Origin of the sequence: Reyranella soli, assembly GCF_007992495.1 — a bacterium.
Lineage (GTDB): Bacteria > Pseudomonadota > Alphaproteobacteria > Reyranellales > Reyranellaceae > Reyranella > Reyranella soli.
Genome location: NZ_BKAJ01000111.1, coordinates 1 through 48,421, shown reverse-complemented (window position 1 = coordinate 48,421; position 48,421 = coordinate 1). Strand labels below are relative to the sequence as shown.

Annotated in this window: 46 protein-coding genes; 27 read left to right on the top strand and 19 right to left on the bottom strand. The window is 67.1% G+C overall.

All coding sequences use genetic code 11. The features are described from left to right. Positions 1-11: 11 nt before the first annotated feature. From RSO01_RS29910 to RSO01_RS29900, 3 genes are read right to left on the bottom strand one after another with little or no spacing between them, the layout of a single operon-like run. Positions 12-1,304: an extracellular solute-binding protein gene (locus RSO01_RS29910; protein WP_147154225.1), complete on the bottom strand. Its 1,293-nt coding sequence runs from the start codon at positions 1,302-1,304 to the stop codon at positions 12-14. A 35-nt stretch (positions 1,305-1,339) separates the two neighbouring features. Further along, the gene (locus RSO01_RS29905) at positions 1,340-2,176 is read right to left on the bottom strand and encodes a carbohydrate ABC transporter permease (protein ID WP_147154224.1); all 837 of its coding nucleotides are present in this window, start codon (positions 2,174-2,176) and stop codon (positions 1,340-1,342) included. A 4-nt stretch (positions 2,177-2,180) separates the two neighbouring features. Continuing rightward, positions 2,181-3,029 (bottom strand): carbohydrate ABC transporter permease, encoded by an 849-nt coding sequence (locus tag RSO01_RS29900; protein ID WP_246158921.1) that lies wholly within the window; start codon positions 3,027-3,029, stop codon positions 2,181-2,183. Positions 3,030-3,157: 128 nt separating this feature from the next. Between RSO01_RS29900 and RSO01_RS29895 the strand changes: the two genes are divergently transcribed. Further along, complete coding sequence (locus tag RSO01_RS29895) at positions 3,158-4,219, top strand: lysine-2,3-aminomutase-like protein (protein ID WP_147154222.1); 1,062 nt, start codon at positions 3,158-3,160, stop codon at positions 4,217-4,219. On the opposite strand, the gene RSO01_RS29890 is transcribed toward RSO01_RS29895, so the two are convergent. Further along, positions 4,207-4,683, bottom strand: coding sequence for a copper chaperone PCu(A)C (locus tag RSO01_RS29890; protein ID WP_170303451.1), 477 nt, complete (start codon positions 4,681-4,683; stop codon positions 4,207-4,209). The genes RSO01_RS29895 and RSO01_RS29890 overlap by 13 nt on opposite strands. Positions 4,684-4,803: 120 nt before the next feature. Next, a complete protein-coding gene (gene gcvA / locus RSO01_RS29885; RefSeq protein ID WP_092823877.1) occupies positions 4,804-5,727 on the bottom strand; it encodes a transcriptional regulator GcvA in 924 nt (307 codons plus the stop codon). Between the two features lie 141 nt (positions 5,728-5,868). Here gcvA and RSO01_RS47590 point away from each other — a divergent pair, with 141 nt between their 5' ends. Both RSO01_RS47590 and ada read left to right on the top strand, forming a co-directional pair. Further along, positions 5,869-6,108 carry a DUF1127 domain-containing protein gene (locus RSO01_RS47590; protein ID WP_170303450.1) on the top strand — a complete coding sequence of 80 codons (240 nt, stop codon included), beginning with the start codon at positions 5,869-5,871 and terminating at the stop codon, positions 6,106-6,108. A 75-nt stretch (positions 6,109-6,183) separates the two neighbouring features. Next, entirely contained in the window at positions 6,184-7,332 is a 1,149-nt protein-coding gene (gene ada, locus RSO01_RS29875; protein WP_147154220.1) for a bifunctional DNA-binding transcriptional regulator/O6-methylguanine-DNA methyltransferase Ada, read from the top strand. Here the strand turns inward: ada and RSO01_RS29870 are convergent. Continuing rightward, the gene (locus RSO01_RS29870) at positions 7,266-7,676 is read right to left on the bottom strand and encodes a Smr/MutS family protein (protein ID WP_170303449.1); all 411 of its coding nucleotides are present in this window, start codon (positions 7,674-7,676) and stop codon (positions 7,266-7,268) included. The two genes, ada and RSO01_RS29870, sit on opposite strands and share 67 nt — an antisense overlap. Positions 7,677-7,876: 200 nt before the next feature. On the opposite strand from RSO01_RS29870, the gene RSO01_RS29865 reads away from it, so the two are divergent. From RSO01_RS29865 to RSO01_RS29810, 12 genes are all read left to right on the top strand, one after another. Beyond that, positions 7,877-9,238, top strand: a complete 1,362-nt coding sequence (locus tag RSO01_RS29865) for a tetratricopeptide repeat protein (RefSeq protein WP_147154218.1) — start codon at positions 7,877-7,879, stop codon at positions 9,236-9,238. Then, complete coding sequence (locus tag RSO01_RS29860; RefSeq protein WP_147154217.1) at positions 9,235-9,918, top strand: YggS family pyridoxal phosphate-dependent enzyme; 684 nt, start codon at positions 9,235-9,237, stop codon at positions 9,916-9,918. The genes RSO01_RS29865 and RSO01_RS29860 overlap by 4 nt, the downstream gene beginning before the upstream one ends. A gap of 3 nt (positions 9,919-9,921) precedes the next feature. Next, a complete protein-coding gene (gene mutM, locus RSO01_RS29855; protein ID WP_147154216.1) occupies positions 9,922-10,761 on the top strand; it encodes a bifunctional DNA-formamidopyrimidine glycosylase/DNA-(apurinic or apyrimidinic site) lyase in 840 nt (279 codons plus the stop codon). Positions 10,762-10,810: 49 nt separating this feature from the next. Continuing rightward, positions 10,811-11,590 carry an enoyl-CoA hydratase gene (locus RSO01_RS29850; protein ID WP_147154215.1) on the top strand — a complete coding sequence of 260 codons (780 nt, stop codon included), beginning with the start codon at positions 10,811-10,813 and terminating at the stop codon, positions 11,588-11,590. A 110-nt stretch (positions 11,591-11,700) separates the two neighbouring features. Then, positions 11,701-11,964, top strand: coding sequence for a 30S ribosomal protein S20 (rpsT, locus tag RSO01_RS29845; protein WP_147154214.1), 264 nt, complete (start codon positions 11,701-11,703; stop codon positions 11,962-11,964). A 569-nt stretch (positions 11,965-12,533) separates the two neighbouring features. Next, the gene (locus tag RSO01_RS29840; protein WP_147154213.1) at positions 12,534-12,998 is read left to right on the top strand and encodes a rhodanese-like domain-containing protein; all 465 of its coding nucleotides are present in this window, start codon (positions 12,534-12,536) and stop codon (positions 12,996-12,998) included. A gap of 80 nt (positions 12,999-13,078) precedes the next feature. Beyond that, the gene (gene dnaA / locus RSO01_RS29835; protein ID WP_147154212.1) at positions 13,079-14,494 is read left to right on the top strand and encodes a chromosomal replication initiator protein DnaA; all 1,416 of its coding nucleotides are present in this window, start codon (positions 13,079-13,081) and stop codon (positions 14,492-14,494) included. A gap of 211 nt (positions 14,495-14,705) precedes the next feature. Then, a complete protein-coding gene (dnaN, locus tag RSO01_RS29830) occupies positions 14,706-15,824 on the top strand; it encodes a DNA polymerase III subunit beta (protein ID WP_147154211.1) in 1,119 nt (372 codons plus the stop codon). Then, positions 15,821-17,026, top strand: coding sequence for a DNA replication/repair protein RecF (gene recF, locus RSO01_RS29825; RefSeq protein WP_147154210.1), 1,206 nt, complete (start codon positions 15,821-15,823; stop codon positions 17,024-17,026). The genes dnaN and recF overlap by 4 nt, the downstream gene beginning before the upstream one ends. Before the next feature lie 23 nt (positions 17,027-17,049). Further along, a complete protein-coding gene (gene gyrB, locus RSO01_RS29820) occupies positions 17,050-19,497 on the top strand; it encodes a DNA topoisomerase (ATP-hydrolyzing) subunit B (RefSeq protein ID WP_147154209.1) in 2,448 nt (815 codons plus the stop codon). Next, positions 19,490-20,074: a hypothetical protein gene (locus RSO01_RS29815; protein ID WP_147154208.1), complete on the top strand. Its 585-nt coding sequence runs from the start codon at positions 19,490-19,492 to the stop codon at positions 20,072-20,074. The genes gyrB and RSO01_RS29815 overlap by 8 nt, the downstream gene beginning before the upstream one ends. 27 nt (positions 20,075-20,101) lie before the next feature. Continuing rightward, positions 20,102-20,587 carry a hypothetical protein gene (locus RSO01_RS29810; protein ID WP_147154207.1) on the top strand — a complete coding sequence of 162 codons (486 nt, stop codon included), beginning with the start codon at positions 20,102-20,104 and terminating at the stop codon, positions 20,585-20,587. A gap of 1 nt (position 20,588) precedes the next feature. Here the strand turns inward: RSO01_RS29810 and RSO01_RS29805 are convergent, their stop codons facing one another. Then, entirely contained in the window at positions 20,589-20,984 is a 396-nt protein-coding gene (locus tag RSO01_RS29805) for a PaaI family thioesterase (RefSeq protein WP_147154206.1), read from the bottom strand. 89 nt (positions 20,985-21,073) lie between these two features. After that, positions 21,074-21,496: a hypothetical protein gene (locus RSO01_RS29800; protein ID WP_147154205.1), complete on the bottom strand. Its 423-nt coding sequence runs from the start codon at positions 21,494-21,496 to the stop codon at positions 21,074-21,076. Between the two features lie 110 nt (positions 21,497-21,606). On the opposite strand from RSO01_RS29800, the gene RSO01_RS29795 reads away from it, so the two are divergent. Together RSO01_RS29795 and RSO01_RS29790 are read left to right on the top strand one after the other, a co-directional pair. Then, entirely contained in the window at positions 21,607-22,461 is an 855-nt protein-coding gene (locus RSO01_RS29795; protein WP_218037496.1) for a helix-turn-helix domain-containing protein, read from the top strand. Positions 22,462-22,517: 56 nt separating this feature from the next. Continuing rightward, positions 22,518-23,489 (top strand): catalase family protein, encoded by a 972-nt coding sequence (locus tag RSO01_RS29790; protein ID WP_147154204.1) that lies wholly within the window; start codon positions 22,518-22,520, stop codon positions 23,487-23,489. On the opposite strand, the gene RSO01_RS29785 is transcribed toward RSO01_RS29790, so the two are convergent. From RSO01_RS29785 to RSO01_RS29750, 8 genes are all read right to left on the bottom strand, one after another. Next, on the bottom strand, positions 23,490-24,497 hold the full coding sequence (locus RSO01_RS29785; RefSeq protein ID WP_147154203.1) for a D-2-hydroxyacid dehydrogenase: 1,008 nt from the start codon (positions 24,495-24,497) through the stop codon (positions 23,490-23,492). It abuts the gene before it with no gap. 55 nt (positions 24,498-24,552) lie between these two features. Continuing rightward, positions 24,553-25,068: an NADH-quinone oxidoreductase subunit B family protein gene (locus RSO01_RS29780; protein WP_147154202.1), complete on the bottom strand. Its 516-nt coding sequence runs from the start codon at positions 25,066-25,068 to the stop codon at positions 24,553-24,555. A 7-nt stretch (positions 25,069-25,075) separates the two neighbouring features. Beyond that, positions 25,076-26,569 carry a hydrogenase large subunit gene (locus tag RSO01_RS29775; RefSeq protein WP_147154201.1) on the bottom strand — a complete coding sequence of 498 codons (1,494 nt, stop codon included), beginning with the start codon at positions 26,567-26,569 and terminating at the stop codon, positions 25,076-25,078. Next, on the bottom strand, positions 26,566-28,002 hold the full coding sequence (locus RSO01_RS29770; RefSeq protein ID WP_147154200.1) for a hydrogenase 4 subunit F: 1,437 nt from the start codon (positions 28,000-28,002) through the stop codon (positions 26,566-26,568). The genes RSO01_RS29775 and RSO01_RS29770 overlap by 4 nt, the downstream gene beginning before the upstream one ends. After that, positions 27,999-28,658 carry a hydrogenase-4 component E gene (locus RSO01_RS29765; RefSeq protein ID WP_147154199.1) on the bottom strand — a complete coding sequence of 220 codons (660 nt, stop codon included), beginning with the start codon at positions 28,656-28,658 and terminating at the stop codon, positions 27,999-28,001. The genes RSO01_RS29770 and RSO01_RS29765 overlap by 4 nt, the downstream gene beginning before the upstream one ends. Continuing rightward, a complete protein-coding gene (locus tag RSO01_RS29760) occupies positions 28,655-29,623 on the bottom strand; it encodes a respiratory chain complex I subunit 1 family protein (protein ID WP_147154198.1) in 969 nt (322 codons plus the stop codon). Before RSO01_RS29760 ends, RSO01_RS29765 begins: the two co-directional genes overlap by 4 nt. Then, a complete protein-coding gene (gene hyfB / locus RSO01_RS29755) occupies positions 29,620-31,626 on the bottom strand; it encodes a hydrogenase 4 subunit B (RefSeq protein WP_147154197.1) in 2,007 nt (668 codons plus the stop codon). Before hyfB ends, RSO01_RS29760 begins: the two co-directional genes overlap by 4 nt. Before the next feature lie 195 nt (positions 31,627-31,821). Next, complete coding sequence (locus tag RSO01_RS29750) at positions 31,822-33,345, bottom strand: alpha/beta hydrolase (protein WP_170303448.1); 1,524 nt, start codon at positions 33,343-33,345, stop codon at positions 31,822-31,824. A 106-nt stretch (positions 33,346-33,451) separates the two neighbouring features. Between RSO01_RS29750 and RSO01_RS29745 the strand changes: the two genes are divergently transcribed. The 3 genes from RSO01_RS29745 to RSO01_RS29740 are packed head-to-tail and all read left to right on the top strand — an operon-like array spanning position 33,452 to position 36,759. Then, the gene (locus RSO01_RS29745; RefSeq protein ID WP_147154195.1) at positions 33,452-34,702 is read left to right on the top strand and encodes an MFS transporter; all 1,251 of its coding nucleotides are present in this window, start codon (positions 33,452-33,454) and stop codon (positions 34,700-34,702) included. After that, positions 34,699-34,842 (top strand): hypothetical protein, encoded by a 144-nt coding sequence (locus tag RSO01_RS47585; protein WP_170303447.1) that lies wholly within the window; start codon positions 34,699-34,701, stop codon positions 34,840-34,842. The genes RSO01_RS29745 and RSO01_RS47585 overlap by 4 nt, the downstream gene beginning before the upstream one ends. 48 nt (positions 34,843-34,890) lie before the next feature. Then, positions 34,891-36,759 carry a WD40 repeat domain-containing protein gene (locus RSO01_RS29740; RefSeq protein WP_147154194.1) on the top strand — a complete coding sequence of 623 codons (1,869 nt, stop codon included), beginning with the start codon at positions 34,891-34,893 and terminating at the stop codon, positions 36,757-36,759. 4 nt (positions 36,760-36,763) lie between these two features. Here RSO01_RS29740 and hslU read toward each other — a convergent pair whose 3' ends face one another. Continuing rightward, positions 36,764-38,074 carry an ATP-dependent protease ATPase subunit HslU gene (gene hslU, locus RSO01_RS29735; protein WP_147154193.1) on the bottom strand — a complete coding sequence of 437 codons (1,311 nt, stop codon included), beginning with the start codon at positions 38,072-38,074 and terminating at the stop codon, positions 36,764-36,766. A gap of 5 nt (positions 38,075-38,079) precedes the next feature. Next, positions 38,080-38,640, bottom strand: a complete 561-nt coding sequence (gene hslV, locus RSO01_RS29730) for an ATP-dependent protease subunit HslV (protein ID WP_147154192.1) — start codon at positions 38,638-38,640, stop codon at positions 38,080-38,082. A gap of 316 nt (positions 38,641-38,956) precedes the next feature. On the opposite strand from hslV, the gene RSO01_RS29725 reads away from it, so the two are divergent. Together RSO01_RS29725 and RSO01_RS29720 are read left to right on the top strand one after the other, a co-directional pair. Further along, positions 38,957-40,204 (top strand): NAD(P)/FAD-dependent oxidoreductase, encoded by a 1,248-nt coding sequence (locus RSO01_RS29725; RefSeq protein ID WP_147154191.1) that lies wholly within the window; start codon positions 38,957-38,959, stop codon positions 40,202-40,204. Between the two features lie 224 nt (positions 40,205-40,428). Continuing rightward, on the top strand, positions 40,429-41,895 hold the full coding sequence (locus tag RSO01_RS29720) for an amidohydrolase family protein (protein ID WP_147154190.1): 1,467 nt from the start codon (positions 40,429-40,431) through the stop codon (positions 41,893-41,895). Here RSO01_RS29720 and RSO01_RS29715 read toward each other — a convergent pair whose 3' ends face one another. After that, positions 41,896-42,648 carry a M48 family metallopeptidase gene (locus RSO01_RS29715; protein ID WP_147154189.1) on the bottom strand — a complete coding sequence of 251 codons (753 nt, stop codon included), beginning with the start codon at positions 42,646-42,648 and terminating at the stop codon, positions 41,896-41,898. Between the two features lie 32 nt (positions 42,649-42,680). Between RSO01_RS29715 and RSO01_RS29710 the strand changes: the two genes are divergently transcribed. The 5 genes from RSO01_RS29710 (at position 42,681) to add (ending at position 48,383) form a co-directional block, all read left to right on the top strand. Then, entirely contained in the window at positions 42,681-43,856 is a 1,176-nt protein-coding gene (locus RSO01_RS29710; protein ID WP_147154188.1) for an aminotransferase class V-fold PLP-dependent enzyme, read from the top strand. A 65-nt stretch (positions 43,857-43,921) separates the two neighbouring features. Beyond that, positions 43,922-44,692, top strand: coding sequence for a class I SAM-dependent methyltransferase (locus RSO01_RS29705; protein WP_147154187.1), 771 nt, complete (start codon positions 43,922-43,924; stop codon positions 44,690-44,692). A gap of 27 nt (positions 44,693-44,719) precedes the next feature. After that, the gene (locus tag RSO01_RS29700; protein WP_147154186.1) at positions 44,720-45,628 is read left to right on the top strand and encodes a LysR family transcriptional regulator; all 909 of its coding nucleotides are present in this window, start codon (positions 44,720-44,722) and stop codon (positions 45,626-45,628) included. Positions 45,629-45,734: 106 nt separating this feature from the next. After that, complete coding sequence (locus tag RSO01_RS29695) at positions 45,735-47,306, top strand: ABC transporter substrate-binding protein (RefSeq protein WP_170303446.1); 1,572 nt, start codon at positions 45,735-45,737, stop codon at positions 47,304-47,306. Between the two features lie 9 nt (positions 47,307-47,315). Next, entirely contained in the window at positions 47,316-48,383 is a 1,068-nt protein-coding gene (gene add / locus RSO01_RS29690; RefSeq protein ID WP_147154184.1) for an adenosine deaminase, read from the top strand. Positions 48,384-48,421 lie beyond the last annotated feature (38 nt).

Sequence of the window (48,421 nt, the reverse complement as noted above, 5' to 3'; positions counted from 1 at the left end):
GGAAGACTTGACTACTGCCCCTGCGCCGCCTTGCTGACCGACGCCGCGTTCTCGGCGAGGACCTTGGCGATGTCCTCGCGCTTGCCGGTCACGGCCTTGGTGACGGCGTCGTTGAACGCCTTATGCACGGCCGGCCACTGCGGGAAGTAGTAGGCGCCGCGCACCTTGTCGGGCGACTCCAGGACGGCCTCCGACAGGAGCTTCATGAAGGGATCCTGGGCCGCGATCTTGGGCCAGTACTGCGTGTTGGGCGGCGGCGCGCCGGTCGCCTTCCACATCTTCATCTGGCCTTCCTCGTCGACCATCATGGCGGCGAGCATCTCCTTGGCGAGCGCCTTGCGCTCGGCCGGGATCGACTTGGGGATCGCCCAGCCCCAGATGTCGTTCCAGGCGAAGTTCTTCTGCCGGTGCGGCCCGAGCGGGAAGCGCGCCGCGGCGATCCTGGTGGCGACCTTGGACTTGGCCGGATCGGTGAAGGTGCCCCACCACAGCGTGTCGGCCACGGTGAAGGCGGCATCACCCGCCATGAAGATGGCGTTGGCCTCGTTGCGGTCGTAGGCCGGCATGCCGCGCGGCGAGATCTTGTGGGTGTTGATGGCATCCCACCAGTACTCGGCCGTCTCCTTCATGCAGGGCTGGTCGAGGCTCGACTTCCAGCCGTTCTGCGCCAGCACCTTGTTGTCGCGCTCGTAGTAGGGCATCAGCACGTCGCAATTGTTGCCCCACATCGACCAGAACCAGCTGAACCAGGTGTGGTTCATGGCCATGCCGCCGACGTAACCCCACTTCACCTTGTTGGCGGCCTGCAGCTTCTTGGAGACGTCGACCACCTCCTGCAGCGTCTTGGGCACCTCGTTGGGCTGCAGCAGGTCGGTGCGATAGAAGAACACGCTGAAGGTCTGGCCCATCGGCACCACGGTGTTCTGGCCCTGGGCGTTGCCGAACACGACCTTGTCCATGCCCCACTTGTCGGCGAACTGCAGGCCGGGAACGTCGTCCGTCGGCTCGAGCAAATGGGCCCACAGCTGGCCCCAGTCGTCATTGTGCCAGATCACGTCGTACTGATCGGAGTTCGAGGTCAGCGACGCCGTCATCTTCTCGACGTAGACGCCATAGGAGTTCGGCACCTTGACGATCTTGATGCCCTTCTTGGCGCCCCAGGTCTCGAACATGGCGATCGAGGCGTCCTGGATCGGGCTCGGCTGGTAGCCGATCCTGAGTTCCTTGACCTGCGCCTCGGCCGTCCCCACGGCGAGGGCGCCGACCGCGAGCGCGGTCAATGTCCGTCTGAATATCCGATGCATGATGTTTCCTCCTCCCTTTTTGTCGTGACAGGTTGCTACAATCTCAATCCTCGGATCACGTACTTCTGGCCGAACAGGGCCAGCACGAAAGCCGGCAGCAGCGCCATCACCGCCGTCGCCGCCATCAGGTTCCAGCGCATGCCCATCTCGGTGACGAACTGGGCCATCACCACGGTGATCACCGGCACCCGGTTGCCGGTCAGGATCAGGGCGAACAGGAACTCATTCCAGGTGAACAGCCAGCACAGCACGCCGAGTGCTGCGATCGCCGGAATGGCCGACGGCAATGCCACGCGGATGAAGGCGCCCCAGCGCGTGCAGCCGTCGATCAGGGCGGCATATTCCATCGACGGATCGATGCCGTCGAAGAAGCCCTTCATCAGCCAGGAGAAGAAGCAGATGTGGACGGCGATGTGCGGCAGCAGCAGGCCGATATAGGTGTCGTAGAGGCCCCAGCTCTGGGCCACGAAGTAAAGCGGCAGCACCCAGGAGATGTAGGGCACACAGCGGAACACATAGATCGTGCCGAACCAGGTGCGCGCCGCCGGCCCCTGGAAGCGCGACAGCATGTAGCCGCTGGAGACCGTCACCAGCAGCGAGAACACGGTGGCGAGCGTGGCGATCAGGGCGGAATTGGCGAAGGCCTCGACGACACGATCGTCCTTCAGCACCTCGGCGAAATTGCCGAGCGTGATCTCGGTGCCGCGATGGACGTAGTAGACGCCCGATTCCGGACGCAGCGACGTCAGGATCAGCCACAGCACGGGGAAGGCGAACAGGAAGCAGATCGCGAACAGCACCAGGCCGAACAGGACGCGCCGCGCATTGAGCGGCAGACGGGCAAACAGCAGGGGTTCCTTGACCATCGCCATGGCGTCAGGCTCGCGCGATGCGGTCGACAACGCGGTAGAGCACCGCGCCGACCACCAGGATGATGAGGCCGCCGATGATCGCCGCGGCAGAGCCGCGACCGAAGTCGAGGGTCAGGAAAGCGAGCACGTAGGCGTAGAGGCTGAACAGCTCGGTCGAACGGCCCGGCCCGCCGCCGGTCAGGGTCCAGACGATGTCGAAGGTGCGGAAAGCATCGATGGCACGGATCACCACGCAGACCACGATCACCGAGCGCAGCATCGGCAGGGTGAGATGGGTGAAGACACGCCAGGTCGAGGTGCCGTCGATGGCGGCGGCCTCGAACGGCTCGCGCGGCAGGCTCTGCAGGCCGGCCAGCAGCAGGAGCGTGTACCACGGCGTCCACAGCCAGATGTCGGTCATGACGATGACGCCGAAGGCGGTCCAGCGCTCGACCAGCCAGGGCTGGCCGTCGAGGCCCAGCCCCTCGAGCACGGCGTTCACGATCCCGAACTGGTCGTTGAACATCCAGCGCATCATGATGGCGGCGATCACCGGCGCCACCATCAGCGGCACCAGCAGCACGGTCTGCACCAGCTTCTGGCCGGCGAACGGCCGGTTGAGCAGCAGGGCGAGCGCCAGGCCCAGCACCAGGGCACCGGCCACGCTCAGGATCATGAAGATGAAGGTGTTGGGCAGCACGACCCAGAGGAACTCGGGGTCGCTCAGCACGGCCTGATAGTGGGCCAGGCCGACCCAGGTCTTCTTGGGATTGTACAGCGCCCAGTCGCGGAAACTGGCATTGGCGCCGATGGCGATGGGCACGACCTGGAACAGGGTGAGCAGCAGCGCTGCAGGCGTGATCAGGAGCAGCATGAATCGCGTCTGCTCCCCGAACAGGGGACGCCCTCCACCTGCCATGAAATCCCCTCCCCGTACGCGCCACACTTTGGCCCGGATGATGGTGGTTTTCGCAACTGGTTGGAAGCGACGTTTGGGAGTATTTGAGCGCCGCCATGCAGACGCTGCGGACTCTGAAAGCCCTGCACCGCGAAGGGCTGCTGCCGGTCGATCCGCGCCTCGCCGAGGCCGCGGACGCGATGGCGATCGCCATCACGCCAGAGATGCTGGCGCTGATCGATCGCGCCGATCCGGCCGATCCCATCGCGCGTCAGTTCGTGCCCAGCGCCGCCGAGACCGAGATCGCGGCCAACGAGCTTCTGGACCCGATCGGCGACGAGGCGCGCTCGCCGGTGAAGGGCATCGTGCATCGCTATCCCGACCGCGTGCTGCTGAAGCCGTTGCATGTCTGCCCGGTCTATTGCCGCTTCTGCTTCCGCCGCGAGAAGGTGGGACCGGGCGGCGAGGCGCTGTCGGCCAGCGAGCTCGACGCCGCGATCGCCTACATCGAGGCGCGGCCGGAGATCTGGGAAGTGATCCTGACCGGCGGCGACCCGCTGATGCTGGCGCCGCGGCGGCTGGCCAAGCTGATCGCGGCGCTTGACGCCATCGACCATGTCGGCGTGATCCGCATCCATAGCCGCGTGCCCATCGTCGACCCTTCGCGCGTGACCGACGAGCTTTTAGCCGCGCTGAAGCCGCGCCGCACCGCGCTGTGGTTTGCCGTGCACTGCAATCACGCGCGCGAGCTCAGCGTCGCGGCACGCGCCGCCCTGGCGCGGCTGGCCGATGCCGGCATTCCCTTGATAGGCCAAACGGTTCTGCTGGCCGGCGTCAACGACGAGGTCGAGACGCTGGAGACGCTGATGCGCGCCCTGGTGACGGCTCGCGTCAAACCCTACTACCTGCACCATCCCGACCTGGTGCGCGGGACCGGCCATTTCCGGGTCTCGGTCGAACGCGGCCAGGCCCTGATGAGGGCGCTGCGCGGCCGGCTGAGCGGGCTTGCGCAACCGACCTATGTGCTCGACGTGCCGGGCGGCCACGGCAAGGTGCCGATCGGGCCGGGTTACCTTGGCGACGATCCCGATGCGCTCCCTGGGGCGCTCCCCGGGGCGCTCCTGGTCGAGGACGCCTTCGGCGGACGGCATCGCTATCCGCGGTGATGCTCCTCGTGGAGGATGGCCTCGCCGATCGGGCCGGGCTCCTCGACTGCGAACTCCACGGCGACGGCCCCCGCCTTCTCGAAGGTCAGCGTGACCGGCAGGGTCGATCCTTTGGCCAAAGGCGCCTTCACACCCTGCAGCAGAAGGTGGTAGCCGCGCGGCTTCAAGGTCGCAGTATGGCCGGCCTGGATGACCACGCCGTTGGCCAGCGGCCGCATATCGATGTCGGGGCCGACGACCTTGATGCCATGCAGCTCGACCCGCTCGGCCAGGGGGCTCGAGGCCGCGACCAGCCGGTCGTCGGCTGAGCCCTTGTTGGTGATCAACAGGAAGGCGCCGGCGACGTTGGCCGGCAGGCGATGCGACGACGACCGCGCCCACGGCTTGTGCATCTCGAGCGACCCATGCACCGCCGCTGGGGTCGAAGGCGGAGCCTCCTTGGGACGGCGAAACCAGCTCACCACGCCCGACGCTCCATTAGAATTTCTTTCAAGTGCGTGCTCCCCCATCCGATTCTCGAGCCCTTCGTCCTGTCTGGCTAGTCCTTAATTTCTCTTGGCCTCAGACCGCCCGCAGCTGCGTCCTCAGCGCCGTCCGACGGCGGCGATGGTCGCGCGGTTGGAGCGCGTCTGCGGCGCGTTCAGTTCCTCGATCAGCCACTCCTCGAAGGCCTTGGTCTTGGGCCGGCTGACCGACGCCGGCGGGCAAACGAACCACCATGCCTTGCCCGAGTCGACGATCTGCGGGAACGGCTGGAACAGTCGACCCGAGGCGAGATCCTCGCGGAAGAGCTGCGGCGGCCCGACAGCCACGCCCGCGCCCTCCATCGCCGCCTCGACAGCGATCATCGTCGAGTCGAAGGTGAGCACGCGCTTGGGCTTGAAGTCGCCCATGCCGACCGCGCGCAGCCAGATCGCCCATTCCGGATCGTAGGTCATGTCGATGAAAGGCACGCGCTTCAGGTCATCGAGCGTCTTCAGCTTGTCGCGATAACGGCGCCCGCAAAGCGGCGTCAGAACGTCGGAAAACAGCTTTGTTGCATGTAATTCCGGCTCCGGCTGCACCGTGAAGCGGATGGCGCAGTCGAAGTCCTCGCGGGCGAAATCGATGCGCCGCTGCGTCGTCGTCATGCGCACTTCGATCTCGGGATGCTTGGTCTGGAAGCGATGCAGACGTGGCGCCAACCAGCCCAGTGCGAATGTCGTGACCAAGCTGACGTTGAGGGTGCCGGAGTTGGCCTTGCGGCCGACGCGCTCCAGCGCGTTGGTCATGCGATCGAACGCATCGCGCAGATCGGGCAGCAGCGCCTCGCCTTCGCTGGTGATCTCGAGCCCGCGTGGGCGGCGCACGAACAGCGCCACGCCCAGCCGCTCCTCGAGCGCCTTGACCTGATGGCTGACGGCGGCCTGGGTGACGTGCAGCTCCTCTGCGGCGTGGGTGAAGGAGGCGTGACGGGCAGCAGCCTCGAAGGCGCGGAGCGCATTCAGAGGCAGTTGAGAGCGGCTCATTTAAGGCACCGACGGCATAGTTTTTATAGGCCTCCCCCGAGAGATCGTCCTTTGAAGAACGCGTTACCTTAGCGCAAATAGGGCAAGCAAACGAGGTGCAACACGGCAATCCAGCCGCGACGCCTCAAACGGAGCTAAGTCATGTCGACCCTGTCCAGCGTGCGGGAATTCGCCCGCCCGGCGACCCTCTCCTTCTCCTTCGGCCGCGCCTTCGCGCTCCTGGCCGGCGGCGTCGTGGTCGGGATCGAGCATGTCATGACCCGCGCCGAGCTTGCCCGTTCGCGACGCCAACTCGCCCAGCTCGATGAGCGCCTGTTGCGCGACATCGGGCTCGACCGGGCGACCGCCCGGCTCGAAGCCACCAAAGGCTTCTGGGCCTAAGGCACCACCGAGCAAGGGACAATTGCCGGCGGGTGGCGGATAGAGCAGGTTGGGCCATGGTGCTTTGATGGCGCCATGACCCAACATTCTCTTTCGCTCCCCACCTTGGCGCTCGCTTCCAAAACTCATCCCGACGCCTTGCTGGCCGACGCCCTGCCGGACGAGGCAACTTGCTGGCAGGCCGTTCAGCGGCGCGACCGCGGCTACAACGGCCGGTTCTGGTTCTCGGTCCGGACGACCGGGGTCTATTGCCTGCCGTCGTGCGCGGCGCGGCCGCCGCTTCGGCGCAATGTCGATTTCCACGCCTCGCCCGATGCGGCCGAGGCGGCGGGTTTCCGCGCCTGCAAGCGCTGCAAGCCGCGCGACTGGCAGGCCGATGTCGGCCTCAGCAAGCCGGTGGCCCAGGCCTGCAAGCTCTTCGATTCGACCGACGGCGACACCCCGCCCTCGCTGGCCGAGGTGGCGCGCAAGGTCGGCCTGACGGCGGGCGCGCTCAGCAAGCGTTTCATCGCCGAGCTCGGCGTCAATCCGCGCGACTGGCTGGCGGCGCGCAAGCGCCAGCGTTTCCGCAAAGCGCTGCGCGAGGGCGAAGGGGTGGCCGACGCGCTCTACGGCGCGGGCTACGGCTCGCCGAGCCGCGTCTACGAGACCTCCGACAAGGCGCTGGGCATGACGCCCGCGACCTACGCCAAGGGCGGCGCCGGCGCGCATATCGACTACACCACCGTCGATTCCGACTATGGCCGCGTGCTGGTGGCGGCAACGCAGAAGGGCATCGCCGCGGTGTTCCTGGGCGACAACGACCGCGCCCTGGAGAACGACCTCAAGCACGACTTCCCGGCCGCCGACATCACGCGCAACGACGATGTCCTGGCAGCGCGGGTGAAGGGCGTGCTGGCGCGGCTCTATGGCCGCAAGCCCTCGGCCCTCGACGCGGCCGACGTGCCGCTCGACATCGTGGGCACGGCCTTCCAGTGGAAGGTCTGGAAAGAGCTGACCCGGATCCCGTCGGGCGAGACCCGCACCTACGGCGAGATCGCCCGCCGCATTGGCGCACCGAGCTCCGCCCGCGCCGTCGGCCGCGCCTGCGCCACCAACCAGGCCGCCGGCGTCATTCCCTGCCATCGCGCCGTCGGCGCGAGCGGCGACCTGACCGGCTACCGCTGGGGCGTGGCGCGCAAGGAGCGGTTGCTGGCCGACGAACGCCGCCGCAGCAACACGTAGAAGGCGCCGCCGCCGCCATGCCGCGGGTGCGCTGCCCGCACGGCGCGCACGCGATGGCGGTTGTCGGCGCGGTTCAGCCAGCCCACGAACTCGGCGCGGATGCGGCCGCCCAGCATGCGGCCGCCTTCCAGCCGCAGCCCCTTGCCGGTGACGATCAGCACGACGCGCAGGTCGCGCGTCGTGGCGTGCTCGAGGAAAGCCGCGACGGCACGCTCGGCGGCGGCCAGCGTCATGCCATGGAGATCGAGCGAAGCCTGCGGCACGAGCTTGCCGCGCGACAGGGCACGGGAGGTATCGCGGTCGAAATTCTGATCGTCGGCTGAAAGTTCCGGCTCTTTTGTCATCCCGAGCCCAGCGAGGGACCTTTTATGCGGCCTCGAAGGTCCCTCGGCCTTCGGCCTCGGGATGACAGTCTTGGCGCGGCTTGCCGGCTTGCGACCCTTCAGCGGCTTCACCTCAGACATGGCAGCAGCGAACAGGTGCGCGTCCTTGACCATACCGTTTCGTGTAGCCTTGGCGCCGGGGCGGGTCTACACAGCGCGCCATGGCACTGGCGCCCCCAACCCCCTCGCGGACTCCGCCGCCGCCCGATCCCGATCTGCAGACCGGCCTTCAATATCTGAAGGCGGGCTGGTTCGATCGCGCCGAGCCGTTGTTCCGCTCGGCCCTGGCGCGTCACGGCGAGCGGCCCGACATCCTGCACTTCCTTGCCGTCTGCATGGCGCAGCGCGGCGCGCTCGCCGACGCCGAGGGCTTGTGGCGCAAGGCGATCGCCAAGGACCCCAATGAGCCCATGCTTTCCTACAATCTCGCCCTGGTGGCGCGGCGGCTGGGCAACCTCGACGAGGCGGCGCGGCGCCTGCGCGACACCATCCGCAAGGCGCCAGCCCATGTCGAGGCTCGGCTGGCGCTCGCCTCCCTCCATATGGACCAGGGCCGTTTCGCCGCCGCCGAGCGCGAGCTCGGCGAATTCGTGAGCAATGTCGACCAGGCCATCGAAAAGGGCGGCCCGGGCACGGAAGGCCTGAAGCCTCTACAGGCGCGGGCGCGCAACATGCTGGGCCACGCGCTGTATCGCCTGGCCCACTTCGGGCCCGCGATCGAGGTGCTGGACATGGCCTTGGCCGACGCCGGGGACGATGCCGCCCGTCGCGGCCAGATCCTCGGCGACCGCGCGCTGGCGCTGGGCGGGCTCGGCCATCATGAGGAGGCGATCGACGGCGCCCGGCAGGCCGTGGAGCTGGCGCCGGACAGTGCCGTGCTGCAGCACGTGCTGGGCTTCGTCCTGAACTTCGCCGGCCGGCCCCAGGAAGCCCTCGACCCCGTCCAGCGCGCGCTCGAGATCGATCCCAACTTCACCGGAGCGCTCAGGACGTTGGCGCTTGTCCAGACCGCGCTCGGCAAGGGCGGCGAGGCCGTCGAGCTGCTGCAGCGCGCCCTGCGTCAGAACCCGTCCGACAGCGACGCCATCCTGCAGCTCTCGCTGCTGCACATCGAGCAAAAGCAGTTCACCGAGGCCTTGGCCGTGCTCGAGCCCCATCTCAAGCAGACGCCCGACGATGTGCGCGCGCTCAACAACCAGGGCCTGGCGCTGCGCGGCCTGAAACGCTTCGAGGAGGCGCGCCGGGCACTGAAGCGCGCCTCGCGGCTCGCGACCGACGATCCCATGGTGCTGACCAACCTCGGCTGTGTGCTGGTCGATCTCGACCGGGCGGCCGAAGCGCGGTCGCTGCATGAGCACGCGCTGCGCGGCCTGCCCGGCGATTCGCGCCTGCTCGGCAACTATGGCGTCTGCCTGGTTGCGCTGGGCCAGACGGACAAGGCGCGCGAGGCCCTCGATGCGGCGCTGGCGGCCAATCCCAACAACGCCGAAGCCCTCGACGCCCTGGTGAAGCTCGGCGCATGAGCGAGGCCACCGATCGACTGGCCAAGGTGCGCAAGGACATCGCCGACGCGGCGAAGGCAGCCGGCCGCGATCCTGCATCCGTCACCCTGGTCGCCGTCTCCAAGACTCATGGCGCCGATCGCGTGCGCGAGCTGCTGGCCGCCGGACAGCGCGTGTTCGGCGAGAACCGCGTGCAGGAGGCGGAAGGCAAGTTCCCGGCACTCAAGGCCGAGTTCGCCGACCTGGAGCTGCATCTCATCGGCCCGTTGCAGACCAACAAGGCGCGCGATGCCGTGGCCTTGTTCGACGTCATTCAATCGGTCGATCGCGAGCGGCTGGCGAGCACGCTCGCCAAGGAGATGGAGCGGGCCGGCCGGCGCCTAGACTGCTACATCCAGGTCAACACCGGCGAAGAAGCGCAGAAGGCCGGCGTTCTCCCTAAGGACGTCGATGCCTTCGTCGCCTCCTGCCGCGACGTCCACAAGCTGCCTATCGTCGGCCTGATGTGCATCCCGCCGGTCGATGAAGAGCCCGCGTTGCACTTCGCGCTGCTGGCGAAGATGGCGGCGCGCAACGGCCTGGCCAAGGTCAGTATGGGCATGAGCGCCGACTACGAGATGGCCGTGCGGCTTGGCGCCACCCATGTCCGTGTCGGTACCGCCCTGTTCGGGAGTCGCGGAACCCAGGGGGGCGGCCCCTAGACCATGCCCGAGCTGCCCGAGGTCGAAACGGTCCGGCGTGGTCTCGTTCCGAAACTCGTCGGGCGGCGCATCGTGCGGCTGGTCCAGCGGCGCCGCGATCTCAGGGTGCCCCTACCTGCCAAGTTCGCGCAGCGGGTCGAAGGCCGGATGATCCGGGCCATCGACCGGCGCGCCAAGTATCTGCTGCTGCGGCTCGACGACGGCAACACCCTGATCGCCCATCTCGGCATGTCGGGCCGCATGACCCTGCATGACGCCACAAGCGCCGCCGAGCACCCGTTCGAACGCCACGACCATGTCGTGTTCGAGACCGACGAAGGCTGGCAGGTCCGTTTCAACGACGCACGCCGCTTCGGCCTGATGCTGCTGGCCGCTGACGAGGCGGTGCCCAAGCACAAGCTGTTCAAGGGGTTGGGTCCCGAACCGCTCGACGAGGCGTTCGACGGGGCGGCGCTCGCGAGTCGTCTCAAGGGACGCAAGACGCCCATCAAGGCCGCCTTGCTCGATCAGAAGACCCTGGTCGGGGTCGGCAACATATATGCGTGCGAAGCGCTGTTCCTGGCCGGCATCTCGCCGCGTCGCTCGGCGCATACCGTGCAGGGCGATCGTGCCGACCGCCTGGTTGCCGCCATCAAGAGGGTGCTGCTGCGCTCGATCGACGATGGCGGCTCGACCTTGCGCGATCATGTGCAGCCGGGCGGCGAGCTCGGATACTTTCAGACACGGTTCAACGTCTACGACCGCGCCGGCATCGTCTGTCCCACGCCCGCTTGCGGCAAGCTCGTCAAACGCCTGGTGCAATCCGGCCGCTCGACCTTCTATTGCGCGCATTGCCAACGGTAGCGTAAGCCTTTCGTAGCTCCGAAGGAGCGAAGGAGGGCTGGAGGACACCGTGACCGCCTATCAGAACATCAAGACCGAGACCAAGGGCCGGGTCGGCATCATCCGACTCGATCGACCGAAGGCATTGAACGCACTCTGTGCCGATCTGGTGCGCGAGCTGGGTCAGGCGCTCGACGCCTTCGAGGCCGACCCGAACATCGGTTGCATGGTGCTCACCGGCAGCGACAAGGCGTTCGCCGCCGGCGCCGACATCAAGGAGATGAAGGACCAGACCTACCAGGACGTCTTCCTGAAGGACTTCATCACCGTCGGCTGGGAGAAGGTGAGCCAGGTCCGCAAGCCGATCATCGCCGCGGTCGCGGGCTATGCTCTGGGCGGTGGATGCGAGATGGCGATGATGTGCGACTTCATCATTGCATCCGACACTGCGAAGTTCGGTCAACCGGAAATCACACTTGGTACGATACCGGGCGCTGGCGGCACCCAGCGCCTGCCGCGCTTCGTCGGCAAGTCGAAGGCCATGGACCTCGTACTGACCGGCCGCATGATGGACGCCGCCGAAGCCGAACGCTGTGGCCTGGTGAGCCGCGTGGTCCCGCTGGCCGATCTCATGAACGACGCCATTGCCACGGCCGAGAAGATCGCCGGAATGTCGCTGCCCGCCACGATGGTCGCCAAGGAAGCGGTCAACCGCGCCTTCGAGACCACATTGGCCGAGGGCGTGCGCTTCGAACGCCGCACCTTCCATGCGACCTTCGCCTTCGACGATCGGGCCGAGGGCATGGCGGCCTTTGCCGACAAGCGCAAAGCCGCCTGGAAGCATCGATAACGCTGCTGGCTCCAGCCGGCTGAAATGCTCTATAAATGGCGGGTTTTGGCGGGGTTGACCGGCTGGCGGCAGGCCCGTATACACGCGCCCTTCCGAAGGACGAGGAATAGATGGCTAGTCACAAGTCGGCTGAGAAGCGTGCGCGTCAGACCAAGCGCCGCACCGCCGTGAACACCGCGCGTCGCAGCCGCGTGCGCGGCTCGGTCAAGAAGGTCGAGGAAGCGATCAAGTCGGGCGACAAGAAGGCCGCCGCCGAGGCGCTGCGCGCTGCGCAGCCGGAGATCCAGCGCGGTGCGACCAAGCACATCGTGACCAAGAATGCTGCTGCGCGTCGCGTGTCGCGACTCGCCGCACGCATCAAGGCGATGGCGTGAACGACGACGACGCAGAGAATGTGAACGCCGCTCCAACGAGCGGCGTTTTCGTTTTTTGCGACGACAACAAAAAATCTTCGAGAAAAAATTTTAAGCGAATCGCGTCTGAACATTTGGTCGCCAAAAGGGCGAACGACATACGATTCCCTTTTATCGGATCGGGCGCGCGATCAGGCGCTAGATATTGAGCGGCTTCATACGCAGCGGCGAAGAGGGGAATCGAATCCTCACGCGAGTCAACAGCGACACGCCGCGAACAACATGAATAGCCTGCTTGGATGTCGAATCGAAAAGTTTGCGCACTGCCGAGAGTCTGTCTAAGAGTCGGCCATCGCGACGGAGCGTGGGGCGCAAAGACGCGAGCCAAGGTGAGGATGGGGGGCAACCACCTCGCTGGAAGACGAACGAGGGAGCAAGCCGCAGCCACCTGACAACAGTCGATCGAAAACAGAAGCGTTCCCTCTAACGACGCTCACCGATCCGCCATTGTCATTCGTGCGCTGTGTGTCCATCGTACATCGTTGGCTCGTGTCTGAGCAGCCTGCTTCGTAAAATGAAGAGCGGGGGCCATGGCGAAAGACAATAAGATCGCGGGCACGTACGAGGTCTCCCCTGCCGCCGGCTATGCCGGCGACGTGGCCCCGACGACCGCCTGGAAGATCCTGAGCGAGCAGAAGGACGCAGTCCTGATCGACTGCCGCACCAGGGCGGAGTGGAACTATGTCGGCTTGCCCGACCTCGAGACGCTGGCCAAGAAGGCGGCGCTGATCGAGTGGCAGGTGTTTCCCAGCATGCAGCCCAACCCGGAATTCGTGGCCGCGCTCTCGGGCGCGCTCCCCGACAAGGAGACGCCGCTGCTCTTTCTGTGCAGGAGTGGAGTTCGCTCGGCCGCGGCGGCGAAAGCCATGACCGCGGCCGGCTACAGTACATGTCTCAACGTAGCTGACGGTTTCGAGGGGCCCCTGGATGCGCAGGCCAAGCGCGGCACGGCAGGGGGATGGAAGGCAGCGGGACTTCCGTGGAGACAGACATAATGAACCGAATTCAAAGTCCGGTAACGGGCAACAACAAGAACGCAGCATCGTACGAACAAAAGACAGTGGCGGGGGCCGATATGGAAGAAGTTGCGGGCCGAAAGGAGCTCGAAGCGCACTGGGTGCGCGTCTGCGATCGGCTGCGCAAGGAAATCGGCGACAAGGCCTTCAAGACGTGGTTCGGCGAGGTTGAGCTCGGCAAGCTGGAGACCGGCAAGCTCCGCCTCTATGCTCCGACTCGCTTCGTGCGCGACTGGGTCGCCCGCCACTACGGTGATCGCGTGCTGGCCTACTGGCAGGCGGTCAACACCACGGTGGCGAGCGTCGAGGTCAACCTCGTGCCGCCGCCCGCGCCGCGTCGCGCCAACGACATCATCGCCATGCCGCCGGTGCCGACCTCGCCGCAGAACTACCAGTCGTCGGCACTGCCCCGTCTGGGACCGGCGATCGGTCGCGGCAGTGAGGATGCCTTCCAGGGTCCAGAGGCGCGCTACACCTTCGCCAACTTCGTGGTCGGCAAGCCCAACGAGTTCGCCTATGCCGCCGCGCGCAACATCGCCGAGCAGGACCGGCCGCTGCCCGAGCGCAACCCGCTCTATATTTTCGGCGGCGTCGGCCTCGGCAAGACCCATCTGATGCATGCCATCTGGCACGCCATCCGCGAGCGCGATCCCAAGACCCGCGTGCTCTACCTCACGGCCGAGAGCTTCGTGAACCGCTTCATCCAGGCGCTGCGCACCAAGAACACCGGCCAGTTCAAGGAACTGTTCCGCAACGTCGACGTGCTGATGGTCGACGACGTCCAGTTCATTTGCGGCAAGGAAGCGAGCCAGGACGAGTTCTTCTTCACCTTTAATTCTCTGGTTGAGCAGAACAAGCAGATCGTCCTTTCCTCGGAGAAGCCACCGAGTGAATTGCAGGACATCGAGGAGCGCATGCGCTCGCGGCTGGGCAGCGGCCTGGTGGCGGACATCCACTCCTCGACCTACGAGCTGCGTCTCAGCATCCTGCAGACCAAGGCCGAGAACGCGCGCGTGCCGGTGCCGGTCGCGGTGCTGGAGTTCCTGGCGCACAAGATCAGCACCAACATCCGCGAGCTCGAAGGCGCGTTGAACCGTGTCGTCGCGCACGGCCAGCTGATCGGCCGCGAGATCACTGTCGAGATGGCGCAGGACGTCCTGCACGACCTGCTGCGCCAAGCCGATCGCAAGGTGACGGTCGACGAGATCCAGCAGCGTGTCGCCGCGCACTACAACATCAAGCTCGCCGAGATGAGTTCGCCGCGTCGCGCACGCTCGGTCGCGCGGCCCCGGCAGGTCGCCATGTATCTCGCCAAGCAGCTCACGACGTTGAGCCTGCCGCAGATCGGCAAGCGCTTCGGCAACCGCGACCACACCACGGTCATGCACGCCGTTCGCAAGATCGAGGAGCTCAAGATCTCCGATCTTTCGATTGCAGAAGATGTCGAGTTGCTCAAGCGCCAGTTGCAGGGCTAGGCAACTCCCGGGGAGAGGCGTGAAACGGGGTCCGAAAGGGCCCCGTTTTGCTTTGGCCCCAAGGGCTTAAGAGCCTCTAATTTCGGGCGAATTCGCTTCCCGCCAAGGCCCGCCGTGCTATAGTCTGCAACCGTTCCGCAATGGCCTTTTCAGGCCCGCGAAACGGGGTGTCTAAACCGCTTTTTTGGCCCCTCGTTATAGCGACCAAACCATGAAACTGACGATCGAACGGGCAGCCCTCCTGAAGGCGCTGGCCCATGTCCAGAGTGTGGTCGAGCGGCGCAACACGATCCCCATCCTGTCCAACGTCCTGATCACGGCGCAGAAGGGGCGTTTGAGCCTCGCCGCCACCGACATGGACCTCGCCATCACCGAGCAGGTCGACGCGACCGCGTCCAAGACTGGCTCGACGACGGCACCCGCCCACACCCTCTATGAAATCGTGCGCAAGCTGCCGGACGGCGCCCAGGTCGAGCTCGAGACCGCCTCCGACGGTAACAGCCTGACGATCCGGGCCGGCCGCTCCCGCTTCACCCTGCAGTGCCTGCCGCCGGCCGACTTCCCGGCCATGGCCGAGGGCGACCTGCCGCACCGCTTCCAACTGCCGGCGACCGACCTCAAGGGCATCATCGACCGTACCCGCTTCGCCATCTCCAACGAGGAGACGCGGTATTACCTGAACGGCATCTATTTCCATGCCGCCACTGCCGGCGGCACCGCCGTGCTGCGCGGCGTGGCAACCGACGGCCACCGCCTGGCCCGGGTCGAGGTCCCCCTGCCCAAGGGCGCCGCGGACATCCCGGGTGTGATCGTGCCGCGCAAGACGGTAGGCGAGGTCCGCAAGCTCCTGGACGAGAGCGACGGCTCGGTCGATGTCGAGCTTTCCGACACGCGGATTCGTTTTGCCTCAGGCGGGGTCACCCTGGTCAGCAAGCTGATCGACGGCACCTTCCCGGACTACGAACGGGTCATCCCGACCGGCAACGACAAGGTCCTGAACGTCCCCTGCAAGGAGTTCGCCCACGCCGTCGACCGCGTCTCGACCATCTCGACCGAGAAGTCGCGCGCCATCAAGCTCGCAGTCGCCAAGGGCGTGGTCACGCTCTCGGCCACCAGCCCCGATGCCGGCAGCGCCACCGAGGAGATCGAGGTCGAATACAAGGCCGCCGCCCTCGAGATCGGCTTCAACTCGCGCTACCTGCTCGACATTACCGAGCAGATCGCGGGCTCGGAGGCGCGTTTCCTGATGGCCGACGCAGGCTCCCCCACGCTGGTACGTGACGGCGCTGACGAAAGCGCCCTCTACGTGCTCATGCCGATGCGGGTATGACGGCGCCGCCGATCAGCGCTCTCGCCTATTCCCCCGACGCCGCAACCGGCGCAGCGCCGGCCGTACTGGCCGTGCGCCAGCTTCGGCTGACCGATTTCCGCAACTACCGCCAGCTCCGCCTCGATTGCGGCCCCGAGCCCATCGTGCTGGTCGGCGCCAATGGCGCGGGCAAGACCAATCTGCTGGAGGCGCTCTCCTTCCTGGCGCCCGGCCGCGGCCTGCGCCGCGCCCGCCTCGACGAGGTCGCCCGCCGCAGCCGCGCCGGTGAGCCGGATGCGACGACTTGGGCGGTCGCCGCAACCCTGGATACGCCAGAGGGCCGGCTCGCCATCGGCACCGGCCTGGAACCGGCCAAGAACGAGAGCAGCCTGCCGCGACGGGCCGTGCGCATCGACGGCCGGCCGGCCCAGAGCCAGACCGCGCTTGGCCTGCATGTCGCGGCTGTCTGGCTGACGCCGCAGCTCGACCGGCTGTTCCTCGACGGGCCGGGCGAACGCCGGCGCTTCCTCGACCGGCTGGTGACGGCGCTGCATCCCCAGCACGCCGGCGACGTGGCCGCCTACGAGAATGCGCTGCGCCAGCGCGCCCGCCTGCTGGGCGAGGGCAGCCGCGATCCGCACTGGTTCACCGCGCTCGAGGACACCATGGCTCGCCATGGCGTCGCGCTGGCTGCGGCACGCGCCGACACCGTCCATCGCCTCGACGCAGCCGCGCGGCTGGGCATTGGCCCATTCCCGCGGGCGGCGCTGGCCATGGCGGGCGAAGTCGACGGCTGGGTCGCCACCATGGCGGCGCTCGACGCCGAGGACCGTTTGCGCTCCGAGCTCGCCGCCAGTCGCTTGCGAGATGGCGACGCAGGCACCACATCCTGTGGGCCGCATCGCAGCGACCTCGCGGTGCGCCATCTCGATCTCGACTTGCCGGCAGCCGAGGGCTCGACGGGCCAGCAGAAGGCGGTCCTGGTGTCGATCGCGCTGGCCCACGCCCGGCTGGTGGCGTTGTCACGCGGATGCGCGCCGCTGCTGCTGCTCGATGAGATCGCGGCCCATCTCGACGCCGAGCGGCGGGCGGCGCTGTTCGAGGAGGTGGTGGCACTCAGCGTGCAGTGCTGGATGACGGGCACCGATGCCGAACTCTTCGCCCCGCTCGCCGGTCGCGCGCAGGTCCTGCGCATCGCCGACGGCTCGATCGCGGCGGCCTGACCCCTCTTTCGAAAGCAAGACTCATGAGCAACGAAAACAACAACATGACCCCCGGCGCCGAGGACTATGACGCCGATTCGATCAAGGTGCTGCGTGGCCTCGACGCCGTGCGCAAGCGGCCGGGCATGTATATCGGCGATACCGATGACGGCACCGGCCTGCACCACATGGTCTACGAGATCGTCGACAATGCGATCGACGAGGCGCTGGCCGGCTATTGCGACCGCGCCGAGGTCATCCTGCACGGCGACGGCTCGGTCACGGTGCGCGACAACGGCCGCGGCGTGCCGACCGACATCCACAAGGAAGAGGGCATCTCGGCCGCCAACGTGATCTTCACCCAGCTCCATGCCGGCGGGAAGTTCGACAACAACTCCTACAAGGTGTCAGGCGGCCTGCACGGCGTCGGCGCCGCCGTCGTCAACGCGCTGTCCGAGCATCTCGACCTGCGCATCTGGCGCAACGGCAAGGAGCACTACATGCGCTTCCGCTACGGTGATCCGGAGAAGGATCTCGCGGTCGTGGGCGACGCACCCATGGACAAGCACGGCACGGAAGTGACCTTCCTGCCGTCCAAGCGGACCTTCACCCAGACCGAGTTCGACTTCGCCACGCTGGAGCATCGGCTGCGCGAGCTTGCCTTCCTGAACTCGGGCGTGCGCATCGTGCTGACCGACGAGCGCGGCGCCGAGCCCAAGATCTCCGACCTGTTCTATGAAGGCGGCATCGAGGCCTTCGCCAAGTACCTCGACCGCAACAAGCAGGTGCTGCACAGCCCGCCGGTCTCGATCCGCGGCGAGAAGGAGGGCATCACGGTCGAGGTCGCGATGCAGTGGAACGACAGCTATCACGAGACGATGCTGTGCTTCACCAACAACATCCCGCAGCGCGACGGCGGCACCCATCTGGCGGGCTTCCGCGGCGCGCTGACCCGCACCCTGAACAAGTACGCCGACGAAAGCGGGCTCTCCAAGAAGGAGAAGGTGAGCCTGACCGGCGACGACATGCGCGAGGGCCTGACCTGCGTGCTGTCGGTCAAGGTGCCGGACCCCAAGTTCTCATCGCAGACCAAGGACAAGCTGGTCTCCTCGGAAGTGCGGCCGGTCGTGGAATCCGTGACGGGCGACAAGCTCGGCCAGTGGTTCGAGGAGCATCCGTCCGAGACGCGCAAGATCCTGACCAAGGTGATCGAGGCCGCCGCGGCCCGCGAGGCCGCGCGCAAGGCGCGCGAGCTCACCCGCCGCAAGGGCGCGCTCGATGTCAGCTCCCTGCCCGGCAAGCTCGCCGACTGCCAGGAGCGCGATCCCGCGCTCTCCGAGCTCTTCATCGTCGAGGGCGATTCGGCCGGCGGCTCGGCCAAGCAGGGCCGCAACCGCGCCAACCAGGCGATCCTGCCGCTGCGCGGCAAGATCCTGAACGTCGAGCGCGCACGCTTCGACAAGATGCTGAGCTCGGCCGAGATCGGCACCCTGATCACGGCGCTGGGCACCGGCATCGGCGTCGACGATTTCGACATCTCCAAGCTGCGCTACCACAAGATCATCATCATGACGGACGCCGATGTCGACGGCAGTCACATCCGCACGCTCCTGATGACGTTCTTCTATCGCCAGATGCGCGAGCTGATCGACGGCGGCTATCTCTACATTGCCCAGCCGCCCTTGTTCAAAGCCGCCAAGGGCAAATCCGCGATCTATCTCAAGAACGAGCGCGCGCTCGACGACCATCTGATCGACACCGGCCTGGAGGGCGCCACCTTCAAGCTGGGCAACGGCTCGGTGCTGGCGAAAGAAGATCTGCGACGCACGGTCGATATCGCCCGTTCCGTCACCAACATGGTCAAGCCGCTCTCGCTGTCACGGCGCGTCACCAACCAGGCCGTCATCGAGCAGGCCGCCATTGCCGGCGCGCTCAAGCCCGACGTGCTGGCCGACCCCGAGCTCGCCGCCCAGGCCGCAGCCTATATCGTGCGCCGGCTCGACGTCGTGAGCCAGCCGCTGGAGCGCGGCTGGGCCGGCGAACCCACGCCCGACGGCGGGCTTGCCTTCACGCGGCGCCTGCGCGGTGTGCAGGAGCGGCATGTCATCGATGGCCCGCTGATGAAGAGTGCCGAGGCACGCAAGCTCGATGCCCTGGCCGACGAGCTGCAGGCCATCTACCAGCGGCCCGGCACCTTCGTCTCCAAGGACAAGGAGATTCCGATCGCTTCGCCGACCGAACTCTACACCGCCGTGCTCGAGGCCGGACGCAAGGGTCTCGCCGTCCAGCGCTACAAGGGCCTGGGCGAGATGAACCCCGACCAGCTCTGGGAGACCACGCTCGACCCCGAGGCGCGGGCGCTCCTTCAGGTCAAGATCAACCACGCCGACGAGGCCGACGAAATCTTCTCGACCCTGATGGGCGACGTCGTCGAGCCGCGCCGCGACTTCATCCAGGAAAATGCGCTCAAGGTGGCGAACCTCGATGTCTAGGCTTCTGATCGTCCTTCTCGCCGCGATGGCCTGGGTCGGCGTGGCAGCCGCCCAGACCCAGTCGACGACGCCCGGCACCCACGCCGGCACCAAGCTCGCCTTCCCGGCGACCCTGGGCGGCGCGCAGTTCGAGCGTGTGGTGAACTACGCCGGGCCGCCCACCAACCGGCCCGACCAGGGCGTCACCTACTTCTATTCGACGCCAAAGAAGATGATGATCGCGGTCCATATCTATGACGGCGGCCGTCGTGTGCCTCCTGGAAGCGGCAATCCGCTGGTCGTCGACGAGTTCATGGGCGAGATCAGCTCCTCGGAGCAGCAAGTCAAGTTCGGCGGCTACAAGGACTTCGAGCGGCCGTCGGTGCCGTCAACCTGCACCTATGGCGGCATCTCCTTCCGCTGCATCACCTACAGCGCCGTGAACCAGGCGAATGCGCGGCTCTACACCAAGATGATGATGACCGGCTTCCGCGATAACTTCATCAGCATCCGCATCGACTGGTCGCAGGCCCGCCAGCAGACCGCGAGCGACGCAGACGCCGCCCTGCAGGCCTTCGTGCCGGCGCTGTTCCACTAAAAGTTTCTAAGCAGGTCAGGCCGCGGGATGGTCCACAACCTGTCCCTCGTCCACCTGCTGCTGGCTCTGGGCGCCGCGGCCACCATCTATCTCGTCGTGCGCGAGATGCGCCGCTTCTACATCTCGGAATGGCGCCTGTTCGCGCCGGGCGTGGCCGCCCTGTTCGTGGCGAGCGGTCTGTTCCTGATCCAGATCGGCGCCGGACAGCCGCGCCTGGCTTTCGCCGCGGCGGCTGTGATTGGTCTGGTCATCGGTGTCGTGCGCGGCCTGATGATCGCCGTCCAGCACGACCATTACCAACCGGTCGTGATGATCTCACGCGACGCCAAGCTGATATTCCTCGCCGTGGCGGTCGGCGTGGGGGTCTGTGCCGCCCTCGAGATCATCGGCGCCTACGCAAGTCCCGATCTCGAGAAAGTCCGCTTCTGGGCGGCGCTGAGCGCCGTGGTCTGCGCCGTGGCGATGCTCGCCCGCGCATTGGTGCTGACAATCAAGCTGCGCCGGCTCGCCTGAGCTAAAGCACCATCTGGGTCTGCGTCACGACGGCGACCAGCTTGCCCTCGGCGGTCGTGATGCGGGTCTGCCATACCATGGTCCGCCGGCCACGATGGATCGGCGTGGTCTCGCCTGTCACCGTCGTTCCGACGGGCGCCGGTCCGACGAAGTTGGTCTTGCTCTCGATCGTCGTCGTGCCCTTGCCTTCCGGCAGGTTGAGCACGGTGGCCGCCGCGCCCAGCGTGTCGGCAAAGGCCATCACCGCGCCACCGTGCAGTATGTCGGGCCGCGTGCAGAGCTCGGGCTTGACCACCATCTCGGCCTTCACGGCCGTGTCGCTGGCGGCGACGAACTTCAGCCCCAGGACCTTGGCGAAAGGCAGCGGGTGGTCGTTCAGGAACTGAAGCTTGTCCATGGGAGGTGTCCTTTGACGTTCGTTCGTTTTGAAAGAGTCTTCCTCCCCCGTATGACGGGGGAGGAATGAGATGAGAGGGAGTGCCGTGCCTAGTTTACAGCAGCACCCAGCCGGCGCAGGCCGAGATACTCCATGATCGCGAAATCGGCCACGATCAGCGCCACGACGCCGATGCCGACGAAGCCGGCCATGCTCCAGGTCGCTGGCACTGCCAGCACCAGGACGCTCGCAACCACCCAGGCGAGGTCGGCCGCAAAGATGACTCGGGCCCAGGCCAGCGGCAGCGTTTCACGTGAAGCCACCCAGGCGCACAGCGCGCCGAAGGCGATCACGCCCACGCCCAAAAGCTCGAAGACGATCGCGAGGTCGAGGCCCAGCACCGAGACCGGTTCATGCGCCGCGATGCTGGCGAACGGCCCGGCGAAGGCTGCCAGCACGGCACCCGAGACGACGGAAAAGGCAGCGTTGCCCCACAGCGTGCGGCGCAGCAGGCGGTCGGTTGAAGCGTTCATGACGTCCTCCTTGGCTGAAACGACGCGCCAGACGTCGCATTGGACTGCCCTTCCAGCAATTACGCCCCAGGTAATCGGCGGGCCGTCGGCCGGGTGCTATCTTCCGCCTCATGATGCGCACATCCCCTGCAACGGCCTCGGCCGCCCTTCCCCCACAGCCCGACATGTTCGGCCCCATGCTGCGCACCTGGCGCCGGCGCCGTGGCGCCAGCCAGCTCGCGCTCGCCCTTCAGTCCGGTGTCTCGCAGCGCCATGTCAGCTTTCTCGAATCCGGCCGCGCCCGGCCGAGCCGAGAGATGGTGGTACAGCTCACCACCGCGCTCGACGTGCCGTTGCGCCAGCGCAACGCCATGCTGCTGGCGGCGGGCTTCGCGCCGGCCTATCGCGAGAGCAACCTCGCCGCGCCCGAGCTCCTGCCGGTGCGCAAGGCGATCGACCACATGCTGAAGCAGATGGAGCCCTACCCCGCCATCGTGATCGACCGGCTGTGGAACTTCATCCAAGGCAACGAAGCGGCGACCGCCTTCACGGTGTTCCTGTTCGAGGGCCCGCCGCCCGCGCCGCCGCCGGGCAAGCCGCCCAACGTCCTGCACTGGCTGCTCGATCCCAAGGCGCTGCGGCCCAAAATCGCCAACTGGGAGGAAGTGGCGCGCTATCTCGTGTCGACGACCTATGCCGAGATCCTGGCCGACGGCGGCGAGCCCAAGGCGCTGGCCTTCATCGAGGAGATCATGGGCTACCCCGACGTGCCGGCCTCGTTTCGCAAGCTGCGCTTCGAGGAGCGGCCGCCGCCGGTGCTGACGGTCGACTATCTGGTAGGCGGCAAGGCGCTATCGGTGTTCACCACTATCGCCACGCTGGGCACGCCGCAGGACATCACCCTGCAGGAAGTGCGCATCGAGAGCTTCTTTCCGGCCGACGATCGCAGCGATGCCCTGTTCAAGAGCCTGGCCGCCAAGAGCTAGCCGACTGGTCCGCTCCCCGTCCGACGGCGTAGAACGGATCAGACGGGGGATCGGCAATGAAACAGCCCAGCAAGCAGTGGCGGGAGCGGATTGCGCCCGATGAGGCAGCGCACCTCGTGCGAGTCGCCAAGGTCATCGGCGACCTGCAGCAGGCGAGATCGAAGAAGTACGGCCAGGGCCGCGCCCTGCATCGCAAGCAGCTTCTGGCCGCCACGGGCACGCTGGAGGTGCTCGACGGGTTGCCGGACCATGCCCGGCACGGCTTGTTCGCCCGGCCCGGCCAACATCGCGCCTTGGTGCGCCTGTCGAACGGCGGGCCCGACATCCAGGCCGACCGGGTGCCCGACATCCGCGGCTTCGCCCTGAAGGTGCTGAACGTGTCGGGCGAGTCGGCATTGGGCGGCACGACCGACCATCAGGACTTCCTGATGATCAACCAGGATCGCGCGCCGGGCGCCAACAGCCGCGAGTTCATCGATTTCATCGAGGCCGCAACCCCGGGGCCGTTGTCCGGCATCCTGCATCTGTTCAAGGCGTACGGGCTGGGTGGCGGGCTCAGCCGCGTGCGCGATCTGTTCGGCATGCTCAACAAGAAGTTCGACGGCTTCGCCGCCGAGCGCTTCAACACGGTGGCGCCGCTCTGCTGCGGCCCCTACGCCGTGCGGGTGCGCCTCGCGCCTGCCGGTAATCCGCCGCCGGCCACGCGCGCCAAGGACATCGTCGCCGACATGCGCGAGCGGCTCCCCATCGGCGGCCTCACCTATAACCTCGAATTGCAGTTCTTCGTCGACGAGGCGACGACGCCCATCGAGGACTCGTCCGTGGCCTGGCCGGACGCCGAGACGCCCGTCGTCATCGCGGCGCGCCTCGTCCTGCCGCGGCAGGGTGTCGATGCCGCGGCTGCTGAAGCCGAGGCCGCACGCTTCGATCCCTGGAGCGGGCTCGCCGCCCATCGGCCGCTGGGCGAGGTCATGCGGGCGCGCAAGGCCGCCTACTTCGAGAGCCAGAAAGGCCGCAACGCGGCTTGATCAGGCGAGATTGTCGACGTCATTGCGCAGGTCGCGCCCCGCGCGGAAGCGCGCGAGGTTGTCGAGGAAGATATCGAAGATCGCCTCGTTCTGGCCGAGCGAATGGCTCGCGGTATGCGGCGAGACCAGCACGTTGGGCATGTTCCACAGTGGCGACGCGGGATCGAGCGGCTCGAGCTCGAACACGTCGAGATAGGCGCCGGCCAGGCGGCCGTTCTGCAGCGCCTCGATCACGTCCTGCTCGATCGCGATCTCGCCGCGCGAGACGTTGACGAAATGCGAGCCCATGGGCATCGCCGCGAAGGCCGCCGCATTGGCGATGCCGCGTGTCACCGGCGACGCCGGGCAGCACAGGATCAGCCAGTCCGCCTTGGGCAGGACAGTGTGAAGCTGCTCGTAGGCGACGGTCTGGTCGCAGGGTTCGACAGGCTCAGCCGTACGGCGGACGCCGACCACGTTCATGCCCAGCATCTTGAGCAGCGAGGCGATGTTGCGACCGATCGGGCCCATGCCGACGATCACGGCGCACTGGCCCTTGAGATCGCGCGGCGAGCGGTCGGCCAACCGCGGCTCCCAAGCATGGCGGCGCTGGGCGTCAGCCAGCAGCGGGAAGCGCCGGTTGACGGCGATCACCGCGCCCAAGACGCTGTGCGACACGGTCACGGCGGTGGCGCCCGAGGCCGTGGTCACCTTGACGCCGCGGTCGCGCAGTTCGCGATAGATCGGCCGCTCGGCACCGGCCGGATGGATCTGTAGCCAGCGCAGCTTGGGTGACTTGCGCAAGACCGCCTCGAAGCCGCGCAGCTCCGGAGACTGGTTGTCCTTGCTCGACCGACCGGTGACCTCGCGGGTCATGAAGGCGATGTCGATCGCCGAGGGCCCTTCGGCGGCCAGGGCCTCCTCTGCAGTCACGAACGACAGGCCGGCGTCGGCTGCTTCGATTCGCTCTCCCCAGGTTCGCAAGGCGAAGGCGGAAAGCAGCAGCTTCAATGATTGTGTTTCAGTCATGGATCCCAACGCGCCGACTATACGCAGGCAATGGGCCTAGCTGGAACCGTGCCAGCTAGGCTTGCGTCTCCATCAGGGCCAGCAGCGCTTTCACGATCTCGAGGGGCGCCGGCGGACATCCCGGCACGTGCAGGTCGACTGGCAGGATATCGGCCAGGGGTCCGACGATCGCGGGGGAACCTGCGAAGACGCCGCAATTGGTGGCGCAATCGCCCAGCGCCACGACCCATTTGGGCTCTGGTACCGCGTTGTAGGTGCGCAGCAACGCCTCGCGCATGTTCCAGGTGACCGGTCCGGTGACCAGGAGCACATCGGCATGGCGCGGCGAGGCCACGAACTTCAGGCCAAACCGCTCGACGTCGTAGACCGGATTGTTGACGGCATGGATCTCGAGCTCGCAGCCGTTGCACGAACCGGCATCGACCTCGCGGATGGCAAGGGAGCGGCCGAGCTTCTGGCGGGCCCGTTCCCCGAGCGCACGGGCGACTTCTTCGAGCGCGTCGGCGCCCGGGCTGGGCGGCGCGATGGTGGCCTTGCCCTTGCGCAGGGCATCGAGCAGGAACGATCTCATCGTGGCCTCATAGATCGTGGCCCGAATAGGAGCAGTTGAACGACTTGTTGCACAGCGGGAAGTCGGCAACGATATTGCCCTCGATGGCGGCCTCCAGGAGCGGCCATTGGAACCAGCTTGCGTCGCGGGCGTGAACCCGCGCCAGCCTGCCATCGGCTTCGAAGCGGACACTGACGAAGACATCGCCCCGGAAGGCCTCGATCAGGGCGGCCCCCTCGCCCGTCACCGTCGCGGTGACCGGTCGATCGGATCGGATCGCGCCCGGCGTCAGGCGGCCCAGAAGCTGGGAAAGGATCCTGAGGCTCTCAGCGATCTCGTCGAGGCGCACCATCAGGCGCGCATCGACGTCGCCCGCTTGGCGAACCTTTAGGTCGAAATCCACGCGGTCGTAAGGCGCATAGGCGAAGTCTTTGCGGGCGTCGAAGGCACGGCCGGAAGCGCGGCCGACAAAGCCGCCCGCCGCATACTGGCGCGCGAGCTCGCAGGAGACGAAGCCGGTCGTGACGGTGCGATCCTGCAGAGACGGCATCGAATCGTAGACCCGCAGGACCTCGGCGCGCGTGTCCTCAAGACGCTGCATGAGGCCGCGAATCCGGCCGACGCCCTCGGGCGTCAGATCGGCGGCGACACCACCGGGCACGACACAATCCATCATCAATCGATGGCCGAAGCAGGCATTGGCCACCGCCAGCACATCCTCCCGCTGCAGCGTGCAGCGGGCGTAGATCGTGAGCACGCTGGCGTCGTTGCAGATCGCTCCGACATCGTTGATGTGGTGCGCCAGCCGCTCCAGCTCGGCCATGATGCCGCGCAGCAGGAGCGCGCGCGGCGGTGGCGCCCATTGAAGCGCGGCCTCGACGGCGCGGGCGAAGGCCCAGGCATAGGCCACCGTGCTGTCGCCGGAGATGCGCCCGATGATGCGCGCCGCCTGCCCGATCTCGGCGCCCGCCATGAGGCTTTCAACGCCCTTGTGCACGTAGCCCAGCCTTTGCTCGAGCCGCACCACCGTCTCGCCATTGGCGGTGAAGCGGAAGTGGCCCGGCTCGATGATGCCAGCATGGACCGGTCCGACGGGGATCTGGTGCAGTCCCTCGCCCTCGACCGGCAGGAATTCGTAGCGCGCCTCGCTTTGCCGGCCAGGCCAGCGGCCGTGGTCGAGCCACGGTCGCGTGTCGGGCAGGCCGATCGGCTGCAGGCCGTAGAGATCCCGTGCCGCGCGTTCCAGCCGGAGCGCCGGCAAGTGCCGGGCAGCGACCGAGGGGTAGCGGCCGCCCTCCGTCTCGAGCGACACGATGGCTCGGATACCGGGCGACGGGGCGCTCAGCGCCAGGCACATCCTGCCGTCGTCCGCCCACAGCGCGCCAAGGTCGTGATGGCCCGCCGCACAGCCCTCGGCCAGCGCCATCCAGGTATCTGCGCCGACAGCGAGCCGCACATAGCCGTCGGGGCTCGCCGTCCGGTCGTCGACGAGATCGGCCAGGGCCAGGGCAACGGCGCTCATCCGAGCAGCTCCGCGGCGCGCTGGAACCAGGCGACCAGGGCTGGCGGCAGGAAGATGCCCGCTGCCAGCACCAGCAGCAGATGCAGGACCAGCGGCACGGACGAGGCGTCGACGCGATGGGCCGGCCCTACCGGCTCGCCAAAGATGGTGCCCTGCAGGCGCAGCAGCAACGCGCCAAAGCCGATAAGCAGGCCGAAGGCCGGCAGCAGGGCGAGCCACGGCTCGCGGGCGAAGGTCGTGGTCAGGATCAGGAACTCGCTGGTGAAGACCCCGAATGGCGGCAGGCCGGCAATGGCGATCACGGCCAGGGCGAAGGCGACGGCGAGGCGCGGATGGGTGACGCTGAGCCCCTTGATGTCGGCGAAGCGCTGGGTGCCCTTGGCCTGGGCGATATGACCGACGGCGAAGAAGATGCCCGACTTGGTCAGGCTGTGCATGGCCATGTGCAGCAGGCCAGCGAAGTTGGCGAGCGGCCCGCCCATGCCGAAGGCGAACACGATCAGGCCCATGTGCTCGATCGACGAGTAGGCGAAGAACCGCTTAATGTCGCGCCGCTGGTAGAGCATGAAGGCGGCGAAGATCAGCGACACCAGGCCCATCACGATCATGACCGGCCCGGGATCGAGCGCCGCGGGCTGGCCGGCCACCAACATCTTGAAGCGCAGCAGCGCATAGAGCGCGACGTTCAACAGCAGGCCCGACAGGACGGCGGAGATCGGCGTCGGCCCCTCGGCATGCGCATCCGGCAGCCAGGCGTGCAGCGGCGCCAGCCCGACCTTGGTGCCGTAGCCGATCAGCAGGAAGATGAAGGCGAGGTCGAGGATCGCCGGGTCCATCTGAGCGGCCGCGGCCTGCAGCAGGCTCCAGGTCATCGCCGGGACGCCCTCGCCCAGCGCCGGCTGGCCGGCGAGATAGATCAGGATGGTACCGAAGAAAGCGAGCGATATGCCGACGCTGGCCAGGATGAAATACTTCCATGCCGCCTCGATCGCCTGCGGCGTGCGATAGAGCCCGACCATCACCACGGTGATCAGCGTCGCCAGCTCCAGCCCGACCCACATCACGCCGATGTTGTTGGCGACGAGCGCGACGTTCATCGAGCCCATCATCGCCTGGAACATGGCGTGATAGAACCGCACGAAGCCGGGCGGCAGCCGGCCGGTCTCGATCTCGTGGCCGATGTAGGAGGCGCTGAACAGCGCGGTCGTGAAGCCGACCAAGGTATTGATGACGATGAAGACGACGTTGAACTCATCGACGATGGCGTATTCGCCGACGACGCCCTGGCTCACCATCAGCCACAGGCCGGCGGCAAGCGTCGCGGCGGAGGCAAGCACATTGAGGACGGCACCCACGCGATAGCCCGGGATCGCCACCAGGACCAGCGCCGCCGCATAGGGCGCCAGCACGACGAGCTGGTAGGCGTGGATCATCGGCGATCCCCGCGCATGCGGTCGAGCGCCTCGATGTCGACGGTATCGAAGCGCTCGCGGATGCGGAACACGAAGACCGCGAACACGAACAGCGCAATCAGCACCGAGAAGGCGACGCTGACCTCGACGACGAGCGGCATGCCGCGCGCACCGGTGGCGGCGAGGATCAGCCCATTCTCCATGGACATGAAGCCCACGATCTGGGTCACCGCGTTGCGCCGCACGATCATCATCAGGAAGCCCAGCAGGATGATGGCGAGCGCCAGCGCCAGCTCCTCGCGGGCGTGGCTGGCCGTTCCCGACGCCACCTTGACCACCAGCGCCTGGGCAAGGCCGGTGAGCGCCAGCCCGACCAGCAGGGCGGCACCTACGCCGACGACCTTTTCGACCTCGCGATGGATGCCGAGCCGCGTCACCGTGCGGCGCAGGGCCACCGGTATGACGATGCCCTTCAAGGTGAAGGCGATCAGCGCCGTGATGAACAGGTCCGGCCGGTTGCTCGACCAGGCCGCCCAGGCAACGGCGAGCGCCAGAACGATCGATTGGGCGGCGAAGGCATTGAGGACGGCGGCGACGCGCTGCTGGTAGAGCAGCGCGAAGCTGGTCACCAGCATGGCGCCGGAAAGCAGGTGGGAGATCTCATAGGCCTGGTTCACGCGAACACCCCGCGCGTCAGGAAGGCCAGCAGGATGGCGAGAAAGCCGAACACGAAGGCGATGCCGACGAAGTCGGGAAGGCGGAAGACCCGCATCTTGGCGATGCTGACCTCCCACAGGCCGAGCAGCGCAGCGCCGAACAGGAGCTTGGCCGTCCACGCCGCGAGGCCGATCAGCCAGCCCGTCACGCCCGCGCTGGCCGGGGCCATGCCGAACGGCGCAAACAGGCAGATCAGCAGGGAGATGTAGAGAACCAGCTTGAGATGGCTCGCCGCCTCGATCAGCGCCAGGTGGCGCCCGGAATATTCCAGCACCATGGCTTCATGGACCATGGTGAGCTCAAGGTGCGTCACCGGGTTGTCGACGGGAATGCGGGCATTCTCGGCCAGCGCCACGATGACCAGTGCCACCAGGGACAGCGCCAGCGACACGCGCACGGCGAACGGCTCGGCAAGGAAGAAGTCGGCCACGCCGGCCAGGCGGGTCGTGCCGGCAGCGATGGCGAGCGTCAGCACGATCAGCATCATGGCGGGCTCGGCCAGCGTGGCGATCATCATCTCGCGCGACGAGCCGATGCCGCCGAAGCTTGTGCCGACGTCCATGCCGGCCAGCGCCAGCAGTGCGCGCGCCGCGCCCAGCAGCGCCACCAGCGCCACGACATCGGCCGCCCAGTTGAACATCAGGCCCGAGGCGAAGCTCGGCACCAGGGCGGCGGCCACCCAGGTCAACGCGAAGATCAGATAGGGCGCCGAACGGAACAGCCAGGAGGCGCTCTCGGCGATCACCGATTCCTTGCGCAGCAGCTTGGCCAGGTCGAAATAGCCTTGCAGCAGCGGCGGGCCCTGGCGGCGCATCAGCCGCGCCTTCACCCGGCGCACGACGCCGACGGCGAGCGGCGCGATCAGCAACACGAAGGTCATCTGGGCGCCTTGCGCCAGGAACTGGACGAGCAAGTCGCCGGTCATGTCGTCACCGCCGCAATGGCGAGCAGGATGACGAGGGCGGCGAACATGAGGACGAGGTAGCGCCTGATGGTGAGGAACTGCAGCGCATTCAGGCGCTCGGAAAGGCCGAGCACGGCCCGACCGGGCGCCGCGTAAAGCGCGCGCCAGACATGGTCGACCAGCACCACCGAGAACCGCGCCGGCTGGCTGTCGCCGGGCGGCGGCATCACGACCGTCTCCCGCGCCGCAAAGGCTGCGGTGCCGTACACGCGGCGCAGCGGTTGGGCGAAGCTCGAGGCGGTGTATTGCGTGGCCGGCGATGGGTCGGGAAAGCCGCAATCCCACGCTGGGCCGCGGCGCGTGCGCCGCGCCGACAACCGATGGACCACGACCAGCGTCGTGAGCGAGGCGATGGCGACGAACAGCGCGATGACCGGCGCGTCGTAGACGCTGCGCGCCGGATCGAAGGCAACGAGGGAGAACACCGTGGGGCCGCTGCCCGCCCGCGGCAGACCGCCGCCCACGAGATCGGCCAGGACCGGCGCCAGGGCCGTGGCCAACACGCTGCCTAGCAGCCCGCCCAGGATGCACAGGAAGGCGAGCCCACCCATCGCGATCTGCTGAGCAAGCGGCACGTCGTGCGCCTGGGCAGCCTCGGCACTGCGCGGCCGGCCGAGAAACGCCGTGCCGTAGACGCGCACGAAGCAGGCGGCCGCGAGGGCCGCGGCCAACGCCAGCATGGCGCCGATCGCCGGCGAAGCAAAATGCAGCGCCGCCTGCGGCAGCGCCGGCGCAGCGATGACCGCCTGGAACAGCAGCCACTCCGAGACAAAGCCGTTGAGCGGCGGCAAGGCGGAGGCGGCGAGCGCGCCCACCAGGAAGAAAGCGGCGGTGCGCGGCATGCGATGAATGAGACCGCCCAGCCCGTCGAGATCGCGCCGCCCGGTGGCGTGCAGCACGGCACCCGCCCCCAGGAAGAGCAGCGACTTGAACCAGGAATGATTGAGCGCATGCAGCAGCGCCGCTGCCATGGCGACCGCCGCAGCCTCATGCTCGCCGTTGGCGCGGAAGGCGAGCGCCAAGCCCAGCGCCACGAAGATCACGCCGACATTCTCGATCGTCGAGTAGGCGAGCACGCGCTTGAGGTCACGGTCGAGCACGGCATAGAGCAGGCCCAGCACCGCCGTCAGCGCGCCCAGGATGATCGGCGGCAGCGCCCACCACCAGGCGGGCGGTCCCAGCAGGTCGAAGGCGATGCGGACGAAGCCGTAGATCGCCACCTTGGTCATGACGCCGCTCATCAGCGCGGAGACGTGGCTCGGCGCCGCCGGATGAGCGAGCGGCAGCCAGGCATGCAGCGGAACGAGTCCGCCCTTCGAGCCGCAGCCGATCAGCGCGGCCGCCAGCACCAGCGCAGCGACCATCGGCTGGGGCGGATGGCCGCGCATCGTGTCGAAGGCATAGCCGCCGGCCGGTCCGGCGAGTCCGCCGAAGGCAAACAGCAGCGCCGCCGTGCCGATCGCCGCCATCACCAGATAGAGGTGCGCAGCCCGCCGGCTTTCCGGATCGGCGTGGCGGGCGACGACCAGCGCCCACGACGCAAGAGACATCAACTCCCAGGAGAACAGGAAGGCGTAAGCATCGTCAGCAAGCAGCACGAGGTTCATCGCCGCGGCGAACAGCGGGAACAGCGGCTCGACACGCCGCGTCAATTCCTTGGCCCGGTCGAAGCCCATGCCATAGACGCTGGCCGCCAGAATGCCGCCGTTGACCACGATGCCGAAGAACGCCGACAGCGGGTCCAGGCGCAGATGAAGGCCGATGGTCGGCAGCCCGATCGGCAGCTGCTGCGTCAGCTCCGTTCCCGTCAGCAGGACGCGCAGGTCGACAGCGCCCAGCACCAGCGCCGCCACGGCGCAAAGCGGGTAGACGAGCGCCAACGCCGCGCCGCGCACCAATGTGGCGAAGACGGCGGCGGCAGCCAGTGCCCCTAAAGCGGCGCCTGACGCAGACAATTCCGGCACGGCTGCCTCGGGATATCGTTTCGGTCCATTATTACTGTTTTTTTGTGTCTAATCTAGCGACTTCCGGGCCAGCGCGCCCGAGCATCGTCGATGCAAGCAAAAATCGCGCTCGGTGGCTGGCCACCCTCAGAGTGCCATGGCCGCGCAACAGTCCTTGACACAAAGCAAATCGGACCGCCCGCGGTCCGCATATGACTACGGCAGATTGCGTGCCCGCTCGAACGCCGCGGTGAAATTCGGCGGCGTGTCGGCGCGGCAGGGCAGCGCGCGCTTCGGCTCGGGATCCTCGATGAAGGCGTCGCGCAGGCGCGCCGCGCACGGATCCTGCACGACCACGCCGTGGCCCTGGCCGCGAAACACGACATGGCGCGATGACGCGAGATGGCGCGCGGCCTCGCGGCCCCAGGCCGGCGGCGTCAGCCAGTCGAAGGTGCCGCTCAAGAGCAACGTCGGCGTCGTCGCCTTGACCGGCTGACGCTCCGCCGCCGGCGCCGGGGCCACGCGCCACACCGGGCAGAAAGCCGGCGACTTGCTGGTCTTGGCGGTGAGGCCGTAGACGCCGCTCGCCTCGATCTGCTTGCGCCGCGCCGCGCGATCGACGGCGGCCCAGGTCTCGCGGCACTCGATGCTGTTGTAGAGCCCGTCGAACTGCTGGGCGTTCTGCTCGAGCAGCCCGCCGTCGTTGCTCTCCAGATCCTCGGCGAACATCTTCAGCAGCCTGAGGTCGTTGCGCTGGATGGCAGCGACCGTCTCGGGGATCAGCGCCGCCTCGCCTTCCCGCATCATGTGCAGCAGCACCATCAGGAGCTTGGGTCCGTCGAGCTGCACGGGTTGCGGACCGTCCTCGAGCTGCAGCTTGAGCTCCAGCGGCTTGCCCTGCGCCGCTTCGATCGCGCTTTCGACGTTGCCGCGCAGCGTCGGATGGCGCTCGCGGCACAGCGCGTCGTTGGCGCAGTCCGTGTAGAGCTGCTCGAAGGCGCGGCGCACGATATCGGGCTCGTTCTGCTCGCCATTGACCTGCGGCGGGTAGACGCCGTCGAGCACGGCGGCGCGCACCAGGTTGGGATGGCGCCGCATCACCTCAAGCGCCCAGCGCGTGCCGTAGGAGACGCCGTAGATGTTGAGGCGCGACAGCGACATGGCGGCGGCGAGATCGGCCACGTCGTCGGCCAGCGCCGGCGTGGTGTACATGCCGAGATCGATCTTGCGCCGGTCGAGCCCGGAGCGGCAGCGCGTCAGGATCTCGCGTTCCTGCTCTTCAGTGACGGCGCGGCGGCGCGCCTTGGCGGGCTCGCTGGTGCGCGGATCGAAGCAGTCGAGATTGGGTGTGGCGCCGCCCGCGCCGCGCTGGCTCAGGATAATGACGTCGCGCTTGCGACGGATGTTGGCGGTCTCGTTCCACCAGTCGCCTTCGGCCAGCGCGTCGGCGCCCGGGCTCGAAGCCACCAGCGGCGCATCGCCCGGACCGCCGGAGAGATAGACCATCGGCTCGGCGCCGGCCGTGCGCTTGGCCTTCAGCACCGCCACCTTGAGGCGCACTTCGCGGCCTTCGGGCTGCTCGCGATTCTCCGGCACGATCAGCACGAAGCATTCGACGCGATCGCCGCGTGGCGGCTTGAAGGAACAGCGCTCGCGCTCCAGTCGCGGCGCGGCAAACGCGCTTCCTGCCAAAATGAACAGGAATGCTGCCAAGCCGCCTCGCCAGCACAGTCGAGCCATGGACAATTTGTGCCACATCATGGCTTTTGACGGCATGAAGTAATTCTATGGAAAGACCCAAGGCGAACGCCTTGTCAGCCCCTCCCCTCGACCGCAAGTTGCCCCGATGACCTCCCGTTCCTACTGGACCGCCGTTTGGTGCGGTTTCCTCGTCCTCACTATCGGTTTGGGCGTACGCCAGAGCTTCGGCATCTTCCTGAAGCCTGTTTCGGCCGAATTGCATGTCGGCCGCGAGTTGTTTTCCTTCGGCACCGCGCTTTCCATGCTGCTGATGGGTGCCGTGGCGCCCTTGTCCGGCCGGCTGTGCGACCGTTTCGGCTCAGCCATCACGATAGCCGGCGGCGGCGTGATCTACGTGCTGGGCATGGTGGTGACGGCCGTCATGCATGACGGCTTCATGCTGGTGCTGGGCAACATCCTGGTCGGCGTCGGCCTGTCGGCCGCCTCCTTCGGTCCCGTGCTGGGCGTGATCCTGCGCGTGGCGCCGCCCGCCAAGGCGGCGCTGGCGGTCGGCATCTGCTCGGCCGGTGGCTCGTTCGGCCAGTTCTTCATCGTGCCGCTGGCGGCGGTCCTACAGAACTATTTCGGCGACTGGCGGCCCACCATGTGGGCGCTGACGGGCATTGCCGTGCTGATGATCTTCCTGGCGGCCGGCCTCAACGACAGCCAGCAGATCGCGGCCAGCCGCAGAGCGGGCGGCGGCAAGCAATCGACCGGCGAGGCGCTGTCCGAGGCCTTCGCCCAGAGGAGCTACGTCCTGCTGGTGATCGGCTATTTCGTCTGCGGCTTCCACGTCGCCTTCGTCGGCGGCCACCTGCCGGCCTACATCTCCGACAAGGGCATCGGGCTCTCGCTGTTCGGCATCAACCTGTCGCCGGCTGAGCTCGGCGGCTGGGCGATCGGCATGGTCGGGCTGTTCAACATCGCCGGCGCCATCCTGTGGAGCTCGATGGGCGGCAAGTACAAGCGCAAGAACCTGCTCACGCTACTCTACCTGCTGCGCTCGCTGGTTTTCCTGGGCTTCGTGCTGGCGCCCCTGTCGGCGGCTTCGGTGCTGATCTTCGCGGCAGCGCTCGGCTTCCTGTGGCTGGGCACCGTGCCTCTCACCACGTCGCTGGTCGGCTACATCTTCGGGCCAGTCCATCTCACCATGCTGAACGGCATCGTGTTCTTCGGGCACCAGGTCGGCAGCTTCTTCGGCGGCTGGGGCGGCGGCAGGCTGTACGACCTGCAGGGCAACTACGACATGATGTGGTGGATCTCGATCGCGCTCGGCCTCGTCTCGGCCCTGCTGCACTGGCCGATCGTCGAGGAGCGGCTCGCGCGGCCGGCCGCTGCCGTGGCGCAGCCGGCGTGACCATGACCGAGGGGTGGCGCTCCGTCGTCCTCTGGGGCGCCACCTCCCTGCTGGTCGCCGCGGTCGCGGTGTCGTTCGTGATGTGGGGCCTGAACGGCCCGGCGTATCTGATCGATCTGATCGCGGCGTATTGCCTCTAGCTGGGTTACCGCGGCACTGTTGCCGCCGTGATCCCGATACTCCGCCTGATGGCCGCCGCCCTCGGCCTGTTCATGTTGGCCGCGCAGGCCGTTGGCCAGGAAACGCGCGTCGCGGCGGCGGCGGATGCCGACGTGATCGCCGTTTACAGCAGGCACGTCGAGAAGCGCCTTCTGCGTGCGCACTTCGATCGCGCCACCGCCAAGGTTTCAATCACGCCGTTCGGGCCACCGGGCGTCGAGAATTTTGCCGTGGCGCCCGACGGCGCGTTCATCGTGTACAGCACCACCGACACCCCTGCCGCCAGCAAACCCGTTACGTCCCTGTTCCTGCTGGATGAAGCCGGCCGTGCACTTGGCGAACCGTTGCGCAGCCCCGTCGGCGCCATCACGGAACTGGCGGTATCGCCGAAGGGCGATCGGATCGCCGCCAGCAGTGACCGCGGCTGGCTGGCTTTGCTGTCGGTCGAAGGATCCGGAACGGCGAGACGGCTCGCATTGCGCACGACGTTCGGAGTCGCAGCCGACAGGCAGTTCACCTTTGCGTTCCGCCCTGATGGTGGCTTGGTGACCATCGTCGACGATTGGGTGGCGACCTGGCGCTCCAACGACGGCGCGATCCAGCGCACACTCGACCTCAAGACGATCAATCGCGACCTGACACCGGCCGATCAGGACATCGGCGCTCTCTTCAAGCTGACATGGTCACCGCGCGGCGATCGCTTCGCGGTCAGCTGGGGCCCTGGCCCGATGGTGACGACGATTTTCGATTCCAATGGCCATCGCCTGAAACCTGCCAATTTCGGGGCGAGCAAGGTCGAATTCGTCGACGGCGGCGACGCCGTGATCCTCTACGGGATGGAAGCGCCGGCTCTGGTCCGCATGAAATCACTCGCCTCCACCAGATTCGGTGACCCGGATGTTTCGGCGGACTGGTGCGCGCGGCTGGCAGGCGGACGCGAGATCGCTCTTCTGGCAGGCGATCAGATCACGCTGTGGTCCCTGGAGGGCAAGCGACTGACAAAGCCCGTCCGGCTCGAGAATTACAGTCTCGGCCTCGCGGTGCCGGGGGCGAAAGACGAAGTGATCGTGGCTGCGGAGCAGGCTGGCTGGCTCGACCTCTACACCAAGGAGGGCAAGTTCATCCGCCGGATTCAGTCAGGCGGGCGGGACAACCGTGGATTCGTCGCCTTGTCAGCAGACGGCGCCATCCTCGCGGCGCTTGGTTCGGACGCGCTCAGCGTGATTTCGCAGCTGAGCACGCGGGCGTGGGGCACCGCGCTCTCGCCGCCAGGAGGGCCGCTCGTCGCGGTCGCCGCCAATGGCAGCCGAATCGTCGCGGAAGGATCCGACAAGACCTTGCGTAGTTGGTCGAGGGATGGCACCGAGGCCGACGCCATTGCCCTCAAGGCGGGCGAACAGGTTGCGGGCCGCAGGCTCTCCGGCCTCGCTGTTTCAACGAATGGCGATGCGATCGCCGCTGCAGAAGAAGGGTCGGCGGTATGGCTTGCCTATCCGGCGGACAAAAGCATTCGCCGCGTGGCCCTGGCGGCCCAAAGCGTTGCGCCATTGCCTGACGGCACCGGCTTCGCCATTGGCCTGGCCGACGGTACCGTCGCGCGCCTTTCCCGCGACGGCGCTGTCCAGCAGCTGCCTTTCAAGGCCTCGGAACTTGGTGCTGTGGGCCGCATCGTCGTTGCGCCCGATGGCCTGAGCTTCATTGCCGTTGAAGATGACGAAAGACAGGCCCGCCACCTTGCCTGGGATGGCAAGGTCCTGGCGGGGCCGTATCGAGCGGGCCAGTCCGAGATGATCAGTGGTGCCTTGTTTCACCAGGGCACGCCCAAGCTGATCGTGAGGAATGCCGGTTCGACGGCGGATGAGAGCTACGCCGTCGGGAATCTGGCTTCGCCTCGCTGACGGATCAGAGCACGAACTTGCTGAGATCCGCGTTCTTCGCCAGCGCGCCGACGCGCTCGCGCACGTAGGCCGCGTCGATCTCGATCTTCTTGCCCGGGCTGTCGGAGGCGGTGAAACTGATCTCTTCCAGCAGCTTCTCCATCACCGTGTGCAGGCGGCGGGCGCCGATGTTCTCGACGGTCTCGTTGATGTCGGCCGAGAGCTTGGCGAGCTCGTCGATGGCGTCGGGCTTGAACTCGAGCTCGACCTTCTCGGTCGCCAGCAGCGCCTTGTACTGCTTCACCAGGCTCGCCTCGGGCTCCGTCAGGATGCGGCGGAAATCCTCCTGGTTGAGCGACGCCAGGCTGACGCGGATCGGCAGGCGACCCTGCAATTCGGGCAGCATGTCCGACGGCTTGGCAAGATGGAACGCGCCGGAGCAGATGAACAGCACATGGTCGGTCTTCACCGGCCCGTGCTTGGTGTTCACCGTCGTGCCCTCGATCAGCGGCAGCAGGTCGCGCTGCACGCCCTCGCGGCTGACGTCGCCGCCGCCGCGGAACTCGCTGCGGGCGGTGATCTTGTCGATCTCGTCGATGAACACGATGCCGTTCTGCTCGACCGAGTCGCGCGCCTCGCGCACGACCTTCTCCTGGTCCAGGAGCTTGTCGCTTTCCTCGCGCATCAGCGTCTCGTAGGACTCGGCCACGGTCAGCTTGCGCTTCTTGGTGCGCCCGCCGAACGCCTTGCCCAGCATGTCGCCGATATTGATCATGCCGACCGACGCGCCGGGCTGGCCCGGCACCTCGAACTGCATGGGGGCGCCTGAATCGGCGACCTCGACCTCGATCTCGCGCTCGTTGAGCTCGCCAGCGCGCAGCTTGTGGCGGAAGCGCAGGCGCGTCTCCTCGCTGGCGCCGCTGCCGCACAAGGCATCGAGCACGCGGTCCTCGGCGGCAAGCTCGGCCTTGGCGCGCACGTCCTTGCGCAGCCGCTCGCGCGCCATGTCTATGGCGCTTTCCATCAGGTCGCGCGCGATCTGCTCGACGTCACGGCCGACGTAGCCGACTTCTGTGAACTTGGTCGCCTCGACCTTGAGGAACGGCGCGTCGGCGAGCTTTGCCAGGCGCCGCGCGATCTCGGTCTTGCCGCAGCCGGTCGGCCCGATCATCAGGATGTTCTTGGGCAGCACCTCTTCGCGCAGTGCCTCGGGCAGCTGCAGGCGGCGCCAACGGTTGCGCAGCGCGATGGCGACGGCGCGCTTGGCGTCCTGCTGGCCGACGATGTGCTTGTCGAGCTCGGAAACGATCTCGCGGGGGGAAAAGTCGTTGCTCATTTCACTCAGAGTTTTTCGATGACGAGGTTGTGGTTGGTGTAGACGCAGATGTCGGCGGCGATGCCCATCGCCCTGCGGGCGATCGCCTCGGCATCGAGGCCATCGACGTCGATCAGCGCCCGCGCCGCGGCCAGCGCATAGTTGCCGCCCGAGCCGATGGCGATGATGCCGCCCTCGGGCTCCAGCACGTCGCCCGAGCCCGATAGCAGCAGCGACACGTCCTTGTCGGCCACCGCCATCATCGCTTCCAGCCGGCGCAGGTAGCGGTCGGTGCGCCAGTCCTTGGCGAGCTCGATGCAGGCGCGCAGCAGCTGGCCGGGATGGCGCTCGAGCTTGCTCTCGAGGCGCTCGAACAGGGTGAAGGCATCGGCCGTCGAGCCGGCGAAGCCCGAGACGATCTGGCCATTGCCCAGCCGGCGCACCTTCTTGGCGTTGCCCTTGACGATGGTCTGGCCCATCGAGACCTGGCCATCGCCCGCCATCACCACCTGACCGCCCTTGCGGACGGACAGAATGGTCGTGGCGTGCCAGCCCGGCCCGGAGGAAGTTTCGGATTGTGGGGACATGGCCCCGTAAATAGTCATTTGCGGCGGCAAATCAATCGCGCTGCTCCGGTGGCATATTCTCCGCTAGGCTGCACAACTTCGACTTGGAATCGTCCTTGTCCCTGCATTTGCCAGGCACCAAAAGAGAACGAATGAGAAAGGCGAAATCCCGCAGCCCCGTCGCTCAGCGACACGCCGAACTAAAGGCGTTGGCGGCCTTGCCAGAGGCCCATATCGACACGGCTGATATTCCGGAAGTTGTAGACTGGTCGGGCGCCAAGCGCGGGCTCTTCTACCGATCTGTGAAGCGCCGCACAAAGCGAGCTAATCTCGCTCGATGAACGACCAGCCTGTCATCATTATCGGCGCCGGCATCGTCGGCACCGCGACCGCCCGCGCCCTGCAGCGTGAGGGCCATGCCGTCACCCTGATCGACAGCGGCGAGCCCGGCCGGGCCACGTCCTACGGCAATGCCGGCTTCATCGCCATCGACCACGTCCTGCCGCTGGCCCGGCCGTCGACCCTGAAGCGCGTGCCGCAGATGCTGATGGACCGCAACGGGCCGCTCACCGTCCATCCGCCCAGCATCCCGGCCCTGCTGCCCTGGATGGCGCGGTTCGCGCTCGCCGCCTACAGCCAGAAGGAGGTCCAGAAGGGCGTCGATTCGTTTGGGCCGCTGATGGCCGAGGCGAACATCGCCTGGAAGGCCGAGATCCAGGCGTCGGGCCTGGGCGAGCTCTTCCGCACGCAAGGCGCCCTCTACGTCTACGAAAGTGAACAGGCCTTCGCGTCGGGCGCGGAGGAACGTGCACTGCAGCAGACCAAGGGCACGGTGTTCGAGATCGTCGACGGCAACCGCGCGCGCGAGCTGGCGCCGGGCTTGAGCGAGCACATCGTGCGCGGCGTCTACTACTCGCACGGCATGCACACCATCAACCCTTACAAAGTGGTGACGTCCTTGGCCGAGCGCTTCACGGCCGAAGGCGGCACCCTGCTGCGTGGCCGCGTGCGTGGCTTCGGCCGCGACGGCAATCGCGTGACCTCGGTCGAGATCACCGACCAGAGCCTGCCCGCCAAGGCCGTGGTCATCGCGGCCGGCCGCGCCTCGGGCGAGCTGACGCGACTGCTGGGCTTCAATGCGCCGCTGGTCGCCGAGCGCGGCTATCACGTCATGCTGGCGCCCGACAATGTGCGATTCGAATTGCCGGTGAGTCCGGCCGAGCGCGGCTTCATGATCACGCCGATGGAGGAGGGCCTGCGGGTGGCCGGCACCGTCGAGCTCGCCGCCCCGCACCAGCCGCCGTCGTGGCACCGCGCCGATATATTGGTGCGGCACCTCAAGGACATCTTCCCTGGCGTCGGCGGCGCCGAGCAGAGCCGCTGGATCGGCGAGCGGCCGACCCTACCCGACTTCCGCCCGGCGATCGGCCGCGCGCCCCGGCTTGCCAATGTCTATTGCGGCTACGGCCATCAGCATGTCGGGCTGACGCTCGCCACCGCGACGGGCCGTCTGATCGCACGCCAGATGATGGGCGAGGATCTGCCTTCGACATTGCAGGCCTGCGATCCTGGTCGATTCGGCTAAGCCAATTTCGCAATTCAGCAATTACGAAATTGCTGTCATCCCAAGCTCATGGTCTTCCGGACCGCGCGCTTCCAGCGCGCTCATGAGCTTGAGCGCGCAGGATGCGCGCGGTCCGGAAGAGATGACAGCGAGTGTGATCCAGCGACCGGCGGTTGCGCGGCCACGCCGACGGGATTAGCGTTTGCGGGCTAATCTGGCGAATCGACAGCTCCCAGGAGGCCGGCATGAGTTCTCATCGCAGCCCCGCAGAAGTTCGTTCCAGCGTAAAGCATCCCATCATCGACGCCGACGGCCATTGGATCGAGTACGGCCCGGTCTTCGCCGAGCGCATGCGCAAGGTCGCAGGCGACAAGGCCGGCGACGGCTTCCTTGCCTCGCAGCGCCGCATTCCCGACGCGCTCAACCTTTCGATCGCCGAGCGCAAGCAGCGCGGCATCGCCATGGAAGGCTACTGGAGCCGCCAGACCACCAACACGCGCGATCGCGCCACCGCGATGATGCCGCGCATGCTCTATGACCGTCTCGACGAGCTCGGCATCGATTTCGGCGTGATCTATCCGACCGCCGGCCTCAGCATCCCGCGCATTCCCGACGACGAGACCAGGCGCGCCGTGGTGCGCGGCTTCAACATCGTCACCCACGAATACTTCGCCAAGCTCTCGGACCGGCTGTCGCCGGCTGCCGTGATCCCGATGTTCACGGCCGAGGAAGCGATCGCCGAGCTCGAGTTCTGCACCAAGGAGCTCGGCAGCAAGGTCGGCATGTTCGGCGGCGGCGTGCCGCGCCGGATACCGATGGCCAAGGATCTCGACCCGACGGTCGGCCGCTTCGCCGTCACCTATGAGAACCTCGGCATCGACAGCGAGCATGACTACGACCTGGTCTGGCAGAAGTGCCGCGAGCTGCGCATCGCGCCCACCTTCCATGCCGGCGGCCGCGGCTTTGGCCTGCGCAATTCGCCGAGCAACTTCACCTTCAACCACATCGGCCACTTCGCGGCGGCCGGGCATTCGATCGCCAAGGGCCTGTTCCTGGGCGGCGTGACGCGGCGCTTCCCCGATCTCAACTTCGCCTTCCTCGAGGGCGGCGTGGGCTGGGGCTGCCAGCTCTTCGCCGACCTGATCGAGCACTGGGAGCGGCGCGGCGCCAAGGGCATCGCCTACATGGATCCCAAGAAGCTCGACCGAAAGATGCTCAAGAGCCTGGTCGACAAGTACGGCTACGAGGAGATCGCCGCCGAGCTTGACAAGCGCGACGGCTGGCCCTCCAAGGAGGAGGACGAGGCGACCGGCGGCATGCCGGTGCTCGACGACTTCGCCGCCTGCAAGATCACGCGCAAGGAGGACTGGGTCGACCTCTACGCCCGGCCCTACTACTTCGGCTGCGAGGCTGACGACCGCATGAACGTCACGGCGTTCGGCCGGGCCAACCCGTTCGGCGCACGCATCAACGCGATCTTCAGCTCCGACATCGGCCACTTCGACGTGCCCGACATGCTGAGCCCGGTGCCCGAAGCGCACGAGCTGGTCGAGGACGAGCTGATCACGCCCGACGACTTCCGCGACTTCACCTTCACCAACGCCGTGCGCCTGTGGGGCCAGCAGAACCCGAGCTTCTTCGAAGGCACGGTGGTGGCCAAGGAGGCGGCGGCTGTGCTGAACAGCGAGCGGGCGAAGGTCGCGGCGGAGTAGTCAGGCGCCGTACTGCAGCAGCGTCTCGCCGTTGGCCTTCAGCCACGCCTGCGGCGGCTCCATCGGGCCGTCGCACAGGCTGCGCGCCAGCGCCCAGAAGCGCGGGCCGTGGTTGAGGTGCACGAGATGAGCGACCTCGTGCGCCACCAGGTAATCCAGCACTTCCGGCGGTGCGAAGACCAGGCGCCAGGAGAACGACAGGGCGCCGTCCGGCCCGCAGCTCCCCCAGCGCGAGCGGCTGTCGCGCACGCTGATGCGCTTCACCGGCCGTTCGACGCGCCCGGCCTTGGCGTGGACCAGCGGCACCAGGCGATGGCGCAGCTCGGCGGTCAGCCAGTCGCGCAGCCGGCGCGGCAAATGCTCGGGCTGGCCGGCGACATGGATCTCGCCCGGCTCGCGCCACACCGTGCCGCGCCTGTCGGCGCGATGGCGGATGAGGTGCGGCTCGCCGAACAGCGGCACTTCGGCGCCGTCGGCGAACGGCCGCCGGTCCGGCAGGCGCTTTAGCCGGGCGGCGATCCAGCCGGCCTGGGACTCGGCGAAACCCACGGCGGTGCCGCGGGCCATGCGCAGGGGAGCGGTCAGCACGACCCGGCGATGGGCCACGTCGACGCGCAGCGAGGCGCGGCGGGCGCGGCCGCTGCGCACGAAGGTCACGGGCAGGGTATCGCCTGCATGAACAATGGTCAGTTGCTCCGGCTCGGGCGCCGCTCTAGGCAGGACGAAACGCAACACGGTGCCGGACAACGACATGCACCCGATCATACAACAGAGGAGCTTCTGACGTGACCCTCGATCTTGCCCGGCTGCGCGCCGAGACGCCCGGCTGCGCCCACGTCCTGCACCTCAATGCCGCCGGCTCCGCCCTGCCCAGCCAGCGCACACTCGACGCCACCGTGAACCATCTGCAGCTGGAAGCCGAAATCGGCGGCTACGAGGCGGCCGCCAAGGCGCATGACGACCTGGAGGGCTTCTATCCCGCGGTGGCCAAGCTGATCGGCGCCAAGGCCGACGAGATCGCCTTTGTCGAGAACGCCACCCGGGCCTGGGACCTCGCCTTCTATTCCCTCGATTTCAAGCCGGGCGACCGCATCCTGACCTGCGTCAGCGAATATTCATCGAACTACATCTCCTACCTGCAGGTCGCCAGGAAGACCGGCGCGGAGATCGTCGTCGTGCCCGACGACAACTACGGCCAGATCGACCTCGGCGCGCTGGAGCGGGCGATCGACAAGCGCACCAAGCTGGTGTCGATCTCGCATGTGCCGACCCAGGGCGGGCTGGTGCAGCCGGCCGAGGCCGTCGGCAAGATCACCAACGATGCCGGGATCCTCTACCTTCTCGACGCCTGCCAGTCGGTCGGCCAATTGCCGGTCGACGTCACCAAGGTCGGCTGCGACTTCCTGTCGGTGACCGGCCGCAAGTACATGCGCGCTCCGCGCGGCACCGGCTTCCTCTATGCCAAGCGCGCGACCACGAGCCAGATCGAGCCGCTGCTGCTCGACAACCACGCCGCCAAGTGGACCGACGACAACGCCTACACCGTGCGCGACGACGCACGGCGCTTCGAGAACTGGGAACGTTATTTCGCCGGCGTCATCGGACTGAAGGTCGCCGCCGACCAGATCAACGAGCTCGGCATGGAGCCGATCTGGGCCCGCCTGCGCGAACTGGCCGACGGCCTGCGCGAGCGGCTCGCGACCCTGAAGGGCGTCAAGCTCACCGATCTCGGCAAGGTGAAGGGCGCCATCGTGACCTTCGCGGTCGAGGGCAAGGACCACAACGAGCTGAAGGCCAGGCTGCGCGAGCAGGCGATCAACGTCACCGTCTCGACCCAGTTCTCCTCGCGCCTCGATCTCAAGGGCCGCGGCCTGCTGAACGTGATGCGCGCCTCGGTGCATGTCTACAACACCGAGGACGAGCTCGACCGCTTCGTCGCGGCGCTGGAAAAGATCATATGAAGAAGATATGGCGGCGGGCTGAGCCATATATTTGAGATCACTGCCATCCTGGCTACGATCGTCCCATGGCGATCGATTTTCATTCCCAAGCAAATCGCGGCACCTATGCCAGCCGGCACGCCGATGACGGCTGGAAGGCAGCCATCCAACGGATTGTCGAGCCTTCCGGCAGGCGCGTTGCCGACATCGGCTGCGGCGGCGGCATCTACTCCCGGGCCTGGCACGAGCTTGGCGCTCGGACCGTCACGGGCGTCGACTTCTCGCAGGCGATGGTCGATGCCGCGCGCGAGCAGGCCGCCGGGCTTACTGACATCTCCTTTCGGCAGGGCGATGCCACGGCGACCGGCCTGCCGCCAGCCTCGGCCGACGTCGTCTTCCAGCGTGCCCTGATCCATCACCTGAAGGACTACAGTCCATGCGTTGCCGAAGCGCGCCGCGTGCTGGCGCCCGGCGGGACCTTGATCGTGCAGGACCGCACGCCGGATGACGTCGAACTGCCGGGCTCGCCGGAACACCTGCGAGGCTATTTCTTCGAATGCTTTCCGCGCCTGCTCGCGGTCGAAACGGACCGCCGGCCGACGGACACGGCGGTCCGCGCCGCCCTCGACGCAACCGGCTTCGCCGAGGTCGAGATGTCCGTGCTCTGGGAAGTGCGCAAGGTCCACCAGGACTGGCAGGAGCTGAAACAGGACCTGACCGAGCGCACCGGCCGCTCCATCCTCCACGATCTCAGCGACGAGGAGCTCGCCGGGCTGATCCTCTACATCGAGACGCGGCTTCCTGGCGGACCGATCGTCGAGAAGGACCGCTGGACAATGTGGAGCGCCGTGGCCTGATCCGGCGGCGTCTGCTCTTATGACGCCATGCCCTTGATCTCGCCGGCCGCCTCGTGGCTGAGCCTCGTCGCCAAAGTCGGGTCGATCCGGCGGGCCGCGGTACAGCTCAACGTGTCGCCCTCGGCGGTGAATCGCCAGATCCTGAAGCTCGAGGCCGAGTACGGCGCGCCATTGTTCGAGCGGCTGCCGCGCGGCCTCCGCCTCACCGAGGCCGGCCGCATGCTGGTCGCCAACGTCGAGCGCTGGCAGCACGATCATGCGCGGACGCTGCAAAGCCTCGCGGAACTGCGCAGCCCCATGAGCGGCCATGCCGCGATCGGCCTGATGGAAAGCTTCGGCCGCGCGGTCGTCTCGCGCTTGATGACCCACATGGCCGAGCGGCATTTCCAGGTCTCGCTCGACGTCCAGATCGGCGGCACCGAGCAGATCGTGGGCCAGCTCGTCGCCCGCAAGCTCGACCTCGCCATCTGCTATGCCGTACCGCGCCAGCCCGACATCCAGTTCCTGGCCCGCGTGCCGTCGAACCCGGGCATCGTCGTGGCGCGCGGCCATCCGCTGGCCAACCGCAAGTCGATCCGCCTGGCCGACTGCGCCAGGCACAGCTTCGTCCTGCCCGATGCTTCTCTCACCTCGCGCGGCATCCTCGACAGGGCGCTGCGCCGGGCGGGGCTGCATCCCGCCACGATGGTGACGACCAATTCCATCGAGGTGATGAAGACGCTGGTGCGCGAGCACCGCCAGATCGCCCTGCTCGGGCTGCCGGACATCCATTCCGACCTTCTGGACGGCGAGTTCGTCTACATCCCCTTCGCCGACCGCCATGTCAGGGGATCGAGCCTGTCGCTGATCGCGCACCGGCACGTCCGCCTGTCGCCGGCGGCGGCGATGGTGGCGGATCATCTGAAAGACCAACTACAGCGGCTGCCCGTCAAATAGCACCGTCCTCAAAAAGGCGACGGCGCGTGCGCAAAGTTGAGCTTCTAGTTCTCCCCTGGCCGGGTGTTACATGCGATGGGCCGTTTTCAGGCCATTGGGGGACAGCATGACGATCCGTCGTTCCTGGTCGTTGGTGGCAATCGCGGCCGCATCGCTGCTGGCCGGAACGCCTTCGCAGGCGCAATCGGTGCTGCGCGTGGCGCCCGAAACCCTGTCGCGCATCCTCGATCCGCATTTCACGACGTCGTTCACCACACGCGATCTCGGCTACCTGATCTACGACACGCTGTTCGCCGTCGACGACAAGTTCGAGCCCAAGCCGCAGATGGTCGAGAGCTACACCGTGAGCCCCGACAAACTCACCTACACCTTCGTGCTGCGGCCCGGCCTCAAGTGGCACGACGGTCAGCCGGTCACCGCGGCCGACTGCGTCGCCTCGATCCGCCGCTGGGCCTCGCGCGACAGCATGGGCCAGATGCTGACGCGCTTCCTGGATTCGCTCGAGGCCACGGACGCCGGCACTTTCAAGCTCGTGCTGAAGGAGCCCTACGGCATGGTGCTCGACAGCCTGGCCAAGGTCGGCGCGCCGGTGCCGTTCATGATGCCGGAGCGCATCGCCAAGACGCCGGGCAGCGAGCAGGTGAAGGAGATCGTGGGCTCCGGTCCCTACAAGTTCCGCGCCGACCTGCATGAACCCGGCGTGAAGATCGTCCTGGAGAAATTCGCCGACTACAAGCCGCGTGGCGAGCCGCCCAACTGGGCGTCGGGCGCCAAGATCGCCAAGCTCGACCGCGTGGAAATGCTGGGCATGCCCGACGCCCAGACCCAGGTGAGTGCGTTGCTGCGTGGCGAGGTCGATTATCTCGAACGCGTGCCGGCCGACCTGCTGCCGTTGCTCGACGCCAAGTCCGACGCCAAGGCCGAGGTGGTGAGCAAGTTCGGCTTCCAGGCGATCATGCGCATGAATCACCTGCAGCCGCCCTTCGACAACATCAAGGTGCGCCAGGCGGTGGCCCACGCGATCGACCGCTCGATGTATGCCGCCGTGGTCGCGGGCGATCCCAGCTTCGCCACCGACTGCGCCGCCATCTTCGGCTGCGGCATGCCCTACGACAGCAAGAACGGCATCCCCTCGCGCAACGTCGCCGCCGCCAAGGCGATGCTGAAGGAAGCGGGCGTCGACATGTCGAAGCCGCTGGTGATGCTGCATGTCGCCAATGCGCCGGGCATCGCGGCGCTGGGCAATGTCACGCGCCAGCTGCTGGTCGATCTCGGCTTCAAGGTCGAGATGCAGGCGATGGACTTCCAGACCTTCGCCACGCGCCGGCTCAACACCAAATCGGTGAGCGAAGGCGGCTGGAACCTCGCCCATACGACCAATTCTGTGCCCGACCAGGGCAACCCGCTCAGCAACCCCTTCCTGGTGGCCGTCGGCCATCCGGCGTCGGCCTGGGGCTGGCCGAACGATCCCCGGACCGAGGAGCTGCGGTTGACGTTCGCCAAGGCGCCGGATGAGGCCGCCCGCAAAGCAGTCGCGGCCGAGATCCAGGCGCGGGCCTACGAGCAGGTGCTCTACCTGCCCTTGGCGCAGTTCACGACGCCGTCGGCGTGGCGCGACAACCTGCAGGGCGTGCTGAAATCGCCGGTGATGCTGCTCTACAACATCGACAAGAAGTAAGAGGCGACCATGGCGAAGGCTGTTGCCGACGGTTATCTGCGGCGCATTCCCAAGGCCGAGCTGCATTGCCATCTCGCCGGCACGCTGCGCGCCACGACCGTGGCCGAGCTGGCCGCACGCGCCGGGCTGGCCCTGCCGCGGCCGGCCGACAAGCTCTACCAGTGGCCGGACTTCTACGGCTTTCTGGATGTGCTGCGGCTCACTGCTCTGGTGCTGCGCACGCCCGAGGATTTCTCGCGCGCCGTCTACGAATACGTCGAGGATGCCGTGCGCGACGGCAACCTCAGGCACGTCGAGTTCTTCTTCAATCCCGACTACTTCTATCCCAACGGCATCGACTATCCGGCGATGGTCGACGGCATGATCGAAGGCATCGAGGCGGCGAAGAAGATGTTCGGCGTGTCGAGCCTGCTGATCTGCTGCATCGACCGTTCGACCAACACGCCGGCCCAGGCGGTCGAGATCGTCGAGACCGCGATCGCCCATCGCCGCGACCATGTGGTCGGCATTGGGCTCGACGGCGCCGAGCGTGCCGGGCCGCCCGCCACCTTCGCCGAGGCCTATGCGCTGGCCAAGCGGGCTGGCCTGCATCGCACGGCGCATTGCTGCGAGGACAACCAGACGCTCGTCGAGGCGCCGCCGACCAACTACCTGATCTGCCGCGACGTGCTGCAATGCGACCGCATCGACCACGGCTACAACATGCTGGCGTCTGACTTCGTGATGGCCGAGGCGCGGCGCGACGGGCTCTACTTCACGCCCTGCGCCTGGACCAGCCTGGTGCACAACCGGCCGCACCGCCCGCAGCGCATCCGGCGCATGGTCGAGGCCGGGCTGAACGTCACCATCAACACCGACGATCCGGCGATGTTCGAGACCGATCTCGGCCATGGCTTCACGACGCTGTTCGAGTCGATCGGCTGGGGGCCGGACATGGCGCGCAAATTCAGCCTGAACTCGGTCGAAGGCTCGTGGCTCGACGAAAGCGATAAGAGCGCGCTCAGGATGGCGTTTCGCCGCGAAATCGCCGCGCTGGACAAGGAGTTCGGCTACGAGACGGCGGCGCCGACGGTCTAGTCGTTCTCATCGTCATGTTCCTCTCCCCCACTAGGGGG

Excerpts from the sequence above, each read along its gene's own strand:
- RSO01_RS29910 (WP_147154225.1), bottom strand. The coding sequence starts at position 1,304 with ATGCATCGGATATTCAGACGGACATTGACCGCGCTCGCGGTCGGCGCC.
- RSO01_RS29905 (WP_147154224.1), bottom strand. The coding sequence starts at position 2,176 with ATGGCGATGGTCAAGGAACCCCTGCTGTTTGCCCGTCTGCCGCTCAAT.
- RSO01_RS29900 (WP_246158921.1), bottom strand. The coding sequence starts at position 3,029 with ATGCTGCTCCTGATCACGCCTGCAGCGCTGCTGCTCACCCTGTTCCAG.
- gcvA (WP_092823877.1), bottom strand. The coding sequence starts at position 5,727 with ATGAGCCGCTCTCAACTGCCTCTGAATGCGCTCCGCGCCTTCGAGGCT.
- RSO01_RS47590 (WP_170303450.1), top strand. The coding sequence starts at position 5,869 with ATGTCGACCCTGTCCAGCGTGCGGGAATTCGCCCGCCCGGCGACCCTC.
- ada (WP_147154220.1), top strand. The coding sequence starts at position 6,184 with ATGACCCAACATTCTCTTTCGCTCCCCACCTTGGCGCTCGCTTCCAAA.
- RSO01_RS29870 (WP_170303449.1), bottom strand. The coding sequence starts at position 7,676 with ATGACAAAAGAGCCGGAACTTTCAGCCGACGATCAGAATTTCGACCGC.
- RSO01_RS29865 (WP_147154218.1), top strand. The coding sequence starts at position 7,877 with ATGGCACTGGCGCCCCCAACCCCCTCGCGGACTCCGCCGCCGCCCGAT.
- RSO01_RS29860 (WP_147154217.1), top strand. The coding sequence starts at position 9,235 with ATGAGCGAGGCCACCGATCGACTGGCCAAGGTGCGCAAGGACATCGCC.
- mutM (WP_147154216.1), top strand. The coding sequence starts at position 9,922 with ATGCCCGAGCTGCCCGAGGTCGAAACGGTCCGGCGTGGTCTCGTTCCG.
- rpsT (WP_147154214.1), top strand. The coding sequence starts at position 11,701 with ATGGCTAGTCACAAGTCGGCTGAGAAGCGTGCGCGTCAGACCAAGCGC.
- RSO01_RS29840 (WP_147154213.1), top strand. The coding sequence starts at position 12,534 with ATGGCGAAAGACAATAAGATCGCGGGCACGTACGAGGTCTCCCCTGCC.
- dnaA (WP_147154212.1), top strand. The coding sequence starts at position 13,079 with ATGGAAGAAGTTGCGGGCCGAAAGGAGCTCGAAGCGCACTGGGTGCGC.
- dnaN (WP_147154211.1), top strand. The coding sequence starts at position 14,706 with ATGAAACTGACGATCGAACGGGCAGCCCTCCTGAAGGCGCTGGCCCAT.
- recF (WP_147154210.1), top strand. The coding sequence starts at position 15,821 with ATGACGGCGCCGCCGATCAGCGCTCTCGCCTATTCCCCCGACGCCGCA.
- gyrB (WP_147154209.1), top strand. The coding sequence starts at position 17,050 with ATGAGCAACGAAAACAACAACATGACCCCCGGCGCCGAGGACTATGAC.
- RSO01_RS29815 (WP_147154208.1), top strand. The coding sequence starts at position 19,490 with ATGTCTAGGCTTCTGATCGTCCTTCTCGCCGCGATGGCCTGGGTCGGC.
- RSO01_RS29810 (WP_147154207.1), top strand. The coding sequence starts at position 20,102 with ATGGTCCACAACCTGTCCCTCGTCCACCTGCTGCTGGCTCTGGGCGCC.
- RSO01_RS29805 (WP_147154206.1), bottom strand. The coding sequence starts at position 20,984 with ATGGACAAGCTTCAGTTCCTGAACGACCACCCGCTGCCTTTCGCCAAG.
- RSO01_RS29800 (WP_147154205.1), bottom strand. The coding sequence starts at position 21,496 with ATGAACGCTTCAACCGACCGCCTGCTGCGCCGCACGCTGTGGGGCAAC.
- RSO01_RS29795 (WP_218037496.1), top strand. The coding sequence starts at position 21,607 with ATGATGCGCACATCCCCTGCAACGGCCTCGGCCGCCCTTCCCCCACAG.
- RSO01_RS29790 (WP_147154204.1), top strand. The coding sequence starts at position 22,518 with ATGAAACAGCCCAGCAAGCAGTGGCGGGAGCGGATTGCGCCCGATGAG.
- RSO01_RS29785 (WP_147154203.1), bottom strand. The coding sequence starts at position 24,497 with ATGACTGAAACACAATCATTGAAGCTGCTGCTTTCCGCCTTCGCCTTG.
- RSO01_RS29780 (WP_147154202.1), bottom strand. The coding sequence starts at position 25,068 with ATGAGATCGTTCCTGCTCGATGCCCTGCGCAAGGGCAAGGCCACCATC.
- RSO01_RS29775 (WP_147154201.1), bottom strand. The coding sequence starts at position 26,569 with ATGAGCGCCGTTGCCCTGGCCCTGGCCGATCTCGTCGACGACCGGACG.
- RSO01_RS29770 (WP_147154200.1), bottom strand. The coding sequence starts at position 28,002 with ATGATCCACGCCTACCAGCTCGTCGTGCTGGCGCCCTATGCGGCGGCG.
- RSO01_RS29760 (WP_147154198.1), bottom strand. The coding sequence starts at position 29,623 with ATGACCGGCGACTTGCTCGTCCAGTTCCTGGCGCAAGGCGCCCAGATG.
- RSO01_RS29750 (WP_170303448.1), bottom strand. The coding sequence starts at position 33,345 with ATGGCTCGACTGTGCTGGCGAGGCGGCTTGGCAGCATTCCTGTTCATT.
- RSO01_RS29745 (WP_147154195.1), top strand. The coding sequence starts at position 33,452 with ATGACCTCCCGTTCCTACTGGACCGCCGTTTGGTGCGGTTTCCTCGTC.
- RSO01_RS29740 (WP_147154194.1), top strand. The coding sequence starts at position 34,891 with ATGGCCGCCGCCCTCGGCCTGTTCATGTTGGCCGCGCAGGCCGTTGGC.
- hslU (WP_147154193.1), bottom strand. The coding sequence starts at position 38,074 with ATGAGCAACGACTTTTCCCCCCGCGAGATCGTTTCCGAGCTCGACAAG.
- hslV (WP_147154192.1), bottom strand. The coding sequence starts at position 38,640 with ATGTCCCCACAATCCGAAACTTCCTCCGGGCCGGGCTGGCACGCCACG.
- RSO01_RS29725 (WP_147154191.1), top strand. The coding sequence starts at position 38,957 with ATGAACGACCAGCCTGTCATCATTATCGGCGCCGGCATCGTCGGCACC.
- RSO01_RS29720 (WP_147154190.1), top strand. The coding sequence starts at position 40,429 with ATGAGTTCTCATCGCAGCCCCGCAGAAGTTCGTTCCAGCGTAAAGCAT.
- RSO01_RS29715 (WP_147154189.1), bottom strand. The coding sequence starts at position 42,648 with ATGTCGTTGTCCGGCACCGTGTTGCGTTTCGTCCTGCCTAGAGCGGCG.
- RSO01_RS29705 (WP_147154187.1), top strand. The coding sequence starts at position 43,922 with ATGGCGATCGATTTTCATTCCCAAGCAAATCGCGGCACCTATGCCAGC.
- RSO01_RS29700 (WP_147154186.1), top strand. The coding sequence starts at position 44,720 with ATGCCCTTGATCTCGCCGGCCGCCTCGTGGCTGAGCCTCGTCGCCAAA.
- RSO01_RS29695 (WP_170303446.1), top strand. The coding sequence starts at position 45,735 with ATGACGATCCGTCGTTCCTGGTCGTTGGTGGCAATCGCGGCCGCATCG.
- add (WP_147154184.1), top strand. The coding sequence starts at position 47,316 with ATGGCGAAGGCTGTTGCCGACGGTTATCTGCGGCGCATTCCCAAGGCC.